The 54781-nt window shown below is 64.4% G+C and carries 56 protein-coding genes and 1 pseudogene (2 of these 57 running past the window's edge); 35 read left to right on the top strand and 22 right to left on the bottom strand.

What is annotated here, in order from left to right:
* Positions 1-53 (top strand): annotated as a pseudogene (locus OIN59_RS13075) (efflux RND transporter permease subunit); its annotated part reaches 571 nt to the left of the window's first position; the annotation flags it as partial.
* A 35-nt stretch (positions 54-88) separates the two neighbouring features.
* Here OIN59_RS13075 and OIN59_RS13070 read toward each other — a convergent pair.
* From OIN59_RS13070 to moaA, 5 genes are all read right to left on the bottom strand, one after another.
* The gene (locus OIN59_RS13070; protein ID WP_274111184.1) at positions 89-415 is read right to left on the bottom strand and encodes a thioredoxin family protein; all 327 of its coding nucleotides are present in this window, start codon (positions 413-415) and stop codon (positions 89-91) included.
* 94 nt (positions 416-509) lie between these two features.
* Positions 510-1865 (bottom strand): molybdopterin molybdotransferase MoeA, encoded by a 1356-nt coding sequence (gene moeA, locus OIN59_RS13065; protein ID WP_274110927.1) that lies wholly within the window; start codon positions 1863-1865, stop codon positions 510-512.
* 19 nt (positions 1866-1884) lie between these two features.
* Entirely contained in the window at positions 1885-2430 is a 546-nt protein-coding gene (locus OIN59_RS13060) for a GNAT family N-acetyltransferase (protein ID WP_274110925.1), read from the bottom strand.
* 15 nt (positions 2431-2445) lie between these two features.
* A complete protein-coding gene (gene mobA, locus OIN59_RS13055; RefSeq protein WP_274110923.1) occupies positions 2446-3084 on the bottom strand; it encodes a molybdenum cofactor guanylyltransferase MobA in 639 nt (212 codons plus the stop codon).
* Positions 3085-3173: 89 nt separating this feature from the next.
* On the bottom strand, positions 3174-4313 hold the full coding sequence (gene moaA / locus OIN59_RS13050; protein WP_274110921.1) for a GTP 3',8-cyclase MoaA: 1140 nt from the start codon (positions 4311-4313) through the stop codon (positions 3174-3176).
* 170 nt (positions 4314-4483) lie between these two features.
* Here moaA and OIN59_RS13045 point away from each other — a divergent pair, with 170 nt between their 5' ends.
* A complete protein-coding gene (locus tag OIN59_RS13045; protein WP_274110918.1) occupies positions 4484-5326 on the top strand; it encodes a type IV pili methyl-accepting chemotaxis transducer N-terminal domain-containing protein in 843 nt (280 codons plus the stop codon).
* 38 nt (positions 5327-5364) lie between these two features.
* Here OIN59_RS13045 and OIN59_RS13040 read toward each other — a convergent pair whose 3' ends face one another.
* From OIN59_RS13040 to OIN59_RS13010, 7 genes are all read right to left on the bottom strand, one after another.
* Positions 5365-6045: a hypothetical protein gene (locus tag OIN59_RS13040; protein ID WP_274110916.1), complete on the bottom strand. Its 681-nt coding sequence runs from the start codon at positions 6043-6045 to the stop codon at positions 5365-5367.
* A complete protein-coding gene (locus OIN59_RS13035; protein ID WP_274110914.1) occupies positions 6042-7022 on the bottom strand; it encodes a bactofilin family protein in 981 nt (326 codons plus the stop codon). The genes OIN59_RS13040 and OIN59_RS13035 overlap by 4 nt, the downstream gene beginning before the upstream one ends.
* A gap of 117 nt (positions 7023-7139) precedes the next feature.
* Entirely contained in the window at positions 7140-7265 is a 126-nt protein-coding gene (locus OIN59_RS13030) for a hypothetical protein (protein WP_274110912.1), read from the bottom strand.
* 125 nt (positions 7266-7390) lie between these two features.
* On the bottom strand, positions 7391-8152 hold the full coding sequence (locus OIN59_RS13025; RefSeq protein ID WP_274110910.1) for an SDR family oxidoreductase: 762 nt from the start codon (positions 8150-8152) through the stop codon (positions 7391-7393).
* Between the two features lie 58 nt (positions 8153-8210).
* Positions 8211-8828: a DUF2889 domain-containing protein gene (locus OIN59_RS13020; protein ID WP_274110908.1), complete on the bottom strand. Its 618-nt coding sequence runs from the start codon at positions 8826-8828 to the stop codon at positions 8211-8213.
* A gap of 88 nt (positions 8829-8916) precedes the next feature.
* A complete protein-coding gene (locus OIN59_RS13015) occupies positions 8917-10350 on the bottom strand; it encodes an aldehyde dehydrogenase family protein (protein WP_274110906.1) in 1434 nt (477 codons plus the stop codon).
* A 103-nt stretch (positions 10351-10453) separates the two neighbouring features.
* Positions 10454-11158 carry a Crp/Fnr family transcriptional regulator gene (locus OIN59_RS13010; RefSeq protein ID WP_274110904.1) on the bottom strand — a complete coding sequence of 235 codons (705 nt, stop codon included), beginning with the start codon at positions 11156-11158 and terminating at the stop codon, positions 10454-10456.
* Positions 11159-11275: 117 nt separating this feature from the next.
* On the opposite strand from OIN59_RS13010, the gene OIN59_RS13005 reads away from it, so the two are divergent.
* The 8 genes from OIN59_RS13005 (at position 11276) to OIN59_RS12975 (ending at position 19828) form a co-directional block, all read left to right on the top strand.
* Complete coding sequence (locus OIN59_RS13005; RefSeq protein WP_274110902.1) at positions 11276-11800, top strand: Mpo1 family 2-hydroxy fatty acid dioxygenase; 525 nt, start codon at positions 11276-11278, stop codon at positions 11798-11800.
* 59 nt (positions 11801-11859) lie between these two features.
* Positions 11860-12276, top strand: a complete 417-nt coding sequence (locus OIN59_RS25365; protein WP_407655097.1) for a DDE-type integrase/transposase/recombinase — start codon at positions 11860-11862, stop codon at positions 12274-12276.
* A 190-nt stretch (positions 12277-12466) separates the two neighbouring features.
* Complete coding sequence (locus tag OIN59_RS13000) at positions 12467-13705, top strand: ROK family transcriptional regulator (RefSeq protein WP_407655096.1); 1239 nt, start codon at positions 12467-12469, stop codon at positions 13703-13705.
* Positions 13702-15192, top strand: a complete 1491-nt coding sequence (locus tag OIN59_RS12995) for a sugar ABC transporter ATP-binding protein (RefSeq protein ID WP_274110900.1) — start codon at positions 13702-13704, stop codon at positions 15190-15192. Before OIN59_RS13000 ends, OIN59_RS12995 begins: the two co-directional genes overlap by 4 nt.
* Positions 15173-16228 carry an ABC transporter permease gene (locus OIN59_RS12990; RefSeq protein ID WP_274110898.1) on the top strand — a complete coding sequence of 352 codons (1056 nt, stop codon included), beginning with the start codon at positions 15173-15175 and terminating at the stop codon, positions 16226-16228. The genes OIN59_RS12995 and OIN59_RS12990 overlap by 20 nt, the downstream gene beginning before the upstream one ends.
* Positions 16229-16421: 193 nt before the next feature.
* Complete coding sequence (locus OIN59_RS12985; protein WP_121419798.1) at positions 16422-17402, top strand: substrate-binding domain-containing protein; 981 nt, start codon at positions 16422-16424, stop codon at positions 17400-17402.
* A gap of 193 nt (positions 17403-17595) precedes the next feature.
* Positions 17596-18606, top strand: coding sequence for a sugar phosphate isomerase/epimerase family protein (locus OIN59_RS12980; RefSeq protein WP_274110894.1), 1011 nt, complete (start codon positions 17596-17598; stop codon positions 18604-18606).
* 58 nt (positions 18607-18664) lie between these two features.
* Entirely contained in the window at positions 18665-19828 is a 1164-nt protein-coding gene (locus OIN59_RS12975) for a Gfo/Idh/MocA family protein (protein WP_274110892.1), read from the top strand.
* A 203-nt stretch (positions 19829-20031) separates the two neighbouring features.
* On the opposite strand, the gene OIN59_RS12970 is transcribed toward OIN59_RS12975, so the two are convergent.
* Both OIN59_RS12970 and OIN59_RS12965 read right to left on the bottom strand, forming a co-directional pair.
* Complete coding sequence (locus tag OIN59_RS12970; RefSeq protein ID WP_274110890.1) at positions 20032-20388, bottom strand: hypothetical protein; 357 nt, start codon at positions 20386-20388, stop codon at positions 20032-20034.
* Positions 20389-20707: 319 nt separating this feature from the next.
* Complete coding sequence (locus OIN59_RS12965; protein ID WP_274110888.1) at positions 20708-22156, bottom strand: aminotransferase-like domain-containing protein; 1449 nt, start codon at positions 22154-22156, stop codon at positions 20708-20710.
* A 165-nt stretch (positions 22157-22321) separates the two neighbouring features.
* Between OIN59_RS12965 and OIN59_RS12960 the strand changes: the two genes are divergently transcribed.
* The 13 genes from OIN59_RS12960 to OIN59_RS12900 all read left to right on the top strand — a co-directional run bounded on the left by OIN59_RS12960 (position 22322) and on the right by OIN59_RS12900 (position 39084).
* Positions 22322-23077 (top strand): c-type cytochrome, encoded by a 756-nt coding sequence (locus OIN59_RS12960; RefSeq protein WP_274110886.1) that lies wholly within the window; start codon positions 22322-22324, stop codon positions 23075-23077.
* A gap of 14 nt (positions 23078-23091) precedes the next feature.
* Entirely contained in the window at positions 23092-24372 is a 1281-nt protein-coding gene (locus OIN59_RS12955) for a c-type cytochrome (protein ID WP_274110884.1), read from the top strand.
* Between the two features lie 78 nt (positions 24373-24450).
* On the top strand, positions 24451-24855 hold the full coding sequence (locus OIN59_RS12950; RefSeq protein ID WP_274110882.1) for a thioredoxin family protein: 405 nt from the start codon (positions 24451-24453) through the stop codon (positions 24853-24855).
* 188 nt (positions 24856-25043) lie between these two features.
* Positions 25044-28400, top strand: a complete 3357-nt coding sequence (locus tag OIN59_RS12945; RefSeq protein ID WP_274111180.1) for a DEAD/DEAH box helicase — start codon at positions 25044-25046, stop codon at positions 28398-28400.
* A gap of 63 nt (positions 28401-28463) precedes the next feature.
* Entirely contained in the window at positions 28464-28754 is a 291-nt protein-coding gene (locus OIN59_RS12940) for a hypothetical protein (protein WP_274110880.1), read from the top strand.
* 9 nt (positions 28755-28763) lie between these two features.
* A complete protein-coding gene (rimP, locus tag OIN59_RS12935; protein WP_274110878.1) occupies positions 28764-29360 on the top strand; it encodes a ribosome maturation factor RimP in 597 nt (198 codons plus the stop codon).
* Positions 29361-29440: 80 nt separating this feature from the next.
* A complete protein-coding gene (gene nusA / locus OIN59_RS12930) occupies positions 29441-30925 on the top strand; it encodes a transcription termination factor NusA (RefSeq protein WP_274110876.1) in 1485 nt (494 codons plus the stop codon).
* Positions 30926-30949: 24 nt separating this feature from the next.
* On the top strand, positions 30950-33826 hold the full coding sequence (infB, locus tag OIN59_RS12925; protein ID WP_274110874.1) for a translation initiation factor IF-2: 2877 nt from the start codon (positions 30950-30952) through the stop codon (positions 33824-33826).
* Positions 33827-33850: 24 nt separating this feature from the next.
* Positions 33851-34222, top strand: coding sequence for a 30S ribosome-binding factor RbfA (gene rbfA / locus OIN59_RS12920; protein WP_010458038.1), 372 nt, complete (start codon positions 33851-33853; stop codon positions 34220-34222).
* A 3-nt stretch (positions 34223-34225) separates the two neighbouring features.
* Positions 34226-35227: a tRNA pseudouridine(55) synthase TruB gene (gene truB, locus OIN59_RS12915; RefSeq protein WP_274110865.1), complete on the top strand. Its 1002-nt coding sequence runs from the start codon at positions 34226-34228 to the stop codon at positions 35225-35227.
* On the top strand, positions 35224-37047 hold the full coding sequence (gene typA, locus OIN59_RS12910; RefSeq protein WP_099656007.1) for a translational GTPase TypA: 1824 nt from the start codon (positions 35224-35226) through the stop codon (positions 37045-37047). Before truB ends, typA begins: the two co-directional genes overlap by 4 nt.
* 70 nt (positions 37048-37117) lie before the next feature.
* Positions 37118-37993, top strand: coding sequence for a DMT family transporter (locus OIN59_RS12905; RefSeq protein ID WP_274110863.1), 876 nt, complete (start codon positions 37118-37120; stop codon positions 37991-37993).
* A complete protein-coding gene (locus tag OIN59_RS12900; RefSeq protein WP_274110861.1) occupies positions 37990-39084 on the top strand; it encodes an enoyl-CoA hydratase/isomerase family protein in 1095 nt (364 codons plus the stop codon). Before OIN59_RS12905 ends, OIN59_RS12900 begins: the two co-directional genes overlap by 4 nt.
* Before the next feature lie 40 nt (positions 39085-39124).
* Here OIN59_RS12900 and OIN59_RS12895 read toward each other — a convergent pair whose 3' ends face one another.
* From OIN59_RS12895 to smpB, 4 genes are all read right to left on the bottom strand, one after another.
* On the bottom strand, positions 39125-40030 hold the full coding sequence (locus OIN59_RS12895) for an anti-sigma factor family protein (RefSeq protein WP_274110859.1): 906 nt from the start codon (positions 40028-40030) through the stop codon (positions 39125-39127).
* 23 nt (positions 40031-40053) lie between these two features.
* A complete protein-coding gene (locus tag OIN59_RS12890) occupies positions 40054-40602 on the bottom strand; it encodes an RNA polymerase sigma factor (protein ID WP_274110857.1) in 549 nt (182 codons plus the stop codon).
* Positions 40603-40635: 33 nt separating this feature from the next.
* Positions 40636-41007, bottom strand: coding sequence for a COG4315 family predicted lipoprotein (locus OIN59_RS12885; RefSeq protein WP_274110855.1), 372 nt, complete (start codon positions 41005-41007; stop codon positions 40636-40638).
* Between the two features lie 146 nt (positions 41008-41153).
* Positions 41154-41627 carry an SsrA-binding protein SmpB gene (gene smpB / locus OIN59_RS12880; RefSeq protein ID WP_056063871.1) on the bottom strand — a complete coding sequence of 158 codons (474 nt, stop codon included), beginning with the start codon at positions 41625-41627 and terminating at the stop codon, positions 41154-41156.
* A 130-nt stretch (positions 41628-41757) separates the two neighbouring features.
* Between smpB and OIN59_RS12875 the strand changes: the two genes are divergently transcribed.
* Positions 41758-42198: a type II toxin-antitoxin system RatA family toxin gene (locus tag OIN59_RS12875; protein ID WP_274110853.1), complete on the top strand. Its 441-nt coding sequence runs from the start codon at positions 41758-41760 to the stop codon at positions 42196-42198.
* Positions 42191-42556, top strand: a complete 366-nt coding sequence (locus tag OIN59_RS12870) for an RnfH family protein (RefSeq protein WP_274110852.1) — start codon at positions 42191-42193, stop codon at positions 42554-42556. The genes OIN59_RS12875 and OIN59_RS12870 overlap by 8 nt, the downstream gene beginning before the upstream one ends.
* Before the next feature lie 45 nt (positions 42557-42601).
* Here the strand turns inward: OIN59_RS12870 and OIN59_RS12865 are convergent, their stop codons facing one another.
* Positions 42602-43144, bottom strand: coding sequence for a DUF4124 domain-containing protein (locus tag OIN59_RS12865; RefSeq protein WP_274110850.1), 543 nt, complete (start codon positions 43142-43144; stop codon positions 42602-42604).
* Between the two features lie 108 nt (positions 43145-43252).
* On the opposite strand from OIN59_RS12865, the gene guaB reads away from it, so the two are divergent.
* The 7 genes from guaB to OIN59_RS12830 all read left to right on the top strand — a co-directional run bounded on the left by guaB (position 43253) and on the right by OIN59_RS12830 (position 49581).
* Entirely contained in the window at positions 43253-44728 is a 1476-nt protein-coding gene (gene guaB / locus OIN59_RS12860; protein WP_274110848.1) for an IMP dehydrogenase, read from the top strand.
* Between the two features lie 109 nt (positions 44729-44837).
* Positions 44838-45095, top strand: coding sequence for a type II toxin-antitoxin system Phd/YefM family antitoxin (locus OIN59_RS12855; protein WP_274110846.1), 258 nt, complete (start codon positions 44838-44840; stop codon positions 45093-45095).
* Positions 45092-45526, top strand: coding sequence for a type II toxin-antitoxin system VapC family toxin (locus OIN59_RS12850; RefSeq protein ID WP_274110844.1), 435 nt, complete (start codon positions 45092-45094; stop codon positions 45524-45526). Before OIN59_RS12855 ends, OIN59_RS12850 begins: the two co-directional genes overlap by 4 nt.
* A gap of 12 nt (positions 45527-45538) precedes the next feature.
* Positions 45539-47158, top strand: a complete 1620-nt coding sequence (gene guaA, locus OIN59_RS12845; protein ID WP_274110842.1) for a glutamine-hydrolyzing GMP synthase — start codon at positions 45539-45541, stop codon at positions 47156-47158.
* Positions 47159-47459: 301 nt separating this feature from the next.
* Positions 47460-48716 carry a tyrosine-type recombinase/integrase gene (locus OIN59_RS12840; RefSeq protein WP_274110840.1) on the top strand — a complete coding sequence of 419 codons (1257 nt, stop codon included), beginning with the start codon at positions 47460-47462 and terminating at the stop codon, positions 48714-48716.
* 60 nt (positions 48717-48776) lie between these two features.
* Positions 48777-49052, top strand: coding sequence for a hypothetical protein (locus tag OIN59_RS12835; protein ID WP_274110838.1), 276 nt, complete (start codon positions 48777-48779; stop codon positions 49050-49052).
* A 4-nt stretch (positions 49053-49056) separates the two neighbouring features.
* Complete coding sequence (locus OIN59_RS12830; RefSeq protein WP_274110836.1) at positions 49057-49581, top strand: helix-turn-helix transcriptional regulator; 525 nt, start codon at positions 49057-49059, stop codon at positions 49579-49581.
* Between the two features lie 14 nt (positions 49582-49595).
* Here the strand turns inward: OIN59_RS12830 and OIN59_RS12825 are convergent, their stop codons facing one another.
* The gene (locus OIN59_RS12825) at positions 49596-49934 is read right to left on the bottom strand and encodes a helix-turn-helix transcriptional regulator (RefSeq protein ID WP_274111178.1); all 339 of its coding nucleotides are present in this window, start codon (positions 49932-49934) and stop codon (positions 49596-49598) included.
* Between the two features lie 187 nt (positions 49935-50121).
* Here OIN59_RS12825 and OIN59_RS12820 point away from each other — a divergent pair, with 187 nt between their 5' ends.
* The 3 genes from OIN59_RS12820 to OIN59_RS12810 are packed head-to-tail and all read left to right on the top strand — an operon-like array spanning position 50122 to position 52387.
* A complete protein-coding gene (locus tag OIN59_RS12820; RefSeq protein WP_274110834.1) occupies positions 50122-51060 on the top strand; it encodes a hypothetical protein in 939 nt (312 codons plus the stop codon).
* Between the two features lie 11 nt (positions 51061-51071).
* A complete protein-coding gene (locus OIN59_RS12815) occupies positions 51072-51551 on the top strand; it encodes a hypothetical protein (RefSeq protein ID WP_274110832.1) in 480 nt (159 codons plus the stop codon).
* A 20-nt stretch (positions 51552-51571) separates the two neighbouring features.
* On the top strand, positions 51572-52387 hold the full coding sequence (locus tag OIN59_RS12810; RefSeq protein WP_274110830.1) for a TIGR02391 family protein: 816 nt from the start codon (positions 51572-51574) through the stop codon (positions 52385-52387).
* A gap of 20 nt (positions 52388-52407) precedes the next feature.
* Here the strand turns inward: OIN59_RS12810 and OIN59_RS12805 are convergent, their stop codons facing one another.
* Positions 52408-53967, bottom strand: a complete 1560-nt coding sequence (locus tag OIN59_RS12805) for an LA2681 family HEPN domain-containing protein (RefSeq protein ID WP_274110828.1) — start codon at positions 53965-53967, stop codon at positions 52408-52410.
* 19 nt (positions 53968-53986) lie between these two features.
* Positions 53987-54781 carry the 3' portion of a DUF4917 family protein gene (locus OIN59_RS12800; RefSeq protein ID WP_274110826.1) on the bottom strand. Its footprint extends 231 nt past the window's final position, so only the last 795 of its 1026 coding nucleotides appear in the window; its start codon lies beyond the right edge, outside the window; its stop codon occupies positions 53987-53989.

Here is a 54781-nt window from a genome sequence, read left to right as displayed (position 1 = left end):
GCTCACTCAACGTGTATTCGCAAATCGGGTTGATCACGCTGGTGGGGCTGATGGAGGTGCTGGTTGAGCAGGTGGTGGCGCGGGTGGCTCAGGCCAGCACAGCCTGCACTGCGTCCTGCAACTCCTGGCCACCCTGCGGGCGCACCAGGCGTGCCACTTCTTTGCCGTCCTTCAGAAAAACCAGCGTAGGCCACAGCTTCACGCCAAACGTGCGGCCCAGGCGCTGGCCGGGGCCGTCTTCCACCTTGATGTGCGCAATGTCCGCGCGGTCTTTCAGAGCGGCCTCGATCAGCGGCTGGGCGCGCTGGCAGTGGCCGCACCACGGCGTGCCGAACTCGACCACCGTGGCGCCTGCCAGGCGGTCTACATCGTCGCGGGATGGGGGCTGGGCAAGGTGTTGTGCGGCGTAGGGCATGGCGTGAATCGTTGTCTGTAGTTTGGGGTGGAAAGCGGGTTTCAGGGCATCCCGACGGTAGATGACATGCACCGGCCTGCAGTGCATTGCCGTGTCAGATCACGCCGTCAAACATCATCACATCCACCGTGTCGCCCACGGCCACATTTCCCTGGCCGTGGTGCAGCACGATGAGCCCGTTGGCCTGCACCATGGAGCTGAGCACGCCCGAGCCTTGGTTGCCCGTGGTGCGCACCTGCAGGGTGCCGTCGGCGGCGGTGGTGACGGTGCCGCGCTGGTACTCGGTGCGGCCCGGCTTTTTGCGCATGGCCTCGGTGCTGGTTGCGCGCAGCAGCGGCGGTGCGGTGCGGGTGCTGCCCATCATGCGCAGCAGGGCGGGGCGCACAAAGGCCAGGAAGGTCACCATCACCGCCACGGGGTTGCCGGGCAAGCCGAACAACACCGCACCGCTGTGGGGTTGGTTGATATCATTTTGATAGCTGCTTGCGCTTGATGGATAAGCGCTAGAGGCCAAATTTGCTTGATTTTCTGTGGTGGCAATGCGCCCCACCGCCATGGGGCGGCCCGGGCGCATGGCGATGCGCCAGAAGGCCACGTCGCCCAGCTTTTTCATCATGGTGCGGGTGTGGTCGGCCTCGCCCACGCTCACGCCGCCACTGGTGATGATGGCGTCGGCCTGCTGGGCCGCTTGGCGAAAGGCGGCTTCGAGCAGTGCGGGCTCGTCACGCACCACGCCCAGGTCAATCACCTCCACCCCCATGCGCGTGAGCAGACCAAACACGGTGTAGCGGTTGCTGTCGTACACGGCGCCTTCGCGGGGGGGCTCGCCCAGGCTCAGGATCTCGTCGCCGGTGGAGAAATACGCCACGCGCAGGCGGCGGTACACCATGACGGTGGGCAGACCCAGGCTGGCCACCAGGCCCAGGGCGGCGGGCGTCAGCAGCTCGCCACGGGCCAGGGCCACGCGGCCTTCCATGATGTCTTCGCCCTTGAAGCGGCGGTTGTCTCCGGCGCGCAGCACATCGGCTGCGATGGCGATGTGGCCGTCGGCAGCGGTGGTGGTGAACTCTTGTGGCACCACCGTGTCGAGCCCGGCGGGCATGATGGCACCGGTCATGATCTTCACGCACTCACCCGCCGCCACCGTGCCCGCCCAGGCCTTGCCTGCCAGCGCGGTGCCGACCACACGCAGCGTGAGGGGCTGCCCGGCCACCAATTGGGCGCCTGCAAACGCATAGCCGTCCATGGCCGAGTTGTCATGGGGTGGCACGCTGACCGGTGAGATCACATCCTGCGCCAGCACGCGGCCCAGCGCGCTGAACAGGGGCAGCGCTTCGGTGGCGGTGACGGGCTCTACCAGCCGGTCCAGGAAGGTGTTCACATCCGCAGCGCTCAGGGCCTGCGGGTCGTAGCCTTGTAGCTCGGCGGCAATCTGGGCAATGGTTTTCATGGGGTGGAGTCGCTTGAATTCAGTCGGAGAGCAGCCGCACCATGTGCAGCTTGTCGTAGCCCACACCATCCACCACGATGGCGTTGGGCAGCAGGCCCCAGGCGCGGAACCCGGCCTGCTCGTACAGGCGCACCACGTGGGGGTTGGAGGCGGTGACGGTGAGCACCAGCTGGGTCAGCCCTGGCACATGGCCTGCGGCACGCACGCAGGCGTCCACCAGCCGCCGACCAATGCCCCGGCGCTGCGCACCGGGCGACACCATCATGCCCACCACCACGGCGCAGTGGCGCTGTTTGGTGCGCTGCTCGCGCTCGCAGCCCAGGCAGCCCAGCAGTTGGCCTGCAGCGTCGAAGGCGCCCAGGAAGAACTGGCCGGACTCCAGCGCGCCAAAGCGCGCCACGTACTCACTGGCATCGCGGCCCACGGAGGATTCGTAGTCCGAGGTGAACGCATCCGGCGCGGTGCGCAGTGCCTCGTCGCGCAGGGCTTTGTAGGCCACGGCGTCGGTGGCGACCAGGGGGCGGATCTGCACCGCGCCAGTGTCCACCGTCGTGCGAGCGTTCATGGGGTTGCGGGCTGGTCAGGCCTTGTGCGCGCTGCTGCTTTCCAGCGCGTGCAGCTCGGCCAGCGTATTGGCGTTGAAGAAGGCCTGCGGGTCATCGCCCGGCTGGTCAAACGGCACGATGGCGCAGCGATGCTGGCCCGTCCAGGCGTCGATCTTGCGGCCACCGGCCTGGGTGAAGGCGACCAGGCTTTCGAGCAGGTCCACGCGCAGCAGGCAGAACACAGGCTGCGGGCGCACGGTGGTCTGGCCCTTGCCATCGTCTTCCGGCGCGGCGGCCATGGCAATGTCGGCGCCCTCAGCGTCTGCCGCTGCCGCCAGGCGCTGGGCGAGGTCCAGCGGAAACAGCGGGGTGTCGCAAGGCACCGTCAGCAGCCAGGGGGTTTCGCAGCGCTCCAGTCCGGTCAGAAAGCCCGCCAGGGGCCCGGCGTAGTCACTCAGCACATCAGGCCACACCGGCGTGCCGAAGGCCTCGTAGGCCGCCAGATTGCGGTTGGCATTGACCATGGTGGCGCCGGTCTGCATCTGCAGCCGCATCAGTGTGTGCAAGGCCAACGGCAGGCCCCGAAAGTTTTGCAGGCCTTTATCCACCCCGCCCATGCGGGAGCCGCGGCCACCGGCGAGGACGAGGCCGGTAATGTCTTGGGTTTGGGTCATATGTTTTTTTGAGAGGGTCTGGACAGCGTGGCGTTGGATGGCGCGATACCCCATGCCATCGCCCCACGGTGTGGGGCTGGATGCGCAGGCTACCCTCCGATGTAGCTCATCTCCACCCGCCGCGCACCGCCCGGCGTGGTATCCGCAGGCAGGCTGCTGCGCAGCTCCGAATACCGGTCGCCGCGCTGCTGCCAGATGGGGGCGATGGCCGATGCAATCGCTTCGTCGCTGGCGCCGCCACGTAGCAGGGTGCGCAGGTCGTAGCCTTCGGATGCAAACAGGCACAGATACAACTTGCCTTCGGTGGACAGGCGGGCGCGGTTGCAGTCGTGGCAGAAGGCCTGCGTCACGCTGCTGATCACGCCCACTTCGCCCAGCGGGGGGTCGTATTGGCCCTGGGCATTGGCGTAGCCCCAGCGCTCGGCGGTTTCGCCGGGGTTGTTCGGGCTGAGCTGCACCAGCGGCAGCTCGGCGCGCAGGCGCTCGATCAGCTCGGCCGAGGGCAGCACCTCGTCCATGCGCCAGCCATTGGTGGCGCCCACGTCCATGTATTCAATGAAACGCAGCGTGGTGCCCGTGCCGCGAAAGTGGCGCGCCATGGGCAAAATTTCGTGGTCGTTGGTGCCGCGTTTGACCACCATGTTGACCTTGATGTGCGACAGGCCTGCTGCGTGCGCCGCCTCAATGCCCGCCAGCACATCAGCCACCGGAAAGTCCACATCGTTCATGCGGCGAAACACCGCGTCATCCAGGCCGTCCAGGCTCACGGTCACGCGGTTCAGGCCTGCGTCCTTCAAGGCCTTGGCCTTGCGCGCGAGCAGCGACCCGTTGGTGGTGAGTGTGAGGTCGGGGGCCACACCGTCCACCGTGCGCAGCTGGGCCAGTTGCGCCACCAAGTCTTCGAGGTTCTTGCGCAGCAGGGGCTCGCCACCTGTGAGGCGGATCTTGCGCACTCCGTGCGCCAGAAATAGCCGCGCCAGCCGCGTGATCTCCTCAAAATTCAACAGCGCGCCGTGTGGCAGGTAGGGGTAGTCCTTGTCGAATACTTCCTTGGGCATGCAGTAGTTGCAGCGGAAGTTGCAGCGGTCCGTCACGCTGATGCGCAGGTCACGCAGCGGGCGGCCCCGGGTGTCGGTGAGTTGGCCGGTGGGGGCCACGGGGTGTGTGGGCACCCGCGCCGCCAGAGCGGCGATGCGTTGGTCCACCAGAGGAATCACACGTTCGGCCATAAGGGGCGATTTTGCCGCATAGGCCTGTGCAGAGGGGTAAGCCCCTGCGCAGAGAGTTGATCGCGGTCAAGTTTTGCACCGGCGTTGGTGTGCCCCGCCTTTGACGTGGCGCATTGTGTCCTGAATGTTGCACGGCAACAATCCGGGCATCCGATTTCAAGGGGATTCCCATGTTGACGCGCGAACTATCAGCCGATGCCATGCCATGCCAGCGCCGTGTGGCGGTTCAATGGGTAGCGGCGGGCATCCTGCTGCCTACCTGGGCCATGAGCGCCCAGGCGCAGATGGGGTTGTCGGGGGCCATCAACTATGCGGGCTGGTTTCGCGCGCTCTCGCAACGCATGGCCAAGGCCTATTGCCAGCAGTACCTGCAGGTGTTGCCCGGAGCGGCGGTGGATGTGATGGGACTCGCGCGCAAGATGGTGCAGTCGGGCAGCAGTGAACTGGCCAAGGGCATGCAGTCGGGGCAATGGCCTGCCGATGTGGGGCGTCAACTGGCAGAGGTGCAAAAACAGTTTGCCCTGCTCAACCAGCTGACCGCAGCGCCAGCCACCCAGACCGCGTTGGTGGTTGCGGCTTCTGAGCAGGCGGACCGCACCCTGCTGATTGCGCAGGCGGTGACCGAGTCCATCGAGAAGATGGCTCAGGCCCCCAGTGCCCGCCTGGTGAACCTGGCGGGCCGCCAACGCATGTTGTCGCAGCGCCTGGCCAAGAACTATTTCCTGAACGCAGCCAAGGTGGAATCCAAGGTGGTGCAGGCGCAGTTGGCGTCTGATGCGGCCGACTTTCGCCTGGTGCTGCAGACCCTCAAGGCAGCGCCTGTGTCTACCCCCGCCATCCGCAACGAGCTGGAGCTGGCCGATTCGCAGTGGCTTTTCTTTGATTCGGCCCTGCGCCGACCGGCCGATGACGCGGGGCTCAGCGCCGTGGCCACTACCAGCGAACGCCTGCTGGGCGTGATGGACAAGCTCACCGGCCTGTACGAAACCGCCCTGCGCGAAGTGCTGGGCTGAGGGGGGCTCGGAGAGCTGAGAAGGTTCTGTGCCATCGATCAGCCGCCGCAGGCCGCGTGCTGGGTGAAGTCCGCCAGCTGGCAACCCCGTCCCACGAGCACCAGCCGCGTGTCCAGCGCAGTGAAGAACCCCGGAGGCGGTGGCAGCGGCAGTCGCTGCACGCGTTTGTGTGCGTCGATGCGCACCGCTGCCAGCTCGTAGTCGCGCGCCAGGGCCATCCACAGGCCATGGGCACCCGCGGACTGGCGGGCTCCCGTCATAAGGCTGCGGCCAGAGTCCAGCCACCAGCGGTAGATGACTGATGCGATTCCCAAGCGGCGGTAGCCGTCCACCACCTTGGCGTGGGGTGCGCGCAGGTGGCGGTCGGTGCGGCGGTCCACCTCGACCAGCCGGTTGAACACGGTGTAGGCCACGATGCGGTTGCGCTGCGGGTCGATGGCATACACAAAATATTCGCCATCGGCCTCGCGCAGGCGAAACACCAGCCCGCGCAGGTGCAAGGGCAACGGCTGCATCGCGTCGCGCGTGCGGTGATTGGTGCGGATGCGGTCGTGCAGGGCGTCGAACTCGCGCTGGATGTCGCGGCCCGACAGGTCCACGTCGATGCGCAGTTCGGTCAGCAGCTGGGCCCACCGGCCCAGCAAGCCCTGGCCGGGCCATGGGTTGGTAGTGGCGATGGCGCCGCGTGGGGCGTGCAGGCTGCAGGCACTGGCCATCATGGCGTGGTCCTTTGGCCATCGGCATCGGTCCAGCAGCCGCTCAGCAGGCGCGCTGGTTGTTCGCGGGCGCACACTTTGGCGCTGTGAGGCCAGTCGGGCAGCGGCACGACGAGGCCTGCGTAGACACCATAGGCCTCGCCCGCTGCAATGGTTTCGCCCGCCCACAGCGTTTCGCCCGCGCGGATGGCCCCTCCGGCGTGGATGTGTCCACCCGCACGCACGCCCCAGCCCACCTGCAGGTGGCCCTTGCAGTCCACGTCGCCCGCCACCCACAGGCCCCGGGCGGCCTGCACGGCGGCATCGGCTTGCAAATGCCCGCCCACCTTGATGCCGCCGTCGCAGCCCAGGTCGCCCACCACCCGCAGATCCTGGGCCACCCGGCAGTGGCCGCCGATGTGGGCGGTGGCCCCGCAGTCCAGCTCGCCGCCCACCCGCAGGCTGCCTGTGCACTGCAGCCGCTGCGCCACCGCCAGGGACCAGCCCACGCGCGCGTCGCCATGCAGCCGCGCGCTGGCATCGCAGCGCACGGCGCCCGATACGCGCAGGTCTTCACCCACCCGCAGTGCACCGCCCACCCGCAGGCCGCCCAGCACGCTCAGGCTGCGGCCCGTGCGCAGCACCCCTTCGACGTTGGCATGGCCCTGGCAGCGCACGCTACCGGCAAACACCAGCGCGTCAGCCTCCAGGTGCTCCACCTCCAGCACATCGTTGGTCGGGCCAAACTGGTCGAGCATCCAGCAGGCGTCTTCCACGCGGCCCTCGCGCACCAGGTCATCCAGCAGGGTCTGGTAGTTGCTGGCGCCCTCCTGGCGGCGCAAGTACCAGCGGTAGCCGTCGGCACAGGGCTGCTTGGCACGGATGAAGTGGCGGGTGATGTCGGTAGCGACGGCCGCGTTGGCGGGGGCATCACCGGCGGGCAGGCTGCGCGCAGGGGCGTACGGGGCGAGAGAAATCTCGCTGGAGGGAAACGGGGGCATGGACACTCCTGACGTTCGCGCCCCGGCAGTCACCAAGGCGCAAGCTGGCGCTGGGCGAGGGGCCCGGCGACAGGAGGTGCGCGAAAAGAATGCGGAGGGGAAGGGGTGTCGCCGGGCTCAGGAGTCTGCAGTGAGCGTGCAGACTTGGCGGTCACCGGCCTGGAGCGTGGCCTGCGAGCGTGCGGCACGGCGCAGCGGCGTATTGGCGCTGGCAGTCGTGGCGGGGGAGTGGCTCGCAAACATCGGCGGCACTATAGGCAGCGGCTTCAAGACCGTCAAATCAATCCGCACTGCGCAGGTGCGGATTGGGGCACGGAGGGGCGAGGGTTGTGGTGGCTTGCCCCTTCCCTCAGACCCTCCTCGGGTTCTTACACGCAGCGCCCGCCATCCACCTCAATGCACACGCCGCTGATGAAAGAAGCTTCGTCGCTCGCCAGGTACAGCGCCGCGTTGGCCACGTCGAGCGCGGTGGAGAAGCGCCCCAGCGGAATGGTGGCCAGAAACTTGGCGCGGCGCGCCTCGTCCACCGGGCCGCCTGCAAATTCGGCGGCCAGGCCGGTGTCGGGGTTGAACACGGGGTTGATGCAGTTCACGCGGATGTTGTCGGGGCCCAGCTCGGCCGCCATGGACTTGCTGGTGATGATGACTGCGCCCTTGGAGCCGTTGTACCAGGTCAGGCCCGGACGGGGGCGCAGCCCGGCGGTGGACGCGATGTTGATGATGCTGCCGCCACCCGTCTGGCGCAATGCGGGCACGGCGTGGATGGCCGACAGGTAAATGCTCTTCATGTTGATGGCATAGACCTTGTCGAACTCGTCCTCGCTCACTTCGAGCATGGGGCGGTTGCGGTGCGTCCAGCCTGCGTTGTTGACCACCACGTCCAGGCGGCCGTACAGGCGCACGGCTTCATCGACCATGGCTTTCACCTCGGCGGACTTGGTTACGTCGGCCTTGAAGAAGGCGGCTGTGCCACCGGCTGCCGTGATCTCGGCCACCACGCGCTGGCCACCGGCCTCGTTGATGTCGTTGACGATGACCTTGCCGCCCTCTGCGGCCAGGCGCTTGGCGATGCCTTCGCCAATGCCGTTACCGGCGCCGGTGACGATGATGGATTTGTTCTGCACACGCATGGGTGTCTCCGATGGGTTGTGGTGAGATATATCAAAAATGATAGCTGCTAGCGCTTATTCAACCTGCGCTAGAGCCCAATTTGGCTGGAATTTCAGTGGTAAGGGCCGTATCGGCTGCCGGGGCAGATGCCTTGGGCTCCCGGCCATAGAACTGGGGAAAAAACTCTTTCACCCCGTTGCCGTTGAAGTCCCACCCCGTGCACTGGCCCAGGTGGCGCGGCGGCTCGCCGGGGCTGCTGGCGGCAAACACCGCAGGCACCGACTGGAACGCCGCCGTGGCCAGGTTGAACAGCAGCTCGCGCAGGTGCGTGCAGCTTTCCACGCCGCCAAGATGCTTCTGGATGGCCTGGCGCCAGCCGCGCGCCATGCTGCAGCCCACCATGCGCTGCAGCGCAGCCTGGGCCTCGGTGCAGCCCTTGAGCGGGTGCGAATCCATGGCCACATCCACCGCCTGCACCACCAACTGGCGGTTCACGGTCACGCGCAGCCACATGTGGTGGATGGCTTCGCCCGCCATGCGCGTGCGCGTCGGGTCGCGGTGCGAGGGGGCGTCGTAGGCCTTGCTGTCGTGCAGCTCGCCTTCGATGTCCCACAGACCGTCGTCGCGTTCAAAGCCCTGGTAGTTCACCCGGCGGACATGCTTCAGGGTGCGGGGGGCGGGGGGGCTCAGGGGCATGGAGGAGGAAAAATCGTCGTACAGAAGCAGCCGAGGTTAGCGGGGCCTGCCCGTGCCGTCGTGCGCGGGCGGGACACCTTGTGGTGCTTCAACCGTACTTGATGGCGACGGTCTTCAAGGTGGTGAAGCCGTACAGCGCTTCAAAGCCCTTTTCGCGTCCGTAGCCGCTGGATTTGACGCCGCCAAAGGGCAGCTCCACACCGCCGGCCGCGCCGTAGTTGTTGATGAACACCTGGCCGCTGTGCACGCGCTTGGCCATGCGGAACTGGCGCGCACCGTCGCGCGTCCAGATGCCGGCCACCAGGCCGAATTGCGTGGCGTTGGCCAGCTCCACCGCGTGGTCCTCGTCCTGGAAGGCCATGGCTGACAGCACGGGGCCGAACACTTCCTCCTGCGCCAGGCGGTGGCCCACGGGCACATCGCGCAGCAGGGTGGGGGCCTGGTAGTAACCGGTCTCGGGGGCTTCGTCTACCACCACGCCCTGGGCCACCATGGGGATGCCTGCGACCTGTGCGTCCGACAGAAAGTCCCACACGCGCTGCTGCTGCGTCTGGCGGATCAGCGGGCCCACGTCCAGGTCCATGGCGGCGGGGCCTACGCGCAGCTTCTCAAACGCCTTGCCCAGGCGTTCCAGCAGCGGCTCGTAAATCAGCGAGTCGATCAGCACGCGCGAGCCTGCCGAGCAGGTCTGCCCGGCGTTCTGCACGATGGCGTTGATGACCACGGGGATGGCGGCATCCAGGTCGGCATCGGCAAAGATGATCTGCGGGCTCTTGCCGCCCAGCTCCAGCGTCACGGGGCAGTGGCGCTCGGCGGCCACCTGCTGGATCAGCGTGCCGATCTTGGGGCTGCCGGTGAAGCTGATGTGGTCGATGCCGGGGTGGCGCGCCAGCGCGTCGCCCACCTCGTGGCCGTAACCGGTGACGATGTTCAGTGCGCCGGAGGGGAAGCCCACCTCGGCCGCCAGCTGCGCCACGCGGATCAGCGACAGGCAGGCGTCCTCGGCGGGCTTGACCACACACACATTGCCCGCAGCCAGGGCGCCGCCCACGCTGCGGCCAAAGATCTGCATGGGGTAGTTCCAGGGGATCACATGGCCCGTCACGCCGTGGGGCTCGCGCCAGGTCAGCACGCTGTAGCCGTCGGGGTAGGGAATGGTCTCGCCGTGGAACTTGTCGCACGCACCGGCGTAGAACTCGAAGTAGCGCGCCAGTGCAATCGCGTCGGCCCGTGCCTGCTTGGTGGGCTTGCCGCAGTCACGCTGCTCCAGGGCCGTCAGCTCGTCGGCATGCTCCAGGATCTTGGCCGAGAGCTTTTGCAGCAAACGGCCCCGCTCCACCGGGGCCAACTTTTGCCACACCGCGTTGTAGCACTGGCGGGCTGCATGCACCGCCGCGTCGATGTCATCGGCGTTGCTGCGCTGGATCTCGTCGAAGGGCTGGCCGTCGGACGGGTCGATCACAGGGATCGTGCGGCCCGAGGACGAGGGCACCGAGGCGTTGGCGATGTAGTTCAGTTGCATGGTCGTCATTTTGCCCGGAAATGGAATGTGTGCTTAGTATTTAAGTGAAAACCGGCCTATGCGCCAGTGTTGCATGCCTTAAATGCTATTGATTTGATAGTAATCAGGAGCAGGCGGCTCGCAGGGCGGCCAGGTTCAGAATCTCCACCTCGCCACGCTGCACGCGCACCAGGTGGCGTGACTCCAGGTCCTTGAGGATCTGGTTGGTGGTCTGCCGCGAGATCGCCAGCATCAGCGACAACTGCTCTTGCGAGATGCCGATCACGCGGCGCGACTGCCCCTCGGCCGTCCACTGCCCGTAGCCCTCGGCCATCATCACCAGGCGCCGCGCCAGGCGTTGCGGTGCGGGCAGCAGCGCCAGCTCTTCCATGGCCACAAACGCTGAGCGCAACTTGTCGGTGAGCAGCAGGGCCAGCGCATGCCAGTGCTGCGGGTGGGCCTGCAGCCAGTGCTGCAGCCGCTCGTGCGGGACGTGCAGCAGCGTGGTTGGCTCGGTGGCTTGCGCATCGTGTGTGCGGGCCGAGTTGTCGAACACCGAGATCTCGCCAAACCAGTGCGGCGGCTCCAGGCGGATTAGCAGCGCGGCCCGTGCCTCGTCGGCCCGCCCCCCGGTGCCCGAGATGCTGACCGCGCCGCGCACCACCGCATACAGGCCACAGGGCGCATCACCGCGCCGGAACAGCACCTCGCCCACCTGCAGGTGGCGCAACTGCGCCATCGCAATCAGCGGCTGGGCAAAGTCGGGTGGCAGGTGGGCAAACCAGCGGCCAGACTGGAGAACGGGCAGGTAGGCAGCGGGGTCGGTCATGCGATGCGAGTGGACGGGGCGAGGTGTGTGGCTGGGTTTTTGTCGTGTGCACGACAGACGCTGGCGCGCCCCCGGAGCGAGTATTGATGCTGCGCAAAACAAATGCTGGAGACACCCATGAAAACCCTGATCGACCACCTCTCTCAATACGCCGACTACCACCGCGACCCGCGCAACATCCACACCCATTTTGTGGGTGTGCCCATGATCATGTTCGCCGTCGTCATCCTGCTGTCGCGCCCGACCTGGGCGGTGGGCCAGCTGCCTTTGAGCCCGGCACTGTTCGGCGCGCTGGCTGCCAGCGTTTTCTACTTCCGGCTGGACATGCGTTTTGGCCTGGCCATGGCGACCCTGCTGGCAGCCATGCTGATGGGCGGGCAGTGGGTGGCGGTACAAAGCCTGGCGGTGTGGCTGGCCACGGGCATCGGTCTGTTTGCCGTGGGGTGGGTGATCCAGTTTGTGGGCCACTACTACGAAGGCCGTAAGCCTGCGTTTGTGGACGACCTGGTGGGCCTGATCGTGGGCCCGCTGTTTGTGGTGGCTGAGTGGGCCTTTGCCCTGGGCCTGCGCAAGGAGGTGCAAGCGGCGGTGGAGTCACGCAGCGGCCCGGTGCGCCAGCGCGCGGGGCACCAGGCAGCGTAGATTCAATGCCCGCGAGCCCAGTCAGTCCTGGGTAGTCGGCATCACCTCCGTCAGCCCCCATGAGGGCTGGTTGGTCCTGCGGGTCCGTCATCGACCTGTTGTTCCGGCAGACGGTCGGCTGGTCCATGAGGCACCGTATCGACACTGAATGGATGCTCAACGCGCTGATGATGGTGCTGAGGCGTCGGCAACCCAAAAGCGCTGTCATCACCCACTCCGAACAAGGCCGTCAGTTCAGTGCGCATGCATGGCAGGGCCCTCTGAGCGATCACAACCGAGTCTCCAGCATGAGCCGTCGGGGCAATTGCCTTGACAACACCGTGGCCGAGAGCTTCGTCCGACTTCTCAAGCGAGAGCGAATTCGTCGCCAGACCGACCCAAACTGCGATCAAGCAGAGTCGATTACTTTCATGACATCGGGATGTTTTACAACCCTCGGCGACGCTACAGCAATGCTGGAGATACCTCATCGGTAGCGTTCAAAAAGACCCCATTCCCAACGGCTCAAAAGTGTCTGGGGAACCTGGGGCGATTCAACGCAAATCGTTCATTAGGTCCAAATTAGGTCAAAGTTCAGTCTTGCCCGGCCAAAGTAGACCGCATAGCATCCCTGTCAAGCACCCACCACCATGAGGTGCTGCACAAAAACATGACAGGAGACAAGCCTTGCCATCCACCCGCTGGAGTCACTGCGGCGCCGAAGACCTGGGCGTCTTGCAGACCATCTTCTGGTCCGCAGGCGCGTCGCGCAATGCACTCGCGCAGCGCTTGGCCTATTCCAAGAGCAAGGCCAACGCCATGGTGGCGGCGTTGCTCGATGAAGGCCTGCTCGACGAGGTGGGCCTGCAAGAGTCCTCTGGCGGCCGGCGTGCCGAAACCCTGCGTTTGAGCGAAACCCTGGGCGTGGTGATTGGCGCCGACCTGGGCGCGACCAGCATGCAGGTCGCAGTGATGCGCCCCGACATGACGGTGCTGGTGCGGCACCGCGAGCCCATTGATGTGCGCCAGGGGCCGGGCGTGATCCTGGCGCGGGTGCGGGGGCTGATGCGCGAGCTGCTGGCGCGCTGCGGGCTCGCTGCAAATCAGGTGATTGCCATTGGCATGGGCGTGCCGGGGCCGGTGGATTTTGAAAGCGGGCAGCTCGTCAACCCGCCGCTGATGCCCGACTGGGACGGCTTTTCCATCCGCGACTACCTGCGCGAGGCGTTTGCCGCGCCGGTGTTTGTGGACAACGACGTGAACCTGATGGCGCTGGGCGAGATGTACCGGCTGCAGCGCAATCTGCCCAACTTCCTGGTGATCAAAGTGGGCACGGGCATTGGCTGCGGCATCGTGTGCCACGGGCAGGTGTACCGGGGCGCCAATGGCTCGGCGGGCGATGTGGGCCACATCTGCGTGGACCAGCACGGCCCGCGCTGCCACTGCGGCAACCAGGGCTGTGTGGAGGCGATGGCGGCAGCGCCCGCCATGGCGCGCATGGCTATCGAGGCCGCGCAGCGTGGCGAAAGCGCGCTGCTGGCCGAGCGGCTGCAAAGCACGGGCACGCTGACGATTGAAGACGTGGCCCAGGCCAGCCGCACGGGCGATGTGGCTGCCAACGCCATCATCCAGCGCGCGGGCAGCTTGGTGGGGCAGATGCTGGCGTCCATCGTCAACTTCTTCAACCCGTCGCATGTGTTCATTGCGGGACGGGTGACGGACATGGGGCCGCTGTTCCTCGCGTCGGTGCGGCAGAGCGTGTACCACCGTTCGCTGGCGCTTTCTACGCGGCATCTGGAGATTCAATACGCGCCGCTGGCCGACGATGCCGGTGTGGTGGGCGCGGGCGTGCTGGCGATGCAAGAGAGCCTGTCACGCGCGGGCTCGGTGACGGGTGCGGGCGTTGGTGTGGGGGCAGCGCGATGAGCGTAGCCGTCGAGTTCCGCAATATCACCAAGGAGTTTGGCCCGGTGCGCGTGCTGCACGGGGTGGGCTTTGCGCTGCAGCCGGGCCGCGTCTATGGCCTGCTGGGCGAGAACGGCGCGGGCAAGTCCACGCTGATGAAGATCCTGGCGGGGTACGAGAGCCCGACCACCGGAGAGGTGGTGGTGGACGGCGCGGTGCGTGCACCCGGCGGCGGATCGCGGGCGGCCGAGGCGCAGGGCATTGTGCTGATCCACCAGGAGTTCAACCTGGCGGACGACCTGACGATTGCGCAGAACATCTTCTTGGGCCACGAGATCAAGCGCGGCCCCTTCCTGGACGACAAGGCGATGCGCGAGAAGACGCGCGAGGCGCTTGCCAAAGTGGGCTTGCCGCTGGACCCCGACACGCGGGTGCGCAAGCTCATCGTGGCTGAAAAGCAGCTGGTGGAGATTGCCCGCGCGCTGGCCCGCAATGCGCGCCTGCTCATCATGGACGAGCCCACCGCCACGCTGACCCCCGGCGAGACGGAGCGCCTGTTTGCGCTGATGGCCGGGCTCAAGGCGGCGGGCGTGACCATCATCTACATATCGCACAAGCTCGACGAAGTGGAGCGCACCACCGACGAGGTGGTGGTGATGCGCGACGGCCTGCTGGTGGCGCGTGAGCCCACGGCCAGCGTGACGCGGCGGCAGATGGCCAACCTGATGGTGGGCCGCGAGCTGGCTGATTTGTTCCCGCCCAAGCTGCCGGCGCCGCAGGATGGCGCACCGGCCATCCAGGTGCGCGGCCTCACGGTGCCGGGGTGGGCCGAGGGCGTGGACTTTGAGGTGCGGCGCGGCGAGATTCTGGGCTTTGCAGGGCTGGTGGGCGCGGGGCGCACGGAGCTGTTCGAGGGCCTGTTGGGCCTGCGCCCGCGCTCGGCCGGCACGGTGGAGCTGGCGGGCAAGCAGGTGCAGCTCAAGAGCCCGCGCGATGCGGCCCGGCACGGTCTCACGTATCTGAGCGAAGACCGCAAGGGCAAGGGCCTGCACGTGCATTTCAGCCTGCGCCCCAACCTGACGCTGATGGCGCTGGAGCGCTATGCCAAGCCCTGGCTCGACCCGGCGGCCGAGCAGGCCGCGCTGCGCGATGCGGTGCAGGAGTTCGGCATCCGCACCGGCTCGCTGGAGGTGCGCGCGTCGTCGCTGTCGGGCGGCAACCAGCAGAAGCTGGCGCTGGCCAAGGTGCTGCACCCCGGCCCGAGCGTGGTGGTGCTCGACGAGCCCACGCGCGGCGTGGACGTGGGCGCCAAGCGCGAGATTTATCACCTGGTGCAGCGCTTGGCAGAGCAGGGGCTTGCTGTTGTGGTGATTTCGTCCGAACTGATGGAGCTGATCGGCCTGTGCCACCGCGTGGCGGTGATGCGCGCCGGGCGGCTGCTGACCACGCTCCAAGAGCCTAATTTGACCGAAGAGGAGTTGATCACCCATGCCACAGGTACCCGCTGAAAACGCTACCACCGCAGCGGTTGCCGCAGCACCCGCACCATCTGTGGTACCCGGTGCAGGCCGCCACGGCGGCGCCACGGCCTGGTGGGGCAAGCTGCACGGGCTGGGCCCGGTCATCGGCCTGGTGCTGCTGTGCATTGCGGGCACGCTGCTCAACAGCAACTTTGCTACTTACGACAACGTGATGAACGTGCTCACGCGCACGGCCTTCATCGGCATCATCGCGGTGGGCATGTGCTTTGTGATCATCTCGGGCGGCATCGACCTGTCTGTGGGATCGATGGCGGCGCTGATCGCAGGCTCGGTCATCCTGTTCATGAACGCCATGGCGCCCGTGCTGGGCTCGCCCCTGGCGGCCGTGGTGGTGGGCATGCTGCTAGCCGTGGTGCTGGGCGCGGTGTTCGGGCTGGTGCACGGCCTGCTCATCACCAAGGGGCGCATCGAGCCCTTCATCGTGACGCTGGGCACGCTGGGCATCTTCCGTGCGTACCTCACGTACTTCTCGAACGGCGGCGCGATCACGCTGGAGAACGATCTTTCGGACATCTACAGCCCCGTGTACTACGCCAACCTGCTGGGCGTGCCCATCCCCGTGTGGATCTTTCTGCTGGTGGCTGTCATCGGCGGCGTGATCCTGAACCGCACGGCCTATGGCCGCTATGTGCAGGCCATCGGCTCCAACGAGCAGGTGGCGCAGTACGCGGCGGTGGACGTGCACAAGATCAAGATCCTGACGTACATGCTGCTCGGCGTTTGCGTGGGCATCGCCACGCTGCTGTACGTGCCGCGCCTGGGTTCTGCATCGCCCACCACGGGGCTTTTGTGGGAGCTGGAGGCGATCGCTGCGGTGATCGTGGGCGGCACGGTGTTGAAGGGCGGGGCGGGCAGCATCACCGGCACGGTGGTGGGCGCCATACTGCTCTCGGTCATCAGCAACATCCTCAACCTCACCAGCATCATCAGCGTGTACCTGAATGCTGCCGTGCAGGGCTTCGTGATCATTGCCGTGGCCTTCATGCAGCGCGGCAAGCGGTGATGGAGTGGCCGGAACAACTCTCCTGGCGTTGTTGCTGTGTCTTGCCGTGCTACTCGCACTGTCTGCGACACAGCGCCTAGCCAGGACCGCTTCGCTGAGTTTTCCAGCCACTCTTTGCGTGCATTTGTTTTTCGAGGTGTTCCCCAGCCGGCCAGCTTCCATGGCCATATTCCAAAGCAACAGGAGACAACGCATGAACAGCCAACTTTCTTCTTTCACCCGCCGCCTGGCCCTCTCGGCCGTGGGCGCCGCCGCCTTCGCATTGGCCGCCCCTGCCATGGCGCAGGCCAACAAGACGGTGGTGGGCGTGGCCATTCCGTCGGCCACGCACGGCTTCACCGGCGGCATCGTGTACTGGGCCAACCAGGCCAAGAAGGACCTGGAAAAGGCCCACCCGGGCCTGCAGGTCATCGTCAAGACGGCAGGCGGCGCGCCTGAGCAGGCCAATCAGCTGCAGGACCTGGTCACGGTGAACAAGATCAACGCGCTCGTCATCTTCCCGTTCGAATCCGCCGCGCTGACCAAGCCCGTGGCCCAGGTCAAGGCCAAGGGCGTGTACGTGACGGTGGTGGACCGGGGTCTGACCGACACCAGCGCGCAGGACGCGTATGTGGCGGGTGACAACACGGCCTTCGGCAAGATTCCGGCCGAGTACATCGCCAAGGCGCTGGGCGGCAAGGGCAACGTGGTGGCCATGCGCGGCATTGCCACCACGCTGGACAACGAGCGCATGGACGCGTTCAACAGCGTGCTGAAGAACCACCCCGGCATCAAGCTGCTGGACGCCAAGTACGCCAACTGGAACCGTGACGATGCCTTCAAGGTGATGCAGGACTACCTGACGCGCTTTCCGCAGATCGACGCGGTGTGGGCGGCCGACGACGACATGGCCGTGGGCGTGCTCAAGGCCATCGAGCAGGCCAAGCGCAAGGACATCAAGCTGGTGTTCGGCGGCGCGGGGGCCAAGGGCATGATCAAGACGCTGATGGACGGCAGCAACCCGCTCATCCAGGCCAACGTGTCGTACAGCCCCAAGTTCATCTACGACTCGATCAAGCTCACGGCTGAGGCGCGCATCAAGGGCGAGAAGCTGCCCGCCAACACCATCATTCCGTCGGTGCTGATCACCAAGGAAACGGCGAAGGATTTCTACTTCCCCGACTCGCCGTTTTGATTCGGACAACCCCCTGAGCCGCTTCGCGCCTGCCCCCTTCCCGAACTACTGCGTAGTTCGGGAAGGGGGACACCGCCAGCGCACGCAAGTGGAGCGCCGCATTGCAGCTTGGCGGCCCTTGCGCGGCGGTCCTGGCCTAGGCCACATGAGAACGATCACCTTAGCCCTAACTGCCAATCGCCCTGGAGTCCCCATGCCAAGACCCGTCACCCTCTTCACCGGCCAGTGGGCCGACCTGCCTTTGGCGCAACTCGCGCCGCTGGCCAAAAGCATGGGCTACGACGGCCTGGAGCTGGCCTGCTGGGGCGACCATTTCAACGTGCAGGAGGCGCTGTCGTCGCCCCAGTACGTCAAAAACAAACATGCGCTGCTGGCCCAGCACGGCCTGCAGTGTTTTGCCATCGGCAACCACCTGGTGGGCCAGGCTGTGTGCGACCTGATCGATGAGCGCCACCAGTCCATCCTGCCGCCCCATGTGTGGGGTGATGGCGAGCCCGAAGGCGTGCGCCAGCGTGCGGCGGCCGAGCTGGCGGACACAGCGCGCGCTGCGGCGAAGTTTGGCGTGAAGACGGTGACGGGCTTCACCGGCTCGTCGGTGTGGCATTCGATCTATGCCTTTCCGCCCACCACGCAGGCGTACTGGGACAAAGGCTTTGCCGATTTTGCGAAGCGCTTCGGCCCTATCCTGGATGTGTTCGAACAGCACGACATCAACTTTGCGCTCGAAGTGCACCCCACCGAGATCGCGTTCGACATCGCCTCGGCCGAGCGCGCAATTGCTGCGGTGGGCGGCAACAAGCGCTTCGGCTTCAACTACGACCCCAGCCACCTGGCTTACCAAGGCGTGGACTACATCAAGTTCATCCGCCAGTTTGCCGACCGCATCTACAACGCCCACATGAAGGACGTGTGGTGGGGCAAGGGCGACGGCACGGTGGGCGTGTTTGGCGGGCACACCAGCTTTGGCGATGCGCGGCGTAACTGGGACTTTCGCAGCGTGGGGCGCGGGATGATCGATTTCGAATCCATCATCGTCGCGCTCAACGACATCGGCTACCAGGGCCCGCTCTCGGTGGAGTGGGAAGACAGCCGCATGGACCGCGTGCACGGCGCCACCGAGAGCGCGGCGTTCTGCAAGCGGCTCGACTTCAAGCCCGCCGCTGGCGCATTTGACGCCGTGTTTGCGCGCGACAAGCAGGCCTAGCTGCACTCCGCCCATCAAAACCGATAACAACAACACACAGCGAGCAAAGGCGTTTCGTATGTCCAGTCCCCAAAAGCTCCGCTACGCCATGGTGGGCGGCGGCCATGGCGCCTTTATCGGCGCGGTGCACCGCAAGGCCATGGCGCTCGACGGCCAGTTCGAGCTGGTGGCCGGTGCGCTGTCATCCTCGCCCGAGCGGGCGCGCGCATCCGGCGCCGAACTGGGCCTGGCGGACGACCGCAACCACGGCAGCTGGCAGGACCTGCTGGCCGACGAACTGCGCCGCCCGGCGCATGAGCGCATCGACCTGGTGAGCATCGTCACGCCCAACCACATGCACCACCCGGTGGCGTTGGCGTTTGTGCAGGCGGGCTTCCATGTGGTGTGCGACAAGCCGCTGGTGCACACCAGTGCGCAGGCCGACGAACTGGTGGCGGCCGTGAAAAAGGCAGGCACCGTGTTCGGCGTGACCTACAACTACACCGGCTACCCCATGGTGCGCGAGGCGCGCCACCTGGCGCAAAGCGGTGCGCTGGGCCTGCTCCGCAAGATCACTGTCGAATACAACCAGGGCTGGCTGGCCACTGCAGTGGAAGAGGGCGGCGTCAACAAGCAGGCCGACTGGCGCCTCGACCCTGCGCGCAGCGGCAGCGCAGGCACGCTGGGCGACATCGGATCACACGCCGAAAACCTGGCCGCCACCGTCACAGGCCAGCACCCTGCCTGGGTGTGTGCCGACCTCACCGCCTTCGGCGCCGGGCGCAGGCTGGACGATGACGCCCAGCTGCTGCTGCGCTACGAAAGCGGTGCACGCGGCTTCATCGTGGCATCGCAAGTGGCGGCAGGGCTGGAGAACGACCTGCGCCTGCAGGTGTCCGGCACGCTGGGCACCATCACCTGGCGGCAGGAAGAACCCAATCAGCTCATTCACTCCCCCGTGGACGGCCCGCGCTGCATCCTTACGCGCGGCTCACCCTGGCTCAGCCCGGCGGCGCTGCACGCCGGGCGCATCCCTGCGGGCCACCCCGAGGCCTTCATCGAAGCCTTCGCCAACGTCTACCTGGGCGTAGCCGCCGATATCCGCGCGCGGCTGGCAGGCACGGTGGCTGACCCGCTGCACGCCGACTACCCGCACGTGGAAGACGGCGCGCGCGGCGTGCGTTTTATCGAGCGGGTGGTGGCGTCTGCAGCCAGTGAGCAGAAGTGGACGGCGGTGGGGTGACCCGAGAAGGTGTGAACGAACCCACCGCGTCCGCTCATTCCACCAAAACACACCCGCTCGTCGTTGCAAATGCTCGCCATAGCCCGCGCTATGGCTGTGCTTTGTGCCTAGACCAGCCGCGTTTTGGCGGCCTGCTCGGGCACGCCGGATTCATTCACACCTTCTGACTCCAGGTCGGCTGAGAACCTGAACAGGTTCTGAAATCAGGGGTAGCCGTCCGCCAGCTGAAACCGCTGGTCAAAGTTCATCTTGCCCAGCACGCGCAGTGCCGCGTTGCAGGTGGCGTTGTCTACCTTGCTGATGTCCAGGCTGTAGCGTTTGGCGGTGGACACCACATCCACGCATTTGTGGCCCCACTGCACTGCCACGAGCAGAGCGGGGCGCTGGCCTGCCTCGGCGCCTACCGAGACGCCGCGCTGTTCGGGGCGCAGCATGAATTCGAGGTGGGGGGTGCGCACCAGCGTCAGGCGGTCGGCCCCTCGGGGGCCCAGCGCGAACGAGACGACCCAGTCGTCTTCGTCTTCCACCGTCACAAACGGAACATGCTGGGGTGCGGCCATGGTGCTGGGCGTTGGGGTTGGAGGGCGGGGCGGGTGGGCCGCCGTGGTGCACTGCCCGGGGTGCGGGCGGGCGCCAGTATGCCGCTGCAAGCGCTGTGCCTGCTGCGGGAGAACCCGAGGTTGGGCCTTTCCAACGCAGGGCTCGAGGTGTCAGTTTGGTGCAAGGCTGGCGCGGTGGACGGCCGGTTGTGTGGTTGGGTTAGAGGCCAGGGACTGCGCGCCGGGTTGTGGTGCCAATGTATGGATAAAAGCGGCCTATGCGCCTGACTAGCATGCCTCTTTTGCTATCATTTTGATGGTTATTTGGCTGCGCCGGGCGTCATGCCACGGCCGTCGCCAGGCCCGCGGCCAGTTGGCCCACGGTGGCCAGTGCTGCCTGCAGCCGGTGGTGGGCCGGGTGGCCGTAGTTGATGCGCACGCAGTGGGCAAACCGCTGGTCGGCAGAGAAGATCTGCCCGGGTGCCAGGCTGATGCCCTGTTGCAGCGCAAGCCGGTGCAGCTCCAGCGCGTTGACTCCAGGCGGTAGTTCCACCCACAAAAAGTACCCACCCTCGGGCCGCGACACGCGCGTGCCGGGTGGGAAGTGCTGGGCCACGGCTTCCAGGGCGATGGCCTGTTGCTCGGCCAGGCTGCGGCGCAGTTGGCGCAGGTGCCGGTCGTAGCCGCCCTGGGCCAGGTATTCGGACAGTGCCTGCTGCGACGGCGTGGCGGCCGATAGTGTGGTCATGAGCTTGAGCCGCTGCACCGCCGTGGCAAAGCGGCCCGCAGCCACCCAGCCCACGCGGTAGCCGGGCGCCAGGCTTTTGCTGAACGAGCTGCAGTGCATCACCAGCCCCTCAGTATCAAACGCCTTGGCTGGCGGCGGGCGCTGGGGGCCAAAGTGCAGCTCGCCATACACGTCGTCTTCGATCAGCGGCACGCCGTGGCGCGCCAGCAGCGCGACCAGCTCGCGCTTTTTGCCCTCGGGCATCAGGCTGCCCAGCGGGTTCTGAAAACTGGGCATGAGCCAGCAGGCCTTGATGGGCTGGTGGGGTGGTTGCCGCTCTAGCGCTTGCGCCAACGCCGCCAGGTCGATGCCATCGCGCGGGTGGGTGGCGATTTCCAGCGCTTGCAGGTTCAGCCGCTCCAGGGCCTGCAGCGCGGCGTAGAAGGTGGGGGACTCGACCACCACCACGTCGCCGGGTTGGGTGACGGCCTCCAGGCAGAGGTTAAGCGCCTCCATGGCGCCGTTGGTGATGATGATTTCTTCCACATCCACCGCCATGCCGTGCACGCCGTAGCGCAGGGCAATCTGCTGGCGCAGGCGTTCGTCGCCGGGCGGCAGGCTTTGCACGATGTTCCACGGGTCGAGCTTGCGCATGCCGCTGCCCAGGCAGCGCGCCAGGCGCTCCAGCGGAAACAGCTCCAGCCCCGGAAAGGCCGAGCCCAGCGGTACCAGGTCGCGGTCGCGCGCCAGGCCCAGCACTTCGAACACCAGGTCGCTGATGGCCACGCCGGTGGAGGTGGCTGCGGGCTGGGAGGGTTGAGGTTCAGCTGGGCGGGCCTCGGCCGTGCCGGGCAGCCTGGCGCTGACGTAGTAGCCCGAGCGCGGGCGGGCGTGGATCAGGCCCTGGGCCTCCAGCAGGTAATACGCCTCGAACACGGTGGACGGGCTGATGCCCCGCGTGCGGCTGGCCTCGCGCACCGAGGGCACGCGGTCGCCGGGTCGCAGCGCACCGCTGTGGATGAGCTGGGCAATGGCATCGGCGTGGCGTTCATAGCGTTTCATGGGGCGGCGTGGCTTGATGCAGGGCAAACTGATCTGTATTTTTAACCGGAAACTGAATCTGTACTGTTTTTTGGGCTGCGCGTAGAGTGACGGACTGTGTTGGTGCATGCCTTGGGCAGATGGCTCTTGTGCACCCACCGGCCGTTTCCTCACAGACAAATTCCCATGATCGATTGCCTGCGCAACCTGCTGCGCCCTGTTTTCTGCCGACCTGCTGCCACAGCCCTGGTGGCGTTGGCTCTGAGTGCTGGCGCTGAGGCCCAGACGGTGCCTGCGTCGTCCATGTCTTCGCGCGTGCTGGCCTGCACCGCCTGCCACGGCAAGGAAGGCCGTGCCACGCCCGATGGCTACTTTCCGCGCATTGCGGGCAAGCCTGCGGGTTATCTGGCCAACCAACTGCTCAACTTTCGGGACGGGCGGCGCAGCTACCCACAGATGGGTTATCTCATCGAGCACCTGACGGACGATTACTTGCGCGAGATGGCCGAGCACTTTGCCGCGCAGGACATTCCTTACTCGCCCCCGCCGCCGCCCCAGGCCCCGCCCGCGCTGCTGGAGCAGGGACGCCAACTGGTGCAGCAGGGGGCCGCAGCGCGTCGTATACCGGCCTGCGTGTCGTGCCACGGCAGCGCCATGACGGGTGTGGCGCCGTCCATACCTGGCCTGCTTGGCCTGCCGCGCGACTACCTCAACAGCCAGCTGGGCGCCTGGAAGACCGGCCAGCGCCGCGCGCATGTGCCCGACTGCATGGCCGATATCGCCCGCCAGCTCACGCCCGAAGACGTGAGCGCCGTTTCGGCCTGGCTGGCCGCCCAGCCGGTGGCTGCGGGTGGCAAACCTGCCCGCACACTGCCCGCCGCCATGCCTGCGCGCTGCGGCGGTGTGGCCGAGGTGCCTGTGGCCGCAGCGGCTGCACGCTGAGAAGGGATGCACCGATGAAACGCATCCTCTGGACCCTCTCTTCCGTGCTGGCAGCACTCGGCATTGCCGCTGCCGTGCTGATCACCCTGAACCTGCGCGGCGAAGAGCCGTTGCCCGCCACCGACATGCTGCAGAGCACGCCCGCGCTGGTGCAGCGCGGCGAGTATCTGTCCCGCATCGGCAACTGCATGGCCTGCCACACCAACCAAGGCGGCGCACCGTTTGCGGGCGGGCGCGGCATCGAGACGCCGTTTGGCGTGGTGCACAGCTCCAACCTCACGCCCGACAGGGCGTATGGCATTGGCAGCTGGACCTCGGCCGAGTTCTGGCGCGCCATGCACCATGGCCGCAGCAAGGATGGGCGGCTGCTGGTCCCGGCCTTTCCGTACCCCAACTACACGCAGGTGACGCGGGAGGACTCGGACGCGATCTTTGCCTATCTGCAAAGCCTGCCTGCCGTCGCAGAGGCCAACCGCGAGCATGCGCTGCGTTTTCCGTACAACACGCAGGCGGCGTTGGCCGTGTGGCGTGCGCTGTTCTTCGCACCGGGCGCGCCCCCCACCGAACCCACGCAAACGGCCGAATACAACCGAGGTGCCTATTTGGTCAGCGGCCTGGGCCACTGCACCGCCTGCCACACGCCCCGCAATGCGCTGGGCGCCACGTCGGACACCAAAGCCTTCACCGGTGGCCTGATCCCGGTGCAGAACTGGTATGCCCCCGCACTCAACGCTGCGCACGAGGCCGGCGTGAAGGAGTGGCGCACCGATGATGTGGTGGCACTGCTCAAGACCGGTGTGGCCCCGCAGGGCTCGGTGCTGGGCCCCATGGCCGAGGTGGTGTTCCGCAGCACGCAGTACCTGACCGACGCTGATGCGCGCGCCATGGCCGCGTACCTGCAGGGCCTGCCGCAGCAAGACCGCAAGGTGCCTGCCACCGTGGCCGCCCCCCCGGCCAGCGCGATGGCGCGGGGCGGCAAGGTGTACGAGCAGCAGTGCGCGCAGTGCCACGGTGATCAGGGGCAGGGCGAGTCGGGCGCCTTCCCTGCGCTGGCGGGCAACCGCGCCATCACGCTGGCCGATCCGACCAACCTGGTGCGCGTGGTGCTGCAGGGGGGCTACCTGCCTGCGACGGCAGGCAACCCGCGTCCGCACGGCATGCCGCCGTTTCAGCAGACCCTGTCGGACGAAGAGGTGGCGGCCGTTGCCACCTTTGTGCGCAATAGCTGGGGCAACCAGGCGCCGGGTGTGGGTACCATCGAGGTTTATCGCGCCCGCGAACGGCGCGGCATGTAGCGGGTGACGGGGGCGGTGGCGGTGTTCGCCCGCCCGTAGCATCTGCCGCGTGCTGACTGACCCCCAGGAGCCCCGTAGATGCAAAGCCCCGCCGCGTTGCCAGAATCCACACCGTCGTCAAGCCCTGCTGTCCCCGCGCCCAGCGGCTGGTGGGCCGTGTGCCTGTGTGCTGCCTGGTGCGGCACTTGCGGCGTGTATCGCCCCCTGTTTGACGCGCTGGCCCGCGAGCACCCGAACGTGCATTTTGAATGGGTGGACATTGAGGACGATTCCGATCTGGCGGGCGACCTGGACGTGGAAACCTTCCCAACTCTGCTCATCGCCGATGGCGAGCGCGCGCTGTTTTTGGGCCCTTTGCTGCCCCAGGCGCCCGTGCTGGCGCGGTTGTTGACCAGCTTGCAGGCCGCAGCACCGGGCGGTGCGGGTGCTGGAGGCGAGGCACAGGAAGTGTTTGAGCGTGTGCGTGCCGCGCGCGGCGCATAGCGCAGCCAACTGGTGGCCAGTGCGCAGAGTCCCCATCGTTTGGGGAACTCCTGTTTTTATAGCTACTAGCGCTTGATGGTAAGCGCTAGAGGCACTTTTTGCTTGATTTTGTGGCTACACCCCGTTCTCCCTGGTTTCAGACCAATTCGCTGGAGGCCCAGTGCGAAAAAGGCGCCTGGTCGCGGGGCATGGACCTGTACCGCCGCGCAGGCGTGGTCCGCATCGAGATCACCCCTGAAGTCGAGGGCCGCTGGGCGATAGAGGGCCAGGTGCAGGGCAGCCTGCCCGAGCCGTACGAGGTGTCGGTGGCGCTTGTTCTTGCACCCAACGGACAGGTCAAGCACTGGTCCGGTGATTGCACTTGCCCCGTGGGTGGGGACTGCAAACACGCGGTGGCCTTGACTCTGGAGGCCGCGCACCAGAACGCGGCGCACGGTCCGTCGTCCGCGCGGGCTGCAGAGGCACTCAAGACCCTGCACGAGCGCAAGGAAGCCCTGGCGCGCGCCGAGGCCGAAGCGCGGCTGATGCATTGGCTGCAGGACTGGGACCGCGCTCTCGGCAGTGATGCCGTGGCACCCCAGGCGCCGGGTGCGCGGGCCGCGAGGCCTGAGTGTTACCTCTATCTGGTGTCTGCCGTGGGGCGGTCGCGCACCACCGTGCCGCAGTTGCAGCTGGAGGCCGTGGTGTCTTACCCCAAGGTCACGGGCGGCTGGGCCAAGCCGCAGCAGATCCGCACACAGCCCGCACCGGGCCAGGCGGTGTACGACCGTGCCAGCGATGCCGACCGTCAAGTGCTGCAGCTGCTGCGCGCCATGCCACGCAGCGTGGGGTACTACTCGGCCTACAGCGTGGCGCCCATCGGGGTGCTGGAAGGCGCGGTGGGCTTGTTGGCGCTGGAGCAGGCGGCCGCCACGGGCCGCCTGTTTGTGGATGCAGGCGGAGCCACGGTGGGTGCCTCCTTGCGCTGGGGCGATTCGCAGCCCATTGCGTGGGGTTGGAAGGCGTCCGTGCCTGCTCAGGGCGGCGAGGGCGTTTGGGGGCTGCAGGCCACGCTGCCCAGTGACACCGCCACCCTGTGCGACAACCACCCGCCGCTCTACCTGGACGCAACCCAAGGTGTCTGCGGCCCGGTGCACGCCGAGGGCTTGAGCCCCGCGCAGGTGGCCATGTTGCTCAAGGCGCCCGCCCTCAGCGCCACGGCCCTGCAAAAACACCATGCCGAGGTGGCCCGCCGCATCGGTGGGGTGCTGCCGCTGCCGCCGGTGCTCGGGCCGCTCACACGGGTGCAGGGCGTGAAACCTGTAGCCCGCCTGCATCTTGCGCCGTCGCCCCCGAACGAAGTGGCTGACCTGGGCCTCATCACGGCGCAATTGCGTTTTGACTACCAGGGCCATGTGGGCTGGTGGGGAGGGCAGGACCTGGCCGTACTGGTGCCTGGCATCGACGGTGACCAAGTGCTTCTGCAGCGCGATGCATTGGCCGAACTCAACGCCATCGAGCGCCTGATGGATCTGGGCCTGCTGGGCACCGACGACGGCTTGTTCGGTATCCCCGGCGAGCAATCGCAGGAAGACTGGATGCACTGGTTCGACAACGGCTTTGCGGTGCTGCGCGATGCGGGCTTTGTACTGACACTGGACGCGGCGCTGGACGGCTGGATCACCCATGCCGACACCCTGGACGTGGCACTGCTGCCCATTGGTGAAGACGAGGCCACATCGCCCTGGTTTGCGCTGTCGCTGGGCATGGAAATCAACGGCGTGCGCCACAACATCCTGCCGCTGTTGCCCATGCTGATCGCAGCCGCCGCCCAGCAGCCGCCCGACCCTGCCACGGGCCAGCCGCAGCTGCCACCGTTTGCCTATCTGCGTGGCGTGGGCACATCGGGTTTTGTGCGGGTGCCCACTGACGTTCTGCGCCCCTGGATGGCGGCCCTGCTGGACCTGGTGGGCGACCGTGCGCACGACTTCGCGGGCGACAGCCTCAAGCTCTCGCGCATGGACGCGTTGCGCACCAGCGCCGCGCTCGGCGAGGGCGTGGTGTGGGAGGGCGCCGATGCGCTGCACGCCCTGGTGGCGCAGCTGCGGGGCGCCAGTGCGCTGCCCACGGTGCCTGTGCCTGCAGGCGTGAAGGCCACCTTGCGCCCGTACCAGCAGCAGGGGCTGAACTGGCTGCAGTTCTTGCGCACCCATGGCCTGGCCGGGGTGCTGGCCGACGACATGGGTCTGGGCAAGACGCTGCAGACCCTGGCCCATATCCAGGTCGAAAAAGATGCCGGGCGGCTGACCCACCCCGCACTGGTCATTGCGCCGGTGAGCTTGATGGGCAACTGGCAGCGCGAGGCGGCGCGCTTTTGCCCCAGCCTGCGCTGCCTGGTGCTGCACGGCTCGGGTCGCCATGCCGTGGCCGATGCGGTGGCCGAGCACGACATCGTCGTCGCACCCTATTCGCTGCTGCAGCGCGACCGAGAGCGCTGGCTGTCGCAGCCCTGGCACCTGGTGGTGCTGGACGAAGCCCAGAACATCAAGAACGCCAGCAGCCAGGCCGCACAGGTGGTGGGCGAGCTGCAGGCGCGCCACCGGCTGTGCCTGTCGGGCACGCCGATGGAAAACCACCTGGGCGAGGTCTGGAGCCTGTTCCATTTCTTGATGCCGGGCTTTCTGGGCAGCCGGCAGCGTTTCAAGGAGGTGTTTCGCACGCCCATCGAAAAGCAAGGCGACGGCGCGCGCATGGCGCAGTTGCGTGCGCGCATCACGCCCTTCATGCTGCGGCGGACCAAGGCCCTGGTGGCGGGTGAGCTGCCGCCCAAGGTCGAGTCGGTCATGCCCGTGGAGCTGACAGGCGCACAGGCCGACCTGTACGAAACCATCCGACTGGGGATGGAAAAAACCGTGCGCGAGGCACTGCAGACCAAGGGCCTGGCTCAGTCGCAGATCACCATCCTGGATGCACTGCTCAAGCTGCGTCAGGTGTGTTGCCACCCGGCGTTGGTGCCGCTGGATGCCGCCAAGCAAGTCACCACCTCGGCCAAGCTGGAGCAGCTCATGGCGCTGCTGCCCGAAATGCTGGCCGAAGGGCGGCGCATTTTGCTGTTCTCGCAGTTCACCAGCATGCTCCGGCTGATCGAGGCCGAATTGAAAAAGCGAAACCTGCCGTGGGTCAAGCTCACGGGGCAGAGCCAGAAGCGCGACGCGATCATCGAGCAGTTCACGAGTGGGCAGGTGCCGTTGTTTCTCATCAGCCTCAAGGCGGGTGGCGTGGGGCTGAACCTGCCGCAGGCCGACACCGTGATCCATTTCGACCCCTGGTGGAACCCGGCGGTGGAGAATCAGGCCACCGACCGCGCTCACCGCATCGGCCAGACCCAAAGCGTGTGGGTGATCAAACTGGTGGCGCAGGGCACGATTGAAGAGAGGATTCTGGCGCTGCAGGAGCGCAAGGCCCAGCTCGCAGGCAGCCTCTACAGCGGTGCGGCCGCCCGCAAGGAGCCTCTCTTCACCGAGGGCGATTTGCAAGAGCTGTTGCAACCGCTATCACTGTCATAGCTACTGCTGCCCGTTGGATAAGCCCAGCGTGCCTTTTTGATGCTGTTCCGCCCGGCAGGCCGCATGAACACTGGCCTGGGCGCGTTGACAACAGTTTTCCCGGTCCGTGCCTTTGCAAATCAACACTTTGCACGCTACAATACGGCTCTCACGACCAAACGGGCGGGTACCAACCGCCCGTTTTTTTTGGTCGAACGCTTTTGGAGCTCGAAGCTGTCGGGGATGGGTCTCCGGGGGTTATCGGGTTTTTTGTTTTGGATTTGCGCAAACGAAGGGGCACGAACAGTGTTCCGAATGAGCGGGCTGCTGGCCTGGTTTTGGTTTGCGCAGGTCGTGTGGTTTATCCGGGATTGAACTGAACACGTGGCATTGCAGCAAGTCGTTGAACAAATTGTGACGGGCCTGGGGTATGACCTGGTGGAGATCGAGCGCTCTGCCGGAGGCCTGTTGCGCGTCACCATCGACTTGCCCTGGGTGCAGCCCGCCGCTGATGCGCCCCAGCCCGTGATCGAGCAGTTTGTGACGGTCGAGGATTGCGAGAAGGTCACCCGCCAGCTGCAGTTTGCGCTGGAAGTTGATGGTGTCGAGTACAAGCGCCTCGAAGTGTCGTCCCCCGGCATCGATCGGCCCCTGCGTCACGAGCAAGACTTTGTGCGCTTTGAAGGCTCGGTCATCGACATCACCCTGAGGGCGCCCATTGGCGCCGCAGCAGCGGGAGGCCAGGTCAGCGCCACCCGCAAGAAATTTCGCGGCACGCTGGAGCGGGCCGAGGCTGGAGGTTGGCAGATCGTCTGGAGTGACGAGCCGCCGGTCAAGCCAGGTCAAAGAGTCAGCAAGAAACGCGTGCCTGCCCCCTTGCAGGCGATGGGCTTTACCTTGGATGAGTGCCGGGATGTGCGCCTTGCGCCCATCGTGGATTTCAAGGGGCGCGCAGGCAAGGCCGGGGCTGCACCTGCCTGATTGGCTGCTGAAAAATGTGGGGTGGGTGGCCGCAGCGCGCAGCCCCCGCCCTCGGGTGATTGAAACAGGAGAGTCGTCGCATGAATCGCGAATTGTTGATGTTGGTTGAGGCCATTTCGCGCGAAAAGAACGTGGAGCGTGATGTGGTCTTGGGCGCCGTGGAGTCGGCCTTGGCCCAGGCTACCAAGAAGCTGTACCAAGGCGAGGTGGACATTCGCGTGTCCGTGGATCGCGACAGCGGCAACTACGAGACTTTCCGTCGCTGGCTGGTGGTGCCCGACGAGGCTGGCTTGCAGAACCCCGAAGCCGAAGAGCTGTTGATGGATGCGAAGGACCGCATTCCGGATATCGAAGTGGGCGAGTACATCGAAGAAGGCGTCGAGTCCGTGCCGATCGGCCGTATCGGCGCCATGGCCGCCAAGCAGGTCATCCTGCAGAAGATCCGCGACGCTGAACGCGAGATGCTGCTCAACGACTTCATGTCGCGTGGCGAAAAGATCTTCACCGGTACCGTCAAGCGCATGGACAAGGGCGACATCATTGTCGAGTCCGGCCGTGTCGAAGGCCGCCTGCGCCGCGGCGAGATGATCCCCAAGGAAAACCTGCGCAGTGGTGACCGCGTGCGGGCCATGATCATGGAGGTGGACCTGACGCTGCGCGGCGCTCCCATCATCCTGTCGCGTTCGGCCCCCGAGTTCATGATCGAACTCTTCCGCAACGAAGTCCCCGAGATCGAGCAAGGCCTGCTGGAGATCAAGTCCTGTGCCCGTGACCCCGGCTCGCGCGCCAAGATCGCCGTGCTGTCGCACGACAAGCGTGTGGACCCTATCGGCACTTGCGTCGGCGTGCGCGGCACCCGCGTGAATGCGGTGACCAACGAACTCGCTGGCGAGCGCGTGGACATCGTGCTGTGGTCTGAAGACCCCGCACAGTTCGTGATTGGTGCACTGGCCCCGGCCAACGTGTCCTCTATCGTGGTGGATGAAGAAAAGCACGCCATGGACGTGGTGGTGGACGAGGAAAATCTCGCCATCGCCATCGGTCGTGGTGGTCAGAACGTGCGCTTGGCTTCCGACTTGACCGGCTGGAAGATCAACATCATGGACGCCGCCGAAAGCGCACAAAAGCAGGCCAACGAGACCGACACTGCCCGCAAGCTGTTCATGGAAAAACTGGATGTGGACGAGGAAATCGCCGACATCCTGATCTCCGAAGGCTTCAACAGCCTGGAAGAAGTGGCCTATGTGCCGCTGCAGGAAATGCTGGAGATCGAAAGTTTCGACGAAGACACTGTGAACGAGTTGCGTGCCCGAGCCAAGGACGCGCTGCTCACCATGGAAATCGCCCGTGAGGAAAGCGTGGAAGAGGTCTCCCAGGACCTGCGCGACCTCGAAGGCCTCTCCCCTGAGCTGATTGCCAAATTGGCCGAAGGCGGTGTGCACACGCGTGACGACCTGGCCGATCTGGCCATTGATGAACTGACCGACCTGACCGGACAGTCTGAAGAAGAAGCCAAAGCCTTGATCATGAAGGCGCGCGAACATTGGTTCGCGGGGCAAGAGTAAAGGTCAGGGAGGCACGAACCACATATGTCCAGTAATACTGTCGCCGAGTTCGCCACCGAACTCAAAAAATCGCCTGAAACCCTGCTCGACCAGCTCAAGGCTGCGGGCGTGGGCAAGGTTGCCCCCTCTGACGCGTTGACCGAGTCGGACAAGCAAAAGCTGCTGGTGTACCTGCAGGCCAGCCACGGTACGGCCTCGGTCGACCGCAAGAAGATCACGCTGGTCAAGAAGTCCACCAGCGAAATCAAGCAGGCGGACGCTACAGGCAAGGCCCGTACCATCCAGGTGGAAGTGCGCAAGAAGCGCACCTTCATCCAGCGCGATGAAGGTGCTGAGGCTGCCGCCGAGTCCCAAATGCCTGCTGCGGTGGAAGAAGAACCCACTGCGTCGAGTGAGGATCTCGAACTGTCCCGCCGCGAGGAAGAAGCCCGCCGCCAAGCCGAGCTGATCCGCCGCCAGGAGACGGAGTTGGCCGAAAAGCGTGCAGAGCGCGAAGCCCGCGAAAAGCGCGAGCGCGAAGCCGAAGAGCGCGCTGCCGCCTACGCCGCCCAGGAAGCCGAGAAGAAGGCCCAGGCCTCTGCTGTCAAGCAGGAAGCCACCCGCGAGCAGGCTGCGGAAGCCGCTGCACGCACGGCTGCGCAGAACGAAGCCCGCGAAAAGGCTGCGGCCGAATCCAAGGCGCGCTCTGACGAAGAAGCAGCCCGTGCTGCGGACCTGGATGCTCGCCGCCGCAAGGCCGAGGCCGAAGCTGCTGCCATCCGCTCCATGATGGCTACGCCCAAGAAGGCGGTCATGGTCGCGAAGAAGCCCGAGGAACCCAAGCCAGTGGCCAAGCCTGCTGCGGTGGGCGACGCCAAGAAGGGCACTTTGCACAAGCCGGCTGTTGGCACTGGTGTGGCGCGCGCAGGTGCTCCCGCTGCTGCCGGAGCAGGCGCAGGTGCGCCAGGCGCTGGCAAGGAAGTGAAGTCGGCCAAGCTGTCCTCCAGCTGGGCCAACGACACGGCCAAGAAGAAAGAAATCAAGACCCGTGGTGACAGCAGCGGCGGTGTCGGTCGCAACAATTGGCGTGGTGGCCCGCGTGGCCGCCGTGGCGACAACCGCGACCACCGTGATGATCACCAGCAGGCCGTATCGGTCGAAGCACGCATCATTGAAGTGCATGTGCCCGAGACCATCACCGTGGCCGAGCTGGCGCACAAGATGTCCATCAAGGCATCCGAGGTCATCAAGGCGCTGATGAAGATGGGCCAGATGGTCACCATCAATCAGCCGCTGGACCAGGACACCGCCATGATCGTGGTGGAGGAAATGGGCCACAAGGCTGTGGTGGCGGCGCTGGACGATCCAGAGGCGTTCACCGATGAAGATTCGGGCCAGAAGGATGCCGAGCTGCTGCCACGCGCTCCCGTGGTTACCGTCATGGGCCACGTGGACCACGGCAAGACCTCGCTGCTGGATTACATCCGCCGCGCCAAGGTGGCGGCAGGCGAAGCTGGCGGCATTACGCAGCACATTGGTGCCTACCACGTGGAAACGCCACGCGGCATGGTGTCCTTCCTCGACACCCCCGGCCACGAGGCCTTTACGGCCATGCGTGCTCGTGGTGCCCAGGCCACGGACATTGTGATTCTTGTGGTGGCGGCAGATGACGGTGTCATGCCCCAGACCAAGGAAGCCATCAAACACGCCAAGGCTGCCAAGGTGCCGATCGTGGTAGCCATTACTAAGGCCGACAAGCCCGATGCCAACCCAGATCGCGTCAAGCAAGAGCTGGTGGTGGAAGAGGTGGTGCCTGAAGAATACGGCGGCGACTCGCCTTTTGTGGCCGTGTCGTCCAAGACCGGCATGGGCATCGACGCGCTGCTGGAGCAGGTGCTGCTGCAAGCCGAAGTGCTGGAACTCAAGGCACCTGTCGAATCGCTGGCCAAGGGCCTCGTGATCGAAGCCCAGTTGGACAAGGGCCGCGGCCCTGTGGCCACGGTGCTGGTTCAGTCCGGCACGCTCAAGGTGGGCGATGTGGTGCTGGCAGGCCAGACCTCTGGCCGCGTGCGCGCCATGCTGGACGAAAACGGCAAGCCGACCAAGACAGCTGGTCCGTCGATCCCGGTGGAAATCCAGGGTCTGTCCGATGTGCCACAGGCTGGTGACGAGTTCATGGTGCTGTCCGACGAGCGCCGTGCGCGCGAAATCGCGACCTACCGTGCTGGCAAGTTCCGCAACACCAAGCTGGCCAAGCAACAGGCTGCCAAGCTGGAGAACGTGTTCTCCGAGATGACCGCAGGCGAGGTGCAGACCCTGCCCATCATCATCAAGGCGGACGTGCAGGGCTCTCAGGAAGCGCTGGCAGCCTCGCTGCTCAAGCTCTCCACCGAGGAAATCCGCGTGCAGCTGGTGTATGCCGGCGTGGGTGGCATCAGCGAGTCCGACGTCAACCTGGCGATTGCCTCCAAGGCCGTCGTGATTGGCTTTAACGTGCGTGCCGATGCTGGTGCGCGCAAGTTGGCCGAGTCGAGCGATGTGGACCTGCATTACTACAACATCATTTACGACGCTGTGGATGAGTTGAAGGCGGCGATGTCCGGCATGCTGGCGCCCGAGCAGCGTGAAGAAGCCATCGGTACGGCCGAGATTCGCACCGTGTTCGTCGCGTCCAAGATCGGTACGGTGGCAGGTTCGTACGTCACCTCTGGCCAAGTTACGCGCAACTGCAAGTTCCGCCTGCTGCGCGAAAACGTGGTCATTTACACCGGCGAAGTCGAGTCCGTGCGCCGCCTCAAGGACGATGTCAAGGAAGTCAAGGAAGGCTTCGAGTGCGGTATCAAGCTGCGCAACTACAACGACATCAAGGAAGGCGATCAGCTGGAGTTCTTCGAGATCAAGGAAATCGCACGGACGCTGTAAGGCGAACGAGGTACAAGCGACAACATGGCTGCGAAGAAATCATCCACTCCCAACCGCGCCTTCAAGGTGGCCGACCAGATCCAGCGCGATCTGACGGAGCTGATCGCGCGCGAGTTGAAAGACCCGCGCGTGGGCATGGTGACGCTGCAGGGCGTGGAGGTGACTCCCGACTACGCCCACGCCAAGGTGTTCTTCAGCCTGTTGACGGGCGACCCTGTGGAAACGCAGGCGGCGCTCAATCAGGCGGCAGGATTCCTGCGCAACGGCTTGTTCAAGCGCCTGCACATCCACACCGTGCCTACGCTGCACTTCGTGTTCGATCGCACGTCCGAGCGTGCTGCCGACATGAACGCCTTGATCGCCAAGGCAGTGTCTTCGCGCGCTAAAGAGGAGTAGTCCATGCACGCGCCACGCACCAGGGTGCAGCGGCGCCCTGTGCATGGGGTGTTGCTGCTCGACAAACCGCTCGGCCTTTCGAGCAATGACGCCTTGCAAAAGGCGAAATGGCTCCTGCGCGCCGAGAAGGCGGGCCATACCGGCACACTCGATCCGCTCGCCACGGGCGTGTTGCCCCTGTGTTTTGGTGCCGCCACCAAGTTCAGCCAGCTGCAGCTGGATGCTGCCAAGACCTACGAGGCGATTGCGCTGCTTGGAGCCACCACCACCACCGGCGATGCCGAGGGGGATGTGGTGCAGCGCTGCGACGTAGACCCCGCCCAAATCACGCCAGAGCGTCTGGGGGCTGTGCAGCAGCAGTTCACTGGCCCCATTCGCCAGGTGCCTCCGATGCACAGCGCACTCAAGAAGGACGGCAAGGCGCTGTACGAATATGCACGCGCCGGGGTCACCGTGGAGCGAGAAGCGCGGGATGTGGTTATTCATGCCCTCAAGCTGACGCTAGTGCAGACAGATCAAGCACAACCAGCTATCAAAATAATAGTGACCTGCAGCAAGGGCACCTACATCCGTACGTTGGGTGAAGACATTGGTGCTGCACTGGGCTGTGGGGCGCACCTGACTTTTCTGCGCCGCATTGACACCGGCGGGCTGGGGGTGGAGCGCTGCGTCACGCTGGCGCAGCTGGAGGCCATGCCCGAAGCGGAGCGTCTGGCCAGCGTGGAGCCGCCCGAGTCACTGCTGGCACAACACATGCGTGTCACGCTGGACGGTGAGAATGCAGCCCGATTCCTGTCGGGCGTGCGTCGTCGTGGCAACTGGCCTGACGCCAGTGCCGTGGCGGTGTTTGGCGAGAATCCCCCGGCGCTGTTGGGGGTGGGCCACATCGTGGGCGGGGAGCTGGTGCCGGACAGGCTCCTGAGTCCGCTGGAAATTCAACAAATTTTGGAAAGCTCGCCGCATTCCGCGTCCATGGCGCACAGCGGCATATTGGAAAAACTATGACTAAACAAATCCGCAATATCGCCATCATTGCCCACGTTGACCATGGCAAAACCACCATGGTTGACCAGCTGCTGCGCCAGTCCGGCACCTTCGCCGACCACGAAAAGGTCGTCGATACCGTGATGGACAACAACGCGATTGAAAAAGAGCGTGGCATCACCATCCTGGCCAAGAACTGCGCCGTGAGCTGGAAGGGTACGCACATCAACATCGTGGACACCCCTGGTCACGCGGACTTCGGCGGTGAAGTGGAACGCGCCCTGTCCATGGTGGACAGCGTGGTGCTGCTGATCGATGCGCAAGAAGGCCCCATGCCCCAGACGCGTTTCGTGACCAAGAAGGCCCTGGCCCTGGGCCTGCGCCCCATCCTGGTCGTGAACAAGGTGGACAAGCCCGGTGCCAACCCCGACAAGGTGGTGAACGCTGCGTTCGACCTGTTCGACAAGCTGGGCGCGACCGACGAGCAACTCGACTTCCCCGTGGTGTACGCCTCGGGCATCAACGGCTGGTCGTCGCTGGAAGAAGGCGCTCCGGGTGAGCAGTGGGGCCCCGACATGTCGGCCCTGTTTGACACCATCCTCAAGCACGTGCCCCCGAACACGGGTGACGCGAGCGCGCCACTGCAACTGCAGATCTCGGCGCTGGACTTCTCGACCTTCGTGGGCCGTATCGGCGTGGGCCGTATCAGCCAGGGTACCTTGAAGCCCATGATGGACGTGGTCGTCATGGAAGGCCCCGACGGCAAGGCCGTCAAGGGCCGTGTGAACCAGGTGCTGACCTTCCAGGGTCTGGACCGCATGCAGACGCCGATGGCTGGCCCTGGCGACATCGTGCTGATCAACGGTATCGAAGACATCGGTATCGGCGTGACCGTGACCGACCCGGCCAACCCTGCACCGCTGCCCATGCTGAAGGTGGACGAGCCCACGCTGACCATGAACTTCTGCGTGAACACCTCGCCCCTGGCAGGCCGCGAAGGCAAGTTCGTGACCAGCCGCCAGATCTGGGACCGCCTGCAAAAGGAACTGCAGCATAACGTGGCCCTGCGCGTGAAGGAAACCGACGAAGAAGGTATCTTTGAAGTGATGGGCCGTGGTGAATTGCACCTGACCATCCTGCTGGAAAACATGCGCCGCGAAGGCTACGAGCTGGCTGTGTCCAAGCCGCGCGTGGTGTTCAAGGAAATCAATGGCGAGAAGTGCGAGCCTATCGAGCTGGTGACTGCCGACATTGAAGAAGGCCACCAAGGCGGCGTGATGCAAGCCCTGGGCGAGCGCAAGGGCGAGCTGGTGAACATGGAGTCCGACGGCCGTGGCCGCGTGCGCCTGGAATACCGCATCCCGGCCCGTGGCCTGATCGGTTTCACCAACGAATTCCTGAACCTGACGCGCGGTTCCGGTCTGATCTCCAACATCTTCGACAGCTACGAGCCGCACAAGGGCGACATCGGTGGCCGTAAGAACGGTGTGCTGATCTCCATGGACGACGGTGAAATCTTCACCTACGCCCTGGGCAAGCTGGACGACCGTGGCCGCATGTTCGTGAAGGCGAACGACCCCGTGTACGAAGGCATGATCGTCGGCATCCACAGCCGCGACAACGACCTGATCGTGAACGCCACGCGCACCAAGCAGCTGACCAACTTCCGCGTCTCCGGCAAGGAAGACGCGATCAAGATCACGCCCCCGATTGACCTCACGCTGGAATACGGCGTGGAATTCATCGAAGACGACGAGCTGGTCGAAATCACGCCCAAGAGCGTGCGCCTGCGCAAGCGCCACTTGACCGAAAACGAGCGCAAGCGCGCTGGCCGGTCCTGATAGGCTGAGCGTTCCCGGAAGGGCCACTGCTGCGCAGTGGCCTTTTTTCCGTCTGAACCCTGCACAAACCATGTTGAAACTCACACATTCCCGCGCGGTGGTGCTGATGGTGGCAGTGACCCTCATGTGGTCCATCGCCGGCGTGGTGACGCGCCACCTGGAACATGCAGCGAGCTTTGAGGTGACTTTCTGGCGCAGCTTTTTCACCTTGCTGTCGCTGCTGGTCATCCTGCCCGCGCTGCAGGGCAGGGCGGTGTTTGCCTCCATGCGTCACAGTGGCCGTGCGTTGTGGATCTCTGGCGTGTGCTGGAGCGTGATGTTCACGGCGTTCATGGTGGCCCTGGTGCTCATGCCGGTGGCCAACGTGCTGGTTACGATGGCCGTGGGGCCGCTGCTCACTGCGCTGTTTGCAAGGGTGTTCATCGGTCACCACATCGCCCCGCGCACCTGGGCAGCGATTGCCGTGGCGGGGTTGGGCATTGCGTGGATGTATGGTTCGCAAATGGCGGGCCTGCCCCTGGCTGGTACGCTGGTGGCGCTGTGTGTGCCGGTCGCGGCCGCCATCAACTGGACGGTGGTGCAACATTCGCAGCGCCATGGTCATGCGGTGGACCTGGTGCCTGCGGTGTTGGTTGGTGCCGTGATCTCGGTGATGGCCACACTGCCACTGGCGCTGCCTTTTCAGGCGTCGGCGCATGACCTGGGCCTGCTGGCCTTGCTGGGCGTGGTGCAATTGGCCATCCCTTGTGTGTTGGCCGTGCGCTGCGGGCGTGTGCTCAAAGCGCCCGAGATGGCGCTGCTGGGTCTGCTCGAAGTGATCTTTGGCATCTTGCTGGCATGGTTGGGCGCGGGCGAAAAGCCCGGCACGGCGGTGCTGACGGGGGGCGCACTGGTGATCGGTGCGCTGGTTTTCAATGAACTGTTGGGTTGGAAGGAACAAAAATGACGGAGACGGTTGTGTCTGAAGTGTTGAGCGAAGTGCGTGGCCAGGTGGGCTTCATTACCCTGAACCGCCCGCGTGCGCTCAATGCCTTGTCGCTGGGTATGGTGCGTGACCTGATGGGCATCCTGCTGGCCTGGCAGAACGATGCGCGGGTGCTGGCCGTGGCCATCCGTGGCAGCAACAAGGAAGGCCCGTTTGGTGCTTTCTGCGCAGGTGGCGATATCCGCTTTCTGCACCAGGCGGGCAGCCAGGGCAACCCGTTGATCGAGGACTTCTTCACCGAGGAATACGCGCTCAACCACCTGATCCACAACTACGCCAAGCCCTACATCGCCTTCATGGATGGCATCGTGATGGGCGGCGGCATGGGCATCAGCCAGGGCGCGACCCTGCGTGTGGTGACCGAGCGCACCAAGATGGCCATGCCCGAGACGGCCATTGGCCTCTTCCCCGATGTGGGAGGAGGTTACTTTCTGAGCCGCTGCCCGGGTCGCGTGGGCGAATGGCTGGCGCTGACCGGCGACACCATCGGCGCGGGTGATGCCATTGCCTACCAACTGGCCGATGGCTGCCTGCCCTCGGACCAACAGGCCGCCGTGTGGGAGGTGCTGGGAGTCCAGAGCTTTGCAGATGGCAAGGCGGTGTGTGACTATGTTGCTACAAAATTTGTAGCTTCTGACGCACGTGATTCAAGCGCCAGAGCCCAAATTGACCAATATTTCTCGCTCCCCACCGTCGGGGACATCATCGCCGCCCTGGAAGCCGCTGAGGGTGACTGGGCTCGCGCCACGGCCGCTACGTTGCGCAAGCGTTCGCCGCTGATGCTGCATGTGGTGTTGGAGCAGATCCGCCGCGCCCGCACGATGGGCCTGGCCGACGACCTGCGCATGGAGCGCGACATGGTGCGCCACTGCTTCTTCTTGCGTCCAGGGCAGAGTGAAACCGTGGAGGGCATCCGTGCCCTGGCCGTGGACAAGGACCACGCGCCCCAGTGGAATCCTGGCCGTATCGAAGACGTGACGCCGGAGGTGGTGGCGCCGTTCTTCGCCAGCCCCTGGCCTGCGCACGCCCACCCGCTGGCCCATTTGTCCTGACCGGCGAAGGCCCTGGTCGGTCCGAGCCCCTGGCGGCGCGTCAGGGGCTCAACTGCTGATACACCGCGGTGGCCAGGCTCAACAACTCGGGGCGTGACAACTGCCCGCTCAGGGCGTAGCCAAAGCCCGCATCCGTCCAGTAAAAGCCCGGCACCGGGCCTTCGTGCGTGAACTGGAACGCGGTGACGGGTGCTGCCTCCGGTGCTTCCACGCGCGCTTTGGTGTCGCCCTTGCTGTCGCTGGCAGGGCGGGGCGAGGTGGGCGCCAAGGCGCCCAGGTACAGCGTGATTCGCTGGCCTGCGCTGTTCTGGTACATGAACTGTGCGCGCACGCCGGTGTCGCCGGGCAACAACCGGCCTCCCACCAGTTCATAGCCCTGCGCGCCCAGCACTGGGACCTTGAGCGGTCGGTCCAGCCGTTTGGACAGCCATTGCACCAGGTGGTCTTGCTGGGCAGCCGTGACCTCTACGGGGTGACGCACTTCGGGTTGATACACCGCGTGGGCCACCGAGGCCTGCTGTGCGAAGCGCTGTGCCGGTTCGGCCGTTACCAGCGTGGCGCCTTGGTTGGTAGCCAGTGTTTTGCCAGGCACCCCGGCGGGCCACTGGCCGCGTCCCGCCCAGCCCAGCACAAAGGCCAGCAACACCGAGGCGGCCATGCCACCCCAACGCCACCACTGCGCCTGCTGCTCCCGGCGGTCTGTGGCGCGCAACGCAGCGGCCAGCAAGGCATCGGGCACGGGAGCGTGGAGCCGGTCCTGGTGCAGGGTGTGCAAACGGTCCCGCTGTGCCTGCCAGTGGGCCAGTGTGGCCTGCGCCTCCTCGTCGTCCCGCAGTTGCTCGCGCAGTGCCTGTGCCTCGGTGGGCGGCAATTGGCCGTCCACAAGGGCATGCCAGGCGCTGCTTTCATCGGCGCGTGGTGGGGGGGCAGGGTGTGTCGGGTCCATGGTGGAGGATCGGGTCAGAGTGACTATTTGAGGCGACGCAGTGCAGGCGCTGTGCTTGCTGCTGCGACTGAGCCTGCCTGGGTGGCCGGCGCGGAGCCTTGCGTGGGTTCGCGGTCCATCAGCGCACGCAAGCGCATGCGGGCCCGCGACAGGCGCGACATCACGGTGCCCACCGGAATGCCCAGGATGCGTGCGGTGTCTTCGTAGCTCATGTCCTCCATAGCGACCAGCAGCAGCACGGCCCGCTGGTCGGCGGGTAGGCGCTGCAGGCAGCGCTCCAGGTCCAGGGCGTCGTCGGAGGGCGCGCGGGCACCCGGTAGCAGGTCTTGAACCTCGTCGATGTCCAAGGGGGCCAGTGCGGGCAGCGCGCGCCGCTGGTTCAAGTACAGGTTGTGCATCAGCGTGAACAACCACGCGCGCAGGTTGCTGCCCGTGCGCCACAGCAGCCACTTGCTGCAGGCCCGCTCCAGCGTGTCTTGCACCAGGTCATCTGCCGCCCAGGCGTCGCCTGTCAGCACCCGCGCGTAACGGCGCAGGCCGGGCAGCTGTTCGATGACCTGGGAGCGATTCATGCCGTGAGGGGCTGTGTTGCGCTGCGCGGGCTCTTACGGCCGTGCGGTGCGCCACACCTGGTTCACGCCTTCGCCTGTTTTGTCGCCGGGCTTGGTGTCCTTGATCCAGTAGTACAGCGGCTTGCCCTTGTAGGCCAGCTGGGTCTTGCCGTCGTCGCGGGTGATGACGCTGTAGTCGCTGCCGGGCGCCTTGCTGGCCATCAGCGGTGGCCAGTTGGTGGCGCAGGGGCCGTTGCACACCGACTTGCCACTGCCAGCGGCATCGCGGTCAAACGTGTAGAGCGTCATGCCGCCTGCGCCGACCAATACGCCGTCCATGGTCTTTACGGGCGAGTCGTTCATGGTGGCGCAGCCAGCCAGTGCAGCGGCTGCGACGAATGCGGCCATCGAGATCAGTTTCTTCATGGGTTTCTCCAGAGGGTGGTGCAGGCGGAGGCGAATGCTGCCTTGCACCGGGACAAACACATGGGCCTAGCGATTTATTCCACGGCGTCGCAAAAAAATTCTCAAGCGCCGGGCTGGGTACACACAGACTGCACTGCACGCCGGAATCAGCGGCTGCGACTTTTCATGGCGCGCTCCACTTCGCGCTTGCCTTCGCGGTCCTTGATGGTGTCGCGCTTGTCATGCTCGGCCTTGCCTTTGGCCAGGGCGATCTCGCACTTCACGAAGCCGTTCTTCCAGTGCAGGTTGATGGGTACCAGCGTGTAGCCCTTTTGCTCGACCTTGCCAATCAGGCGCTTGATGTCGTCCTTCTTGAGCAGCAATTTTTTGGTACGCGCTGATTCAGGGTTGACATGGGTGGACGCTGTCTTCAGCGGCATGATCAGGCAGCCGAGCAGATACAGCTCGCCATCACGGATCAGCACGTAGCCATCGGTCAGCTGCACCTTGCCCTCGCGCAGCGCCTTGACCTCCCAGCCGTGCAGCACCATGCCCGCCTCGTGGCGCTCCTCGAAGAAGTAGTTGTAGGCCGCTTTCTTGTTGTCGGCAATGCGGGAGGTGGGATCGGGTTTTTTGGCCATGTAGTTCAGATGCGGCGCCCTGCGGGAGATAAAAGATCTCCCTACATACAATTGTGGCCGTTCAGAGACCCGTGATTCTAGTTTCCCCGGCCCGCCTTTCCCCTTCGAAAGCCCCGCGCCAGTTGCCTGCATGAAAACCGTCCACAAGTCCGTCCTCATTTGGTACAGCCCCGAAGAGATGTTTGCCCTGGTCACCGGGGTGGAACAGTACCCCCAGTTCCTGCCCTGGTGCGACCGCGCCGCTGTGCTGGAGCAGACCGGTGAAGGTATGACCGCCGAGGTGGGCATTGCCTTCAGCGGCATTCGCCAGACCTTTGTGACGTGCAACACCCATGAGGCGGGCAAGCGCGTGCAGATGCATCTGGTGAAAGGGCCGTTTTCGCGGCTGGATGGAGATTGGCACTTTCACCCCGTGGGGGACGGCACGCAGCGTGCATGCAAGGTGGAACTGATGCTGAACTATGGGTTTGACAGTGCCGCATTGGCCACGCTCGTGGGGCCGGTGTTCGACCGCATTGCGGGCAGCATGGTCGATGCTTTCGTCAAGCGGGCGGAACAGGTCTATGGGTGAAGCCATGGACGGCGCTTCGAAGACCATCTCCATCACGGTCGTGGCCTGCCTGGGCTCGCGCGAGACGCGCGAATGGGTCCTGGATGTGCCGGTGGGTAGCACGGTGGCAGATGCTCTGCGCGCCAGCTGTGGTATCTCAAGCCTGAGCATGCCGGTGGCGGGTGATTCGCCGCAAGTGGGCATCTGGGGCCGTGCTGCCAACCTGGATGTGGTGTTGCAGCCGATGGACCGCGTAGAAATCTACCGGCCGTTGAAGGTGGACCCCAAGGTGGCGCGCCGGGAGCGCTTTGCCCGCCAAGGGGCACGCACTACAGGACTCTTTGCGCGTCGCCGACCTGGGGGCAAGTCGGGCTACTGATGAAAAAGTGGAGCTGTTTCGCCTTGTAGCGGAGCAGCCCGTAACTCAGCGTACGCAGTCGGCCGCAACAATCTCGTCGATGCGTTTGGCTTCGGCCGCGCGGGCAGGGCCGTCCAGGAAGATTTTTTCGCCCTGTGCATTGGCTTGCGTGATGGGCTTTCCTGCATCAAACGCCGCTTTGGCTGCGCGTGCACGTGTGCAGTTTTCAGCCTTGGCTTTGGCTATTTTTTCGTCCTCAGCTTTTTTCTTGGCGGCCTCCGCGGCCTCAGCCTGGGCTTTTTTCTCTTCCAGCTCCTTGTCCTTGCCTGCACCCGGTGCACTGGCGGCGGCCTTGGGTGCTGTGGCTACTGCAGGGGCGGCACCAGCGCTCGGGGCTGCATCGGAGGTTGCTGGCGCTGCCGGGGCCGTAGCGCGTGCCGGGCGGTTGCCACCCGGCTGTTTCAAGATGCTTTTCTCAGGAATGTCGGGTGGTGGAGGACGGTCGCTGAAGACCTTGCGCCCGTCTTTGTCCGTCCACTGCCATTGCGCCGCCGCGCCCATGGCCCAGGTGCAGGCCACGGCCAGCAGAAGAAGCTTGTGCATTTTCATGCGGGCAAGTTTATCCATGTGATTCCCCCCCCGCCAGTGCGTTGAAGACGGGTGGGCGCGTTTTCACCACACGCGGCGCGGGTACAATCCGTTTTTTGGAGCTTTCTCATGCGCCTTCTTGGAAAAGCGCTCACCTTCGACGATGTGTTGCTGGTGCCAGCGTACTCCCAGGTCCTGCCCAAGGACACGTCCCTCGCGACGAAATTCTCCCGCAATATCCAACTGAACCTGCCGCTCGTGTCCGCCGCCATGGACACCGTGACCGAGGCGCGTCTGGCCATTGCCATTGCCCAGGAGGGCGGCATCGGTATCGTGCACAAGAACCTCACGGCGCAAGAGCAGGCTGCTCATGTGGCCAAGGTCAAGCGCTACGAGTCCGGTGTGCTGCGCGACCCGGTGGTCATCACCCCCGAGCACACCGTGCTGCAGGTGCTGCAACTGTCCGAACAGCTGGGTATTTCGGGCTTCCCGGTATGCGACGGCGGCAAGGTGGTCGGCATCGTCACTGGCCGTGACCTGCGTTTTGAGACGCGCTACGACGTCAAGGTCCATCAGATCATGACGCCGCGCGAAAAGCTCATCACGGTGAATGAGAAGGAGGGCACCACGCCAGCCGAAGCCAAGGCGCTGCTCAACAAGCACAAGCTTGAACGCATCCTGGTCGTGAACGACACCTTTGAGCTCAAGGGCCTGATCACGGTGAAGGACATCACCAAACAGACCAGCTTCCCCAATGCGGCGCGTGATGCCGCTGGCCGCCTGCGCGTAGGCGCAGCGGTGGGTGTGGGCGAGGGCACCGAAGAACGCGTCGAAGCCTTGGTCAGGGCCGGCGTAGACGCCATCGTGGTGGATACGGCCCACGGCCACAGCAAGGGCGTGATCGACCGTGTGCGCTGGGTCAAGCAGAACTACCCGCAGATTGAAGTGATCGGCGGCAACATTGCCACGGGCGCAGCTGCACTGGCCCTGGTCGAGGCGGGCGCCGATGCCGTCAAGGTGGGTATCGGCCCGGGCTCGATCTGCACCACCCGTATCGTGGCGGGCGTGGGCGTGCCGCAGATCATGGCCATCGACAACGTGGCCACTGCGCTCAAGGGCACTGGTGTGCCGCTGATTGCCGATGGTGGCATCCGCTACAGTGGCGACATCGCCAAAGCCCTGGCCGCTGGAGCGGGCACGGTGATGATGGGTGGCATGTTTGCCGGCACCGAAGAGGCCCCCGGCGAAGTCATCCTTTACCAGGGCCGCAGCTACAAAAGCTACCGCGGCATGGGCTCCATCGGCGCCATGCAGCAGGGCAGTGCCGACCGCTACTTCCAGGAATCGAGCACGGGCAACCCCAACGCCGACAAGCTCGTGCCCGAAGGCATCGAAGGCCGGGTGCCCTACAAGGGCTCGATGGTTTCCATCGTCTACCAGATGGCCGGTGGCGTGCGTGCCTCCATGGGCTACTGCGGTTGCGCCACGATCGAAGAGATGAACAACAAGGCCGAGTTCGTCGAGATCACCACTGCCGGCATCCGTGAAAGCCACGTGCACGACGTGCAGATCACCAAGGAAGCGCCGAACTACCGCGCTGATTAATCCTTTGTTGATCCTATCTGGCCTGATTGAAAAAATCTGGTCAGACTGATATAGTCTGGTCTGAATTCATTGTTCAGGCCAGACTTTTCTTTTTGAGGTCCGCACATCCATGCAGTCCGTCGGTATCTACGAAGCCAAGAGCCGGTTTTCCGCCTTGATCGAACTGGTCGAGCAGGGCGAGGAAGTGCGCATCACCCGCCACGGCAAAGAGGTGGTGCGTATGCTGCCTGTGCGCCGCCGCCCGGTGATTTCTGACGAGCAAATTGCGCGCGAACTGGGTCAAATGGACGCGTTGCATGCCAGCATTCAGCCCGCAGGGGCATCGACGGTGAATGGCCTGCGCCACACCGGGCGGAGCATTGCATGACTGCCTTCGTGCTGGATGCCTCGGTCACCGCTGCTTGGTTGCTGCCCGACGCTGCCAGCGAGCGCACCCGCCGTCTCTACACCCTGATCCGCCGCGACGAGGTGGAGCCCCAGGCGCCTAACCTTTGGCACTGGGAGTGCCACAACATCCTCGCCAACGGTGTGAACAGCGGGCGCATCCCCGCAACCTCCGTCGAAGGCCTGTGGGGTGTGCTCGAAGCGATCCGCCATCGGGTGGAGCTGCACGAACTGGCCCCTGCCCAGCACAAGGCCGTGCTCGACGTGGCACTGGAAACGGGCCTGCCCACCTTCGATGCTGCCTACCTGTGGCTGGCCCGCTCGTTGCGTCTGCCCCTGGCCACCTTTGATCCCCAACAGGCTGCTGCCGCACAGCGCAGCGGTGTACCTCTTCTCGACCTCTCTCGCCTCTGACGGACCACCACCATGCAACACCAGAAAATCCTCATTCTCGATTTCGGCTCGCAAGTTACCCAGCTCATCGCCCGCCGCGTGCGCGAGGCCAATGTGTACTGCGAAGTGCACCCCTGCGATGTGACCGACGAATGGGTGCGTGACTATGCCAAGGATGGCTCGCTCAAGGGCATCATCCTGTCGGGCAGCCACGCCAGCGTGACCGAAGACACCACCGACCGCGCGCCACAAGCCGTGTTTGATCTGGGTCTGCCCGTGCTGGGCATTTGCTACGGCATGCAGACCATGGCGCAGCAACTGGGTGGCAAGGTCGAAACCGGCCACAAGCGCGAGTTCGGCTTTGCGGCCGTGCGTGCACGCGGCCACACCGCACTGCTCAAGGACATCGCCGACTTCACCACCCCTGAAGGCCACGGCATGCTCAACGTCTGGATGAGCCACGGCGACAAGGTCACAGAGCTGCCCCCAGGCTTCAAGCTCATGGCCAGCACCGACAGCTGCCCCATTGCTGGCATGGCCGACGAAGACCGCCGCTTCTATGCCGTGCAGTTCCACCCAGAAGTCACGCACACCGTGCAGGGCCGGGCGCTGCTCGACCGCTTCGTGCTCGGCATCTGCGGCACGAACCCCGACTGGGTGATGCGCGACCATATCGCCGAGGCTGTGGAGAAGATCCGCCTGCAGGTGGGTGATGAAGAGGTGATCCTGGGTCTCTCAGGCGGTGTGGACTCGTCCGTGGCCGCAGCGCTGATCCACCGCGCCATTGGCGACCAGCTCACCTGCGTGTTCGTGGACCACGGCCTGCTGCGCCTGAACGAAGGCGACATGGTCATGGAAATGTTTGAAGGCAAGTTGCACGCCAAGGTGATCCGCGTGGATGCGAGCGACCTCTTCCTGGGCAAGCTGGCTGGGGTGAGCGATCCTGAACAAAAACGCAAGATCATCGGCGGACTGTTCGTCGATGTGTTCAAGGCCGAAGCGGCCAAGCTCAAGGCGGGTACGGCTGGTCACAAGGGAGCCACCTTCCTGGCCCAAGGCACCATCTACCCCGATGTGATCGAGAGCGGCGGGGCCAAGAGCAAGAAGGCCGTGACCATCAAGAGCCACCACAACGTGGGCGGCCTGCCCGAGCAACTGGGCCTCAAGTTGCTGGAGCCGCTGCGCGACCTGTTCAAGGACGAAGTGCGCGAGCTCGGCGTGGCCCTGGGCCTGCCGTACGAAATGGTCTACCGCCACCCCTTCCCCGGCCCCGGCCTGGGCGTGCGCATCCTGGGTGAGGTGAAGAAGGAATACGCCGACCTGCTGCGCCGCGCCGATGCGATCTTCATCGAAGAGCTGCGCAACTTTGTGGACGACGCCACTGGCAAGACCTGGTACGACCTGACCAGTCAGGCCTTCACCGTCTTCCTGCCCGTCAAGAGCGTGGGTGTGATGGGCGATGGCCGCACTTATGACTACGTGGTCGCCCTGCGCGCTGTGCAGACCAGCGACTTCATGACCGCCGACTGGGCAGAGTTGCCCTATGCGTTGCTCAAGAAGGTGTCGGGCCGCATCATCAACGAAGTGCGCGGCATCAACCGCGTGACGTATGACGTGAGCAGCAAGCCGCCCGCGACGATTGAGTGGGAGTGAAATCAGGTCCTTCGGGGACTATCGCTACCTATCGAAAATCCGCCGTAACGTGTTGATTTCAAAGGAAATACGTCGCGGCAGCTATCGGCAGCTATCGCCGGGCAGCGAAACGGATTGACGGTAGAGGTGACGGTAGAAACCGGAGGTCGGATTAAGACCTCCTTGTTGACTATCGAGACCAAATCGGTCTTTGACGGTAAATCACTCCTCTGGAAAGCTTGTTTCATGCGGCTTTCCGGGCATCAGCAGGTCTCCTGACCCCTGACGGTAAAAGCCGTCATGAACAGGAGGAAAAACCTCGATGCTTACCGACACCGCACTGCGTAATTTGAAGCCTAAGTCCTTGACTTATAAGGCTTCTGACCGGGATGGGATGTACGTGACGGTATCGCCCACCGGTACCGTCACGTTCCGCTTCGATTACCGTCTCAACGGCCGCCGTGAGACCCTGACCATTGGCCGCTATGGGCCGGCGGGTATTTCGCTGGCGATGGCCCGCGAAAAGCTGCTGGATGCCAAGAAGGCCGTCGCCCAGGGCAAGTCTCCGGCCCACGAGAAGCAGCGCGAGAAGCGCCGCCTGACCGCCGCCAAGAACTTTGGCGACATGACGGCCCAATGGCTGGCCGGCGCCAGGATGGCCGATAGCACGCGAGCGATGCGTAAGAGCATCGTCGATCGGGACATCCTGCCGGCCTTCCAAAACCGCCTGCTCAACGAAATCACCGCTGATGACTTGCGCGCCTTGTGCGGCAAGGTGAAGGGGCGCGGGGCGCCAGCCACCGCAGTGCACGTCCGCGACATCGTGAAGCAGGTCTATGCCTTTGCCATCCTACATGGGGAGAAGGTGGACAACCCGGCGGCCGATGTGGGCGCAGCCTCGATTGCGACCTTCGTACCGAAGGACCGTGCTTTGTCACCGCTGGAGATCCGCCTGATGTCGCGGCAGATGGAGTCGGTGGCCACCTATCCGACCATCCGTCTGGCGCTGCGCATGGTCCTGCTGACGCTGGTGCGCAAGAGCGAGCTGATCGAGGCCACCTGGGACGAGGTCGATTTCGAGAACGCGACCTGGACCATTCCGAAGCAGCGGATGAAGGGGCGCAACCCGCATGTGGTCTACCTGTCGCGCCAGGCGTTGGACATCCTGGTGGCGTTGCACACCTGCGCGGCCGGCTCGAAGTTCGTGCTGCCGTCGCGCTACGACTCCGACCGCTGCATGTCCCACGCGACCCTCAACCGGGTCACGCAGATCGTGGCGCAGCGGGCCAAGGCTGCAGGCCTGCCGCTGGAGCCGTTCACCGTCCACGATCTGCGCCGCACGGGCTCGACGCTGCTTAATGAGATCGGGTTCAACCGCGACTGGATCGAGAAGTGCCTTGCGCACGAGGAGGGGCGTTCCTCGCGCTCGATCTACAACAAGGCCGAGTACGCCGAGCAGCGGCGCCACATGCTGCAGGAGTGGGCCAGCATGGTCGATGCCTGGATCGACGGGCAGACCTACGTGCCAAAGCTGATGCCCGACAACGTCGTCGTGCCGGTGTTGAGTGCAATGGCCTGAAGCAGTGGATAGGTTGTCACTTGACAACCTATCCAATCATTCCCATACTGGAGATTCTTGATGGCCCGTTCCTCTCATCCGAAGAAAGAGGTCGAGGAAGCACTCAGGCATGCCGAAGGGCAGGGTTGGCGCGTGGAAGTCGGCGGCAGCCACGCCTGGGGGCGGGTTTACTGTCCGTACAACGACGCGGAGTGTCGTTGCGGCGAGTTCTGTGTCACCAGCGTGTGGAGCACGCCGAAGAACCCAGGGAACCACGCGCGCGCCTTGCGGCGCGTCGTGGACAACTGCACCACGCACCGCAAGCAGCAGGAGGCGGCCGACGGTGCCGAGGAATAGCGCGATGGAATACACCTTCACCCTGAAATACCAGCTTGCCGATGATGACAGTGACCCGGATGGGCTGGTCGAGCGCCTGGGCGAAGCCGGCTGCGACGATGCTCTGGTCGGCATCGGGCAGCCGGGGCGGCTCGCGCTGGAATTCACCCGCGAGGCGGACAGTGCGGACGCGGCTGTGCGCAGCGCGCTGGCCGACGTGCGGCGCGCCGTACCGTTGGCCAGGCTGATCGAGGTTGCGCCGGATTTGGTCGGGCTGACCGATGTGGCCGACATCGTCGGCGTGTCGCGGCAGAACATGCGCAAGCTGATGCTGGCCCACCCGGGCAGCTTCCCGGCGCCGGTGCATGAGGGCAGTGCGTCGATCTGGCACCTGGCGGATGTGTTGGCCTGGCTGCAGGCCAAGGGCAGCTACTCGCTGGCTTTGGACGTTCTGGAGGTGGCGCGCGTGGCTCTCCAGGTCAATGTTGCCAAGGAAGGGCAGCGGCTATCGGGTTCGGCTTCCAAGGGGTTGGAAGCTCTCGTTGGATGAGGCTGCCGCCAGCCTCATCTTTGACTGGAACCCGCCCGAACAGGGCGGGTTTTTCGTAGGTGGACATCCGGCTTGCCGGCGCTGATGCGAGGGGCTTGCTTGCGCTTCTCGATCCAGGCCTCCACCTCGGCCAGGTCCCACACCACGCAGCGTGGCGTCAGATTGAAGCGCCGCGGAAACTCACCGCGGCGCTCCATTTCGTAGATTGTCGTTTCGGCCAAGGGGACGATCTGACGCAACTCGTGGCGGCGGATGGTGCGCCGAAATGGCAGAGCGCCGTGTTTGGGGAACTGCGGAAGATCCCCGTAGGCGTTCGAGCCTGGCAAGGGGAGGGATGCCGGTTGCGGGCGCATCGCCAGGTCCGTGTCCAGGTCGATTTTTCCTAACGGGTTATTCTCCATGTCGAACTCCGTGATTGTTCGGCGATGCATGGATTGCCGCCGCGTGACGATATCGTGTCTTTCATGGGCTATCGCGGAAACTCTCAGGAGCGTAGTGAGGCGTACTGAAGACAAATAGCCGAGGGAAGAGGGGGAGAGCATGGCGACGGTAACGGTTTCTCCGATTCATTTTGAGGACTACAGCGGCCTCCAGTTTGAGCGCTTGGTCTTTGCGTACCACGTGCGCGTTGGCTGGCGCGGCCTCGTTTGGCACGGCCAATCGGGAGGCGACCAAGGGCGGGACATCTCCGGTATCGAGCCATTCGATGACCAGCCGGCACGCAAGACCATCATCCAATGCGCGAACCGGGGAACGTTGACGTTGGCGAAAGCCGAGGCCGACATGGGCAAGGCGGTCAAGGCAATAGGCGGGGCGCCAGATGCCTTCAAGTTCGTCTCTCGTGGCGCCGTTTCAGACGCAAGCCGAATACGGATTGAGCAAGCCGCAGCTTCCCTGGGAGTTGCGCATGTGACGATATGGTCAGGAGTGGAGTTCGAGGAAAACCTGCGGCTTCGTGCCGAGTACCTGCTGCATCGCTTCGTCCAGGGCATCGAATTTCCCGATGCTGAAGCGGAGATCCGAAAGTTCGTGGACGACTTTCCTGACCTTTCGGACGCTGATGCGCTGCAATTGATGGCGGCCGTGTTTGATCGTCCGGCCTTTCGCACGCCGTTTCAGCAGGAAAGCTCTTTGCCTGCCTTTCAGCAGGCGGTCGAAGACACCATTGGCGCACTCAACACTGGCGTGTGGCGGACGCGCGAGGGCGACGAGATCAGGCGTATCCCTTCGATCCACCATCTTCAGGATCAACGTATCCAGGCGGTGCTTGCAAACGTTGTTCGTCAGGTCGATGAACTGCGCCGCATCTTTGTGACCCGGCTCAAGGAAGGAGAGATCAAGCACTGCGGATGCGGTCAACCGAACTGCCCCACGTTCGAGCTCACAGAGCGCGTTGCCGTCGAACTGGACGAAGCCAGGCGGAAAATCCTGACGACGTTTCGATCCGTGCACGCGTCCTTTGATGTGGATGTTCAGTAGGCGGGCATCGCATGGCACTGACTGCAGCTCAAATTGCGTACCTCAAGCATCATCCACCTGGCGATGCGGTGGTACACGCACTGTCCGAGCTACTGGTCAATGACCATGACTTGCTCGGCATCGACGCCAATGAACGATCCATCACCTTTCGCTTCGCCATGTATCTCCAGTGTCATTTTCCTGATTGGACTGTCGATTGCGAATACAACCGGGATGGCATAGAGCCGAAAAGGCTTGGGCATCTGGAGCTTTACCCGGACAGCGAGGATGATGAGGCGAAGACCGTATTTCCAGATGTGATCGTGCATCGGCGTGGAACGAAGGAGAACCATCTGGTCTTGGAGTTCAAGAAATCAACGAGCCGCGTTAACCGACAGATCGATCTTCGGAAACTTCAAGGCTACAAGCGGCAGCTTGGCTACGAACACGCCCTGTTCGTGGAGGTCGGCACCGAGGGACAGGCGATCATCATCGCACTTGAATGGGCTTGAGGGCCTGCCGAGAAGAACTCATGACACGAATTCCACCGTTCAGCTCACAGCACTTGGAAGCTGCCTGTCGTGTTCTCGCCGATACTGAGCGCGGCTTGAGCGGTACGCAGATCGAGCGCCTGTTGCAGGAGATCGAGATTGCGGACACCTCGCCCGGCATGACGAAGTGGAAGCGGCTGTTCAATGCGCTGGCTGGTGCGCAGAACCAGCATGAGTTCGGCAACCATCTCATCATGTTCGTCAACCGGGCGATGAACCCAGTCAACTACGCCCGTGGCCCTGCGACGTTTGCGTGGCGGCGCGACGAACTTAACGTCGTCCTAGCCTTCTCGGGTTTTTACGTGCGCGAGGATGGCAAGGTCGCGCACGCCGACAAGGCTACAACGCTCGACGCTGCACGCGCCCGCGCGGGACGACTTAAGGCCGCGCTGGAAAGCCGCATCGTGCACGCGGAAGTGCTGAACTACTGCCGCGCAGAGTTGCTGGACGAAAACTATTTCCATGCTGTCTTTGAGGCAACAAAAGGCGTTGCAGAGAGGATTCGCCTGCTGTCAGGTCTGAACGGCGACGGCGCTGACCTGGTGAACAAAGCATTCGCAGGCCAGCAGCCGGTCCTGGCCTTGGGGCCGCTCACCACGGAGTCTGTGAAGAGCGAGCAGAAAGGCTTTGCCAACTTGCTGATCGGCCTGTTCGGCGCCGTGCGCAATCCGCTGGCGCATGCACCCAAGACGAATTGGCCCATGTCCGAACAAGATGCACTGGACATCCTGACCCTGATATCGCTGATTCACCGCAAGCTGGACGGCACCGTGAAAGCAGCTGCCGTTTCACCATAAGGGTAAGGACAAGAATGGATCTAAGTTTCGTCGTCGCGCCCACGAATCCAGTCGTGGTCGGGGACGATCAGTGATCCAACAAGGCCGCCTGCCCGCTGTGCCAAACCTTGTTCATGCTGCGAAATCGAAAGTGCAAGCATTTGGATGGCCGACCTGGCAACACGCAAAGCACGCAGTACTTCCTGTGTAAATGGTTCCCTTCGGTGATGCTCGATTTCCGGCGCTTGCCTGCTGTTCGCTGGATCGCCAATGTCATGCAGTACCACGAATCGGTGCGTGCCTGCGTTGCGGAGGTGCTTTTGAGAACGCAAAATTCCCGCGCTGTTGTCATAGTCCTCGGCAAGCTCTACAAGGCCATAGAGGGCACTGGCGCCCCCCCGAATTGCCTTCTCCACCTCTTCGGCAAGTGGGTGCGCGCCGGTGGTCTTGTCAGGTTTTCCGCGCCACAATTTCCCGAAGTAGACCTTGTCAGGCGATTGCCCAAGCTCGAAGTAATGGTTCGCTGTTACGGCGATCTTGTCGAGCAAGTCGAGCGCCGTGCGATGTGCCAAGATGAGGGCAGACGCATCAGGGCCATAGGTAGCATAGTCGAGAGTGTCCCCAAATCGCCCTGTCGCAGGCCACGCGTTTTCATCGCTAGCCCGCCATAACAAGTCGCGCGCGAGTATGAAGTCGCTCTTCAGCATGTTGAACATGGCGAACACGGGCAGAGGCATCCCGACTGCAACTGACTCTCGCTCCAGAATTCCGGGCAGCATGAGCCAGTCCAACTTGCCCAAGTTGGGATCGATGAGCTCGACGACGGGCGCAAGCGTCAGGCGTTCACGCTCGACCCACCTGATGAATGGATCTTGATGCGGTGATCGCGGTGGCGCATCTCCCAATTTGCTTGCGAACGCGGCGATCTGCTCCGCGGCCTGCACGCCGGCGTATTGGATGACTCGATCCCTATGCCGGTCCGCGATCTTGGCCAACAAAATCGCCTCGACACGCGTGAGTTCTGAGCACCCACCTCGCTCATAGAGCCAAAGCAAACTACGGGCCGCTGAGCTTGCTGCAACTCCGTTCTCTGGATCAATTTCTAGTGCAGCAAGCCATCCATCATGGGCTTCGCCAAGCCGATAGCTGCCGCTGAACTGGTTGGCGAGATTCGTCCAAGCTTGAGTTCGCAGCGCTGAATCGGCATCCGGATCCTGAGCTACTTTCCAGAAACATCGTCGTGCTTCTGCGCGTCGCTCTCTAGTTAGCTCCTGATGGTTCAACCAATTTGCATTGCGAGGTGGGAAACCTGTCGCGGCGACCAGCCCATTGGCCAAGTTATACGTGACGTCAGCAATTGGAAATGAGCTGTGGAGTTCACGAAACAGCGCGAGCCCTTCTTCAATCGCGTCCTGCTGGTGAGTCAACGTGCCGCCATCGACCAGGATCGCTGCGCGTAGGCCCATCAGGTTGAATCGCTCATCTGTATCGAGATCGAGATTGATCTCTCGGGCCTGTTTCACGGCCTCGGCTGGATTGCTGTTCAGCAAGGCAATTAGATGAGCGGACCGCTCATAGAACCTGTCCAGCATTGATGACATAGAGGGGTTGCGCCGCGCGCTATACGGCAGGGCGTGGTTCTTGGTGGGTCGGGTGGGTCCAGCAACCGGGACTTTCGCTGTCGAAGAATTCCACTTCGACATGCGCTCCCAATACATCATGGATCATCTGGAAGACCCGGTTGCAGTACGCCTGATCGCCTCGGAATACTGATACCGCTACACGATTTATACCCGTGTCCTTCATGCGCTGAAGGAGGTGGATGTCTTGGTCCGCGAAGCCCCAGCCGTAGACCACTAGCGTTTCCCGGTGCGATTTCAGAACCTCTCTGTAGACGGTGGAGAGGTAGTAGCTGTTCTGGATGGAGGCAACTTTTTGTGGCCATGTTCCTTCGCTCACGAACAAAGGAACGACCTCTCCGTCCTGCCAGCGTTGCAGGACAGCCTCCAGCAAACCGCCCTGAAGGTTATGGATCTTGCGCTCCTGTTCGACCAAGTTTCGACACAACACCAAACTGCCATGCGGATAGAAAACGAGCGAGGTTGAACGATCTCCTCGGATCGGTTGCCTGAATCGCTGCCAGTCATCGTCGAAGGCACCGCCTCCCACAAAGCAGTCCTTGAACGCATGCTGGTCGTCGATGTCCAACCCGTAGGTCATAGCCCAGTACACAACCAGGTCGTAGTTGAGCGAGATGACGGTACTGAATCGCTTCAGGAATTGATAAATGCTTGGCAGGTGGGCGCTTACCGCACCATGCTCCGGGTGAATGTTGCGGACCGTTTGGATGAGACAGTCCCTAAGAGCGACGTAGGCGGCATGGGTCCGCTCATCCGGTATTCGTAGCGAACGGTT

Source organism: Acidovorax benzenivorans, assembly GCF_028680575.1.
Lineage (GTDB): Bacteria > Pseudomonadota > Gammaproteobacteria > Burkholderiales > Burkholderiaceae_C > Acidovorax > Acidovorax benzenivorans.
This window is presented reverse-complemented; position numbering and strand designations above follow the sequence as displayed.

Coding starts and splice junctions, on each gene's coding strand:
- OIN59_RS13070 (WP_274111184.1), bottom strand. CDS start 415: ATGCCCTACGCCGCACAACACCTTGCCCAGCCCCCATCCCGCGACGAT.
- moeA (WP_274110927.1), bottom strand. CDS start 1,865: ATGAAAACCATTGCCCAGATTGCCGCCGAGCTACAAGGCTACGACCCG.
- OIN59_RS13060 (WP_274110925.1), bottom strand. CDS start 2,430: ATGAACGCTCGCACGACGGTGGACACTGGCGCGGTGCAGATCCGCCCC.
- mobA (WP_274110923.1), bottom strand. CDS start 3,084: ATGACCCAAACCCAAGACATTACCGGCCTCGTCCTCGCCGGTGGCCGC.
- moaA (WP_274110921.1), bottom strand. CDS start 4,313: ATGGCCGAACGTGTGATTCCTCTGGTGGACCAACGCATCGCCGCTCTG.
- OIN59_RS13045 (WP_274110918.1), top strand. CDS start 4,484: ATGTTGACGCGCGAACTATCAGCCGATGCCATGCCATGCCAGCGCCGT.
- OIN59_RS13040 (WP_274110916.1), bottom strand. CDS start 6,045: ATGATGGCCAGTGCCTGCAGCCTGCACGCCCCACGCGGCGCCATCGCC.
- OIN59_RS13035 (WP_274110914.1), bottom strand. CDS start 7,022: ATGCCCCCGTTTCCCTCCAGCGAGATTTCTCTCGCCCCGTACGCCCCT.
- OIN59_RS13030 (WP_274110912.1), bottom strand. CDS start 7,265: ATGTTTGCGAGCCACTCCCCCGCCACGACTGCCAGCGCCAATACGCCG.
- OIN59_RS13025 (WP_274110910.1), bottom strand. CDS start 8,152: ATGCGTGTGCAGAACAAATCCATCATCGTCACCGGCGCCGGTAACGGC.
- OIN59_RS13020 (WP_274110908.1), bottom strand. CDS start 8,828: ATGCCCCTGAGCCCCCCCGCCCCCCGCACCCTGAAGCATGTCCGCCGG.
- OIN59_RS13015 (WP_274110906.1), bottom strand. CDS start 10,350: ATGCAACTGAACTACATCGCCAACGCCTCGGTGCCCTCGTCCTCGGGC.
- OIN59_RS13010 (WP_274110904.1), bottom strand. CDS start 11,158: ATGACCGACCCCGCTGCCTACCTGCCCGTTCTCCAGTCTGGCCGCTGG.
- OIN59_RS13005 (WP_274110902.1), top strand. CDS start 11,276: ATGAAAACCCTGATCGACCACCTCTCTCAATACGCCGACTACCACCGC.
- OIN59_RS25365 (WP_407655097.1), top strand. CDS start 11,860: ATGAGGGCTGGTTGGTCCTGCGGGTCCGTCATCGACCTGTTGTTCCGG.
- OIN59_RS12995 (WP_274110900.1), top strand. CDS start 13,702: ATGAGCGTAGCCGTCGAGTTCCGCAATATCACCAAGGAGTTTGGCCCG.
- OIN59_RS12990 (WP_274110898.1), top strand. CDS start 15,173: ATGCCACAGGTACCCGCTGAAAACGCTACCACCGCAGCGGTTGCCGCA.
- OIN59_RS12985 (WP_121419798.1), top strand. CDS start 16,422: ATGAACAGCCAACTTTCTTCTTTCACCCGCCGCCTGGCCCTCTCGGCC.
- OIN59_RS12980 (WP_274110894.1), top strand. CDS start 17,596: ATGCCAAGACCCGTCACCCTCTTCACCGGCCAGTGGGCCGACCTGCCT.
- OIN59_RS12975 (WP_274110892.1), top strand. CDS start 18,665: ATGTCCAGTCCCCAAAAGCTCCGCTACGCCATGGTGGGCGGCGGCCAT.
- OIN59_RS12970 (WP_274110890.1), bottom strand. CDS start 20,388: ATGGCCGCACCCCAGCATGTTCCGTTTGTGACGGTGGAAGACGAAGAC.
- OIN59_RS12965 (WP_274110888.1), bottom strand. CDS start 22,156: ATGAAACGCTATGAACGCCACGCCGATGCCATTGCCCAGCTCATCCAC.
- OIN59_RS12960 (WP_274110886.1), top strand. CDS start 22,322: ATGATCGATTGCCTGCGCAACCTGCTGCGCCCTGTTTTCTGCCGACCT.
- OIN59_RS12955 (WP_274110884.1), top strand. CDS start 23,092: ATGAAACGCATCCTCTGGACCCTCTCTTCCGTGCTGGCAGCACTCGGC.
- OIN59_RS12950 (WP_274110882.1), top strand. CDS start 24,451: ATGCAAAGCCCCGCCGCGTTGCCAGAATCCACACCGTCGTCAAGCCCT.
- OIN59_RS12945 (WP_274111180.1), top strand. CDS start 25,044: ATGGACCTGTACCGCCGCGCAGGCGTGGTCCGCATCGAGATCACCCCT.
- OIN59_RS12940 (WP_274110880.1), top strand. CDS start 28,464: ATGAACACTGGCCTGGGCGCGTTGACAACAGTTTTCCCGGTCCGTGCC.
- nusA (WP_274110876.1), top strand. CDS start 29,441: ATGAATCGCGAATTGTTGATGTTGGTTGAGGCCATTTCGCGCGAAAAG.
- infB (WP_274110874.1), top strand. CDS start 30,950: ATGTCCAGTAATACTGTCGCCGAGTTCGCCACCGAACTCAAAAAATCG.
- rbfA (WP_010458038.1), top strand. CDS start 33,851: ATGGCTGCGAAGAAATCATCCACTCCCAACCGCGCCTTCAAGGTGGCC.
- truB (WP_274110865.1), top strand. CDS start 34,226: ATGCACGCGCCACGCACCAGGGTGCAGCGGCGCCCTGTGCATGGGGTG.
- typA (WP_099656007.1), top strand. CDS start 35,224: ATGACTAAACAAATCCGCAATATCGCCATCATTGCCCACGTTGACCAT.
- OIN59_RS12905 (WP_274110863.1), top strand. CDS start 37,118: ATGTTGAAACTCACACATTCCCGCGCGGTGGTGCTGATGGTGGCAGTG.
- OIN59_RS12900 (WP_274110861.1), top strand. CDS start 37,990: ATGACGGAGACGGTTGTGTCTGAAGTGTTGAGCGAAGTGCGTGGCCAG.
- OIN59_RS12895 (WP_274110859.1), bottom strand. CDS start 40,030: ATGGACCCGACACACCCTGCCCCCCCACCACGCGCCGATGAAAGCAGC.
- OIN59_RS12890 (WP_274110857.1), bottom strand. CDS start 40,602: ATGAATCGCTCCCAGGTCATCGAACAGCTGCCCGGCCTGCGCCGTTAC.
- OIN59_RS12885 (WP_274110855.1), bottom strand. CDS start 41,007: ATGAAGAAACTGATCTCGATGGCCGCATTCGTCGCAGCCGCTGCACTG.
- smpB (WP_056063871.1), bottom strand. CDS start 41,627: ATGGCCAAAAAACCCGATCCCACCTCCCGCATTGCCGACAACAAGAAA.
- OIN59_RS12875 (WP_274110853.1), top strand. CDS start 41,758: ATGAAAACCGTCCACAAGTCCGTCCTCATTTGGTACAGCCCCGAAGAG.
- OIN59_RS12870 (WP_274110852.1), top strand. CDS start 42,191: ATGGGTGAAGCCATGGACGGCGCTTCGAAGACCATCTCCATCACGGTC.
- OIN59_RS12865 (WP_274110850.1), bottom strand. CDS start 43,144: ATGAAAATGCACAAGCTTCTTCTGCTGGCCGTGGCCTGCACCTGGGCC.
- guaB (WP_274110848.1), top strand. CDS start 43,253: ATGCGCCTTCTTGGAAAAGCGCTCACCTTCGACGATGTGTTGCTGGTG.
- OIN59_RS12855 (WP_274110846.1), top strand. CDS start 44,838: ATGCAGTCCGTCGGTATCTACGAAGCCAAGAGCCGGTTTTCCGCCTTG.
- OIN59_RS12850 (WP_274110844.1), top strand. CDS start 45,092: ATGACTGCCTTCGTGCTGGATGCCTCGGTCACCGCTGCTTGGTTGCTG.
- guaA (WP_274110842.1), top strand. CDS start 45,539: ATGCAACACCAGAAAATCCTCATTCTCGATTTCGGCTCGCAAGTTACC.
- OIN59_RS12840 (WP_274110840.1), top strand. CDS start 47,460: ATGCTTACCGACACCGCACTGCGTAATTTGAAGCCTAAGTCCTTGACT.
- OIN59_RS12835 (WP_274110838.1), top strand. CDS start 48,777: ATGGCCCGTTCCTCTCATCCGAAGAAAGAGGTCGAGGAAGCACTCAGG.
- OIN59_RS12830 (WP_274110836.1), top strand. CDS start 49,057: ATGGAATACACCTTCACCCTGAAATACCAGCTTGCCGATGATGACAGT.
- OIN59_RS12825 (WP_274111178.1), bottom strand. CDS start 49,934: ATGCGCCCGCAACCGGCATCCCTCCCCTTGCCAGGCTCGAACGCCTAC.
- OIN59_RS12820 (WP_274110834.1), top strand. CDS start 50,122: ATGGCGACGGTAACGGTTTCTCCGATTCATTTTGAGGACTACAGCGGC.
- OIN59_RS12815 (WP_274110832.1), top strand. CDS start 51,072: ATGGCACTGACTGCAGCTCAAATTGCGTACCTCAAGCATCATCCACCT.
- OIN59_RS12810 (WP_274110830.1), top strand. CDS start 51,572: ATGACACGAATTCCACCGTTCAGCTCACAGCACTTGGAAGCTGCCTGT.
- OIN59_RS12805 (WP_274110828.1), bottom strand. CDS start 53,967: ATGTCATCAATGCTGGACAGGTTCTATGAGCGGTCCGCTCATCTAATT.